We start from the raw sequence: 57,096 nt of genomic DNA, 5'->3' as shown, positions 1-57,096 counted from the left end.
TGCGGCGAAATCGCCGTGCTGCGCGATGCTCTGAACGACCCGCAATCTACCAAGGTGCAAGCCGCCCTCGCTGAGAGCCGTGCGATTCAAGCCAGCCGTGCCGAGTCACCGCGTATCCATAAAGCCGAGGTGCAGGCACGGATAAACGCCATCAGCGACAAGGACAGCCAACGCCACTCGCCGTTCACCAAACGCATCGAGCAGCAGCGTGCGCAGTTGAAACTGCCGGCATTCCCGACCACCACCATCGGTTCGTTCCCGCAGACCGGTTCGATCCGTCTGGCACGCCAGGCGTTCAAGCAAGGCAAACTGTCGGCCAACGACTACACCGACGCCATGCACAGCGAAATCCGCCACGCCGTGCAAGTCCAGGAACGCCTGGGGCTGGACGTGCTGGTACACGGTGAAGCCGAACGCAACGACATGGTCGAGTACTTCGCCGAGCAGCTGGACGGCTATCTGTTCACCCGGTTTGGTTGGGTGCAGAGCTACGGTTCGCGCTGCGTGAAACCGGCGATCATCTATGGCGACCTGAGCCGTCCGAACGCCATGACCGTCGACTGGATCACCTATGCCCAGAGCCTGACCGACAAGGTCATGAAAGGCATGCTCACCGGCCCCGTGACCATGCTGATGTGGTCGTTCCCGCGTGAAGACGTCTCGCGCAAAATTCAGGCGCAGCAACTCGCCCTGGCTTTGCGTGACGAAGTGGTGGACCTGGAAAGCGCCGGCATCAAGATCGTGCAGATCGACGAAGCCGCCTTCCGTGAAGGCTTGCCGCTGCGTCGGGCGCAATGGCAGGAATATCTGGATTGGGCGGTAGAAGCTTTCCGTTTGAGCGCCTCCGGTGTACGTGACGAAACCCAGATCCACACCCACATGTGCTACAGCGAATTCAACGATGTGATCGAGTCCATCGCGGCGATGGACGCCGATGTGATCACCATCGAAACCTCGCGTTCGGACATGGAATTGCTGGAGGCTTTCGAAGCGTTCGACTATCCGAACGACATCGGCCCGGGCGTCTACGACATCCACTCGCCACGGGTGCCGGACACGGCCGAAATGGTCAAGTTGATGAGCAAAGCCGTGAAGCGCATTCCAGCCGAGCGGTTGTGGGTCAATCCGGATTGCGGGTTGAAGACTCGGGCGTGGCCTGAGACTGAGGCGGCGTTGGTCAACATGGTGGCGGCGGCGCGGCAGTTGAGAAGCCAATTGGCATAAGGTAGCCAAAACGGGAGCGGACAAACCGCTCCCGTTTTGCGTTCTAAACCTGCTCGAAATGCTTGAGTGCCGCTGACTTCTTGCCGATATCGGCATAGGGAAGCGCGGCGTTATCGGCGTGGGTCAGAAATCGGTGTTCCGGCAGTTTCAGATGGGCCTTCTCGAACACATCGAAGGTGGGTGCTGCCTTGGCATAGTGGAAATGGGCATACCACAGCACCTTGGGAGGCGTTGCAGTCAAATCCCATACTTCGTATTCCTGCAGGTAATCGATTCGACCGTCAGGACGTTTGCCCAGGTTTTTCATTGGGCTCGTTTTGCGTATCTCCAATGCGTTGTGGCGGACCAGGTCATCGAGCATTCCATCGGTAGGTTTTTTAGTACTCAACGACTGCCGTGTGCGCATTTCACGTCCGGTGGTGGTGAGTTCGGTGGCCTTGTCGCGCAGTTGCTGGATGATGGCGTTCTGCGGAGCAATCTCTTCGATGTTGAGCGCGCGGCGGGTCAGCTCGCTGGCCTCGCTGACCATCATGTGTTCCAGATCGACCGGGAGCATGTCTTGAGCTGCGTAGGATTGAACCTTGGCCTTGTAAGACTGCTGTGATTGCAGTCGGCTCTGAGCATCCTCGACCAAAGATCCAAGGTCCCTTTGCACAGGGCGAATTGCCTGTTCCGGCGGGTTCAGCAGGCGAAACTTGCCATTTGAACCTTGTTCCCAAACCTCCTCAAATCCGCCCTGGCCTGTCAGGGAGTACTGGTGCTTTTGGGTCGTCGGTTCCCAGCGCTCCACCCCAATCAGCAATTGATCGTCTTCGGTGGTGAACACTTTTTTGCTGCGTTGCCCGGCAGGGGAAGGGGGAGTCGGCTGATCGATGGCCTTGCGCGCCCGTTCGGCCATTTTCTCGATACCCTCCAACAGTGGCGCGACGGCGTCCAGATGGAAGTGCTGTGGGTAGCTGGTGGTCCAGGCATTCATGTTGCGGCGAAACTCGCTGTAAAGATCGAGGCACTCCTGCAATATCCGGTTGCGCTGGGCTCTGGTGGCGGTGACTTCCGGCAGGCTGTATTGAGTGAACAAGGCGCGATCGACTTTGGCCCGCAGATTCTCTGCCTGTGCTTGCAGATAGAGCCAGGAGATATCTCGGGTTGTGTCAAAGCGTTTGACGATTTCCAGCAGGTGGCCGGTTCTCAAGTAGAGCAGATTGGCCTCGCTGAGCCTCCCGTTCAACATCATGACTTCGGAGGTCAGATGCGCCTTGTGGGTGCTGACTGTTATGCGCTCGTACCACACGTTGAGGTCGCGCATCGCAGCATCGATTTGCTCCAGTTCGCGCAGAAAGTCCACACGCACCAATCGGGTTTCTCGCAGCAGACGAAAGCGTTCGCTGAGCGCAGTGTTCGGCAGTGCGTCCAGGCGGTCGATAAGGTCGTCGATCCTGTCGATCAACGGATCGGCTCGGTGATTGGAAAAGAACACCCGACGCTTGTACCGATCGGCAATCAACAACGCGTCATGGCTTTGCGCGTCTCGCAGCACACGCCGTTTGTTGCCGTGGGTCAAGGGCAACAGGTCAACCAGTGTCTGGTAGTGTCTGCTGGCCAGTTCAATGTCGCCGATACACGCAGCTTCGGTAGCCGGCATCAGTGTCGGACGGTGTTCTACGGGGCTGGCATCGTACTGTTCAATGGCGGCGTTGGTACGCGCAACCCGGGTATCGAGTTGCGGGGCAAAGTCGTCTGCCGCTTCGGTCAATGCGTTCTGCCGGCGGAAAGCCTCATCGACCCACCATCGCGGCAGGCGTTCGCGAATGGCGGCCGGCCAGAGCGGATCAAGCGTATCTGCCAGATGCCCGAGCACACCGCCACCGCCGAGCCCACCCCCCTCGAAGGTCACCCCGTAGACACCGAAGTAAGTGTCCCAATGGCCTGCTTCATCAAGGCCGATGGGTTGTTTGTAGGTTTTTTGACGAGTGCCAGTCAGTCGCCAGTTTCGTGAGTCCGTGCTGCGTTCAACCTGAAAGATGCGTCCCTGGCGAACGATAAAGTCGCCGTCTGCGTGACGGTAGATATTGCGGTAGACCCCGTGGGTCGCCGGTTGCAGACCGGTCAGGGAGATCGGTTTTTCGTAATCGTAACCGGCGAAGCGATTGAAACCATGCCGCGCTTGACGCCTTGACATCCCTGACAGCGCACCCACGCTTTTGCCCAATGCTTCAGTTTGACGAATACGCGTCAGTGATCGAGCGCCCTTGGCTGACCTGGACCCCACGGAAGCGCCGGGAAGTATGTCCATGGCGGCATCGATCAGTGACAGCAGCACCGATTCAATCTCCGTCAGTCCATCGCCAATGTCGCCGCGCAACAGGGCCGCAACGGCTCGGTTGGCACTGGTCCAGGCATCGTAGAGGGCGATGGCCGAGCCGACAAAGGGCACCACGCCCAACGCCATCTTCATGTAATTGAACGCCCTCGGACCACTGAGCGCGTAGCGCTCCAGATACAAGGCATCGTTGGAACGGGAGGTTCCGCGATGCGCTTCGATCAGGCGTCCCATATGGGCATTGAGCAGATGGGCCGCCAGTGATGTTGTTTTCGGCCAAGGCACCCCGACGCCGATCATGGCGTCGAAGTGTTTAAGCACGGCCTGGTTGATACGGCTGATATGGGCCTGCACCTTGCCGTGCAAGGCTCGTCCTGCCAGGTAGCTGACCATCTCGCTGCGCAGGCACAGATTGAACAAGGCCCTGCGAGCGGCTTCCAGAGTGTTGTAGCGCCGCAAAAACTGACCGTCGGGGCTATCAGGTAGATAAAGCAGGGTCACCTTGCTGACTTGCTCTTCAATGAAGGTCACGCCAGACAAGGTGGTTGGCCCCTCGTTTTGCGTGTCCTTGCCCCCGGCGCTCAGGTACGCCGCCAGGAGCACGATGCGTTTGCCGTCCACGTTCCAGGCTTCTGGGGTATTGGCCTCAATGGCGATGTTCAATACCTGCCATTCGTTTTGATTGATCTGTTTTTGCAGGCGCGCGCATTTCCCCTGCAACTTGAGCATCAGGCGCCAGGGCTCGATCAGGCATTCGCGGCGATGCTCTTTCACGAACGCAGTCTCGCTGGCCGACCCCATGAATGCGCCGCGGATCAGTGTTTCGTACGCCTGAGGTAGATCAAGCTCGGGCAGGACCTTGCGCAGCCAGGGCAGGGTGATGCCGCTTGCCAATGTCCGGCGTTCGGTGGGGATCGCGGCTGTAACTTGCACCCGCATAAAGCCCAGTCGCAGCGAAAGAGGCTCCCGCTGCATCGATGGGGTGTTGTCGATGTTGAGCTGGGCGAGGTCTTCGAGTGACATTTTGTTGCGGGTCGTACTGGGAACCGCGACGAGTTTCTGCGGGGTTCCCGGGGCTGCGCCATCAACCAGTTGTTTTTGCAGAGTGACCGAGTCGGGCAGATCAAGGTGTACGTCAAAATGCCCCAGGAGCGAGAAGTCTTTTCGCAGGTGGGCATGCAAATGTTGACGGGTGAATTCGTCACGGGGCGCCAGGGCGATCTCCAGCTGTTCGTGGCTACGGCGCATCGCCAGGATGTAAGCCTCAACCAAAGTCTTGAGTTCAACGCGGTCGAACGCCGATAAATTGGCCAGCCACTCGGGCAGCAAGGAGAAGAGGGCAACGCTGCGGCTTTGTTCCAACAGGTGCGAAAAGGCAAGACTTCTAGCGGCCGGCACCGGGACTTGTAAGGTGGCCAACGTTTGTTTGCGTAGCTTTTCCAGTTCGCCTGCACGCTGTAGAGCCTGGGCTGCATCGGGATATTGCTGGCGTATTTGCGCTGCCTTTTCTTCGAAATGGGTCGTTTGTTTATTGAGGCTGTATTGCAGCGGGTCGGTATGAATGTTTTTCGGCTGCAACGCCAGAATCTTATCCTGGTCCTGAATCTTGAACACGTGCCGCTCAAGTTCTGTGCGGTTGGCGAACCGTTGCAAGCCGCCGCCGGTACCGGGCCAGTACAGCAAAAGGCTGTGTGGCGATGCGGCGTCGAGCGGCGCTCGGGTGATGACGAAGGGTCCGTTGAGCTCCTGGGTCAAGACGCCGACATTCGGTTCGGTCAGCGACAGTGTCAGGCTGGCCGCGGTGATGGTGGCATCGCGATCGGCAGCGAGCGGCGTGTCCAACACCGCTTTGAGCAGGCTTGATTCATCGCTGTTGACCTGTCTAAGGGCCAGTTGAAGCTGGGCCTCGGCACCCAGGCCATCCTTGTGCGCCTGATAGAGCGCGCTGAACTCGCGGTTGAGGGTCACAAAGTCGAAAGTGCGCGACCTGTAAAGCAGCGCGGATGCAGCTGTATCGGCGGCTTGCTCTGCCGTCTCGAGCGCCTTCAGTGCCTCTTTGAATTTCTGTTGGCGGTCGCTTTCGAGCTCATCTCCCAACAGCGTTTCGAGCGCATCGCGCTGCTTGTTCAGCGAGGCCTGCCGCTGGGGCCAGGGAATATCGGCAAACAGATTGTCGAATAACGGTTGCTCTTCATCATCAATGCCGTTGTCTGACGGCGGTTCCCCAAGGTCTGGTGGTGAGGCGAAAACGACTGCGTTTGCGTGCTGCGGGTGTAAAAGCAGTTCGGTGATGCCTGCCGTTAGCGGCTGGGAGTTCGCTGTGTATTCGAAGCGCAAGTCATCGTCGGGCAGGCCCTGCGGGATGAGCGCTTGTCGAGACAGCCAGTGCTCCATGTCGCTGCGCTGATTGAAGATCTGGATGGGAACAGGCCGGCAGGGCAGATACAGAAACTGCGCGACGGGCGCCCGATTCCCCACGCTGATGACCCAGGCGGCGGGGAGTTTTAGTGTGCCGCTGTCACTCAGGATCAGGGTCAGCTGCTCGGTATGGATGGGTTGATTGTCCAGGCTAAACCCTTCGACGGGAGGGTCGATGATCAACAGCAGCGGCTTCAACTGTTCGGCGCTCAGGGTTCTGCGAGCAAACGCCACTTGAGCGGTGGCCTCGAAATGGTTGCAGTACAACTGACCCGCCCGCTCGCGCCGCGACACCGGCGTGCCGGGGGCTCGAGCGTCCCAGTAGGCATTCCAGCGTTGGTTGAGCGATTGTTCAGTGCGGTGGTTTCTCTGCGGCGCGGCGGCGAATAACGCGTGCAATGCCTGGCTACTGTCGCGCCAGCGGGTCGAGGCGCTCAGCAACAGGCTTTCATCGGGGTTGTTCTTCAGGGGCGGATGGGCCGCCATCACGACCGGCGGGGAGACGGGCAGGGCGCTGAACGCTCTTTCATTCATGGCAACGTGGCTCTTGTGCAGGGGAGCGGCGTATCCGCTCTTGACGAGCGCCATTAAAAGAAACTCGCCACCGTCCATGGCACTACATAGTTATCGCATCGACCATTGGGCGATATTCACGAAACTGTCACGTAACTGTGGCAGCGCGCTTGAACAAACTTCATCAGACTCGCGCTCTACTGGAGTTCTGCGTTTCGGTGTTTTTCATGCGTGTTTTCTTTTTCCTGGCCGCGCTGTTGTTCGGCCTGCCGTCCTTGGCGGCGTCTCGTTGCGATATCAATGTTCCGACCGAACGGGTTGATCTGGCACAGGTGAGCCTGGCGTACCAGAGCATCGGCCGTGCCTCGGACCCAGCGTTGTTGCTGGTAATGGGCCTTGGCGGGCAGCTGATTCACTGGCCGGACGAGGTGGTGGTCGCGCTGTGTCAGCAGGGTTTTCGGGTGATTCGTTATGACAATCGCGATGTCGGCCTGTCGACCTGGCGGCAAGCGCCCGTCGATGCCAACCTGACCTTTGAAGTGCTGCGCTACAAACTCGGTTTGCCGGTGTCGGCGCCGTACACCCTGACCGATATGGCTGACGATGCTTTTGGATTGATGGATGCGTTGCACGTCGAGCAATTCCACGTGTTGGGCGCGAGCATGGGCGGGATGATCGCCCAGCACATGGCAGCGATGGCGCCGCAACGGGTCGAGAGCCTGACCCTGATCATGACCAGTTCCGGGGCCGAAGGCTTGCCGGCACCGAGTGCGGCGTTGGTACAACTGTTGTCGCGCCGTGGGGCGCCCAATCGCGAAGTAGCACTGGAGCAGCAAGCCGATTTGCTGGCGGCGCTGGGCAGCCCGACGGTGAGCGATGATCGGCAAGCACTACTGCATCAGGCGGCGCAGTCCTATGACAGGGCGTTCAATCCCGAGGGCGTGAAGCGCCAGATCATGGCGATCCTTGCCGAGCGCAGTCGTGTGTCACTGCTCAATCAACTGCGCGTTCCGACGCTGGTGGTTCACGGCACTGCTGATCCATTGCTGCCGGTGATGCACGGTGTGCACCTGGCGGCGCATATCCGCGGCAGTCAGTTGAAGCTGATTCCGGGGTTGGCCCATCGTTTCCAGGAGGCGTTCAAGGTGCCATTGCTGGCGGCGGTGTTGCCGTACTTGCAGGCCCACCGCGAAGACACCTCGCATTGGGCGCAGATTGATCCGGTGGCGAAACCAAATCTCCTGTAACCCCCAAATCCAAATGTGGGATCAATGGAGTGGCTGCCACCTCGGCCTCGTCGGGTGTATCGTTCGAGCTTTCCGGCGCGTTCCAGTCTGCGAGGTGTGTGATGAGTACCCCCCTGAAAATCGATTTCGTCAGCGACGTGTCCTGCCCCTGGTGCGTCGTCGGCCTCTACGGCCTGACCCGGGCTCTGGATTTGCTGGGCGACGAGGTACAGGCCGAGATCCGTTTCCAGCCGTTCGAACTGAACCCGAAGATGGGCCCGGAAGGACAGAACATCACTGAACACATCACCGAGAAGTACGGCTCGACGCCCGAGCAATCCCAGAAGAATCGCGAGATGATCCGCGCGCGCGGCGCCGAGGTCGGGTTTGCGTTTCGCACGGACGGCAACAGTCGCATCTACAACACCTTCGACGCCCACCGCTTGCTGTTCTGGGCGGGACTGGAAGGGTTGCAGTTCAATCTGAAAGAGGCGCTGTTCAAGGCGTATTTCACCGAGGGCGGCAATCCGTCCGACCATGGGCAGTTGGCGCAGATCGCCGAAAGCGTGGGGCTGGATCGGTCCCGAGCCGAGGCGATTTTGGCGTCGGACGAGTTCGCCAAAGAGGTTCTCGAAGAAGAGCAGTTGTGGCTGTCGCGAGGCGTCAGTTCGGTGCCGACCGTGGTGTTCAACGGACAATACGCCGTCACTGGCGGGCAGCCAGTGGAGACGTTTGTCGGGGCGATTCGGCAGATCATGAGTGAGGCGAAGGGTGGGACGGTTAACGGGTGAGGTTCTGTGGGATCGAACTCAGGCTTAGAAGCATGAAGATCGGCTCCCTTTCCCCCTCTCCCCCGTGGGGAGAGGGCTGGGGTGAGGGGTGGTACTAAAAGCGATCACATCAGTCAGCCGTGAAGACGAACCCAAACCGAAACCAACACCAACACCGTAGCCGCCATCAACCAAGCCACCGCCGCTACAGCGAGCGAAGCCTCCAACCGCATCCGGTCCACCATCACATACAACGTCGCCAGGTAGATGAAGTAAGGAATGATCGACCACATCCCAAACACGATGGTGGTCTTCAAGTCTTCCAGCGAACGGCTCTTGCCGACGATGTAATGAGCAATCAGCGCAAAGGTCGGAAACAGCGGCACCAATCCTGCGATGTAATAGTTTTTGGTCCGGGCCAACGCGGCGAGGATCACCACCACGGCCGCGCCCAGGGTTGCTTTGAGGATCAGGTCCATCAGTGGCTCAGCCCGTACTTCTTCACTTTGTCGAACAGCGTGGTCTTGGCCATCCCGAGTTCCAGACTGGCCTGGGTCAGATTGCCGCCACTGCGCTGCAAAGCGTCGCTCAGCAGGTTACGTTCAAAAGCTTCTACCGCTTCGGCGAAGGCCAGGCCCTGATTGCTACCGCTGGCGCCGGATTTCTTGAAGGCCGGCAGCCCGAGGGCAAAACGCTCGGCGACGTTGCGCAGTTCGCGCACGTTGCCCGGCCAGTCGTGGCTCATGAGATTCGACAGGGTCTGGTTGTCCAGGTCCGGCACCGCGCGGTCGAAGCGCAGGGACGACTGCTGCAGAAAGTGTTCGAACAGTTGCAGGATGTCTTCACGGCGTTCGCGCAGCGGCGGTAATTCAAGGGTCACCACGTTCAAGCGGTAATACAGGTCGCTGCGAAACTCGCCAGCCTTGCTCGACTCATCCAGATCAGACTTGGTCGCCGCGATCACCCGGCAATCCACCGCCACGCTCTGGTTCGACCCGAGGCGTTCGAGGGTGCGTTCCTGCAACACCCGCAGCAGTTTGATTTGCAGTGGCAGCGGCATGCTTTCCACTTCGTCGAGGAACAGCGTGCCGCCGTCGGCATGTTCGATCTTGCCGATTCGCCGCTTGCCGGCGCCGGTGAAGGCGTTGGCTTCATGGCCAAAAATTTCGCTTTCGAACAGGTTCTCCGGCAGACCACCGCAGTTCAGCGCGACGAACTGCTTGGTGTGCCGTCGACTGAAGTCGTGCAGGCAACGCGCAACCAGCTCTTTACCGGTGCCGGTCTCGCCTTCGATCAGCACGTTGGCCGAGGTATCGGCAACGTTGGCGATCAATTCCCGCAGGTTCTGCATGGCTGGCGAGCGGCCGATGATCCGGCCTTCGAGGGAATCCCGTTCCGCCAGTTGCCGACGTAACGAAGAGACTTCCCGCGCGAGGCTGCGTTGCTCCAGCGCACGGCGCGCCACATCGACCAGACGTTCGGGGGAGAAAGGTTTCTCCATGAAGTCATAGGCGCCTTTCTGCATCGCGCCGACGGCCATGGAGATGTCGCCGTGACCGGTAATCAACACCACCGGCAGGCTGCGGTCGCGGGCCTTGAGTCGGGTCAGCAATTCCAGACCGTCGATGCCCGGCAGGCGGATGTCGCTGATGACGATGCCGGCGAAGTTGTCACCGACCCGCTCCAGCGCTTCTTCGGCGCTGCCGACGCCCACGCAGGGAATGTCTTCCAGGGTCAGCGCCTGTTGGCAGCCGAGCAGCACATGGGGGTCGTCTTCGACGATCAGCACACTAAGGTCGTTGTTCATATTGGCTCGGCGTGAGTGGGGCTTACCAACGGTAAACTGAGGACGAAGGTGGTACCACCGCTGGCCGGGTGCTCGACACCCAGATGACCGCCGGTGGCGGCGGCCAGGCTGGCGGAAAGGGTCAGGCCGAGGCCCAGGCCCTGTTCACCAGGTTTGGTGGTGAAAAACGGTTCGAATAGATGTTTGCGTGCTTCGGCGTCGATGCCATGGCCGTTGTCGCGTACGCGAAGGCGATATTTACCATCGTACTCTTCGCCTTCGAGCCACAATTCCGGCAGCGGCTGTGCCTGCATGGCGTCGAGGGCGTTGCCGATCAGGTTGACCAGAATCTGCTCCAGGCGCGTCTGGTCGATCTGCACCTGCCGATCGGCGAAGTCTCGATGCAGCTGCAGATGAGCGCTTTCCACGCGACCACCGAGCAGCTGCAAGGCTGCATCCACCGCTTTGCCGAGGCTGCCCTGACCTTTGTCATCACCGCGGCGAGCGAACGAACGCAGGCTGGCGGTGATCCGGCCCATGCGGTCGATGAGTTCGTTGATGGTCTTGAGGTTGGTGCTGGCAACGTCCAGCTGACCGCGTTCCAGAAACCGCACGGTGTTGCCGGACAAGGTCCGCAGCGCCGCCAGTGGTTGGTTCAATTCGTGGGCGATGCTGGTGGACATCTGGCCGATGGCCGCGAGTTTACCGGCCTGCACCAGTTCATCCTGGGCGCGGCGTAGCGTCTCTTCGGCCAGACGCCGTTCGCGGATCTGTCCCTTGAGCCGTTCGTTGCTGGCGCGCAGATCAGTGGTGCGTTCGGTAATCCGACGCTCCAGTTGATTGTTGGCCTCCTGCAAGGCTTCCCGGGCGGCGAGGCGCGTTGCAATGACCTTGCGCCGCTCGTTCCAGGCGATCAGCAGGAACGCCACCAGGGCAAACGCCACCGCCACCAGAATCCCCTGATTGATCGCTTCGCGCCGCAAATCCTGCAGGGGGGTGAGCAGGGTGAAATTCCACGGGGTATCGCTCAATGGCCGGGTTTGCGAGAGGTAGCTGATGTCCTCTTCATCTGATTCCACTTCGCTGTTGGCGGGGAAGGTGAGTTTTTCCTCGCCTTCGGCCAGTTTTTCCCGGGCCAGCGGTTGCAGTTCGTTCAGCGGGAACCAGTAGTACTGAAGGCTGCGGGCCAGCTTTTCTTTCGTTTCGTCGCTCAACGGAATAACCGATTTCAGGCGCCGTGCCGGATCGCTGGAAAGAATGATGATGCCGTTTTCATCGCTGACGAAAGCTTCCAGCCGCGCGCGCTGCCAGCGTTCTTCCATGGCTTCGAGGCGGACCTTGACCACCGCGACGCCGATGATCTTGCCGTGCTCTTCCAGGCCATGAGCCAGGTAGTAACCGGGTTCGCCGCTGGTGCTGCCGATGCCATAGAAGCGCCCCGGCTGACCGCGAACGGCATTCTGGAAATAGGCGCGGAAGGACAGGTCTTCGCCCAGGTAACTGTCGACATCGCGCCAGTTACTGGTGGCCATGACACGGCCTGTGGTGTCCATCACATAGATAGCCCGACTGCGGCTGCGCCGGTTCAGGCCTTCGAGGTATTCATTGACCGTCTGCCGGTGTTCTGGCGACGGGTCGGCCAACAGCTTCGAAACGCTGGACTCGAGTTCCAGCAGGCTGGGCAGGTAGGTGTACTTGCTGATCTCGCTCTCGACAGCGCGGGCGTGCAGTTCCAGCTGACGCTGGCCGTTCTCGCTGAGGCTGCGAATCCCGTAGTGTTCACTGACCCAGAAACCGAGGTAACCCAATCCGATCATCAGGGCGATGACCAGCGGCGGCAGGAACAGATGGCGAATCAGACGGGGTTTCACGGCGAGTGATGGCGGCGCGGCGCGATAGAGAGTGGGGTCGCATTTCATCACAGATGCCTTGGGTCAACCACAACACTTACTTGTGAATCGCCGCCGGCCCATTGTGGGAGCGAGCCTGCTCGCGAAAGCGGTGGGTCAGTCAATGTCGATGTTGACTGTTAAGCCGTCTTCGCGAGCAGGCTCGCTCCCACAGGGGTGGAAGCGGTGGCAGGACTTAGTGCTGCAGAATCTTGGCGAGGAAATGCTGCGTACGCTCGGCGCGGGCGTTGATGTCGCCGAAGAACTCCTCTTTCATGCAGTCTTCGATGATCTTGCCCTGGTCCATGAAAATCACCCGGTCCGCCACTTTACGGGCGAAGCCCATTTCGTGGGTCACACACATCATGGTCATGCCTTCGTGGGCCAGTTGCACCATCACGTCGAGTACTTCGTTGACCATTTCAGGGTCCAGCGCCGAAGTCGGTTCGTCGAACAGCATGACGATCGGGTCCATCGCCAGCGCACGGGCAATCGCCACACGCTGTTGCTGACCACCGGAGAGCTGGCCCGGATGCTTATGCGCATGGGCAGACAGCCCGACGCGCTCAAGCAGTTGCAGGCCTTTCTTCGTGGCTTCTTCCTTGCTGCGGCCCAACACCTTGATCTGCGCGATGGTCAGGTTTTCGGTGATGGTCAGGTGCGGGAACAGTTCGAAATGCTGGAACACCATGCCAACGCGCGAACGCAGTTTCGGCAGGTTGGTCTTCGGATCGGCGATGGAGGTGCCATCGACCACTACGTCGCCTTTCTGGAACGGTTCCAGGGCGTTGACGCATTTGATCAGGGTGGATTTGCCGGAGCCGGACGGCCCGCACACCACAATCACTTCGCCTTTTTTGACCTCGGTGCTGCAGTCAGTCAGTACCTGGAAGTCGCCATACCACTTGTTGACATTCTTGATAGAGATCATACGGCAAACCTTTTTTGCAGACGCTTGACCAGCAGCGAGGCGGCAAAGCTGATTGTGAAGTACGTGAGACCTGCAAAGATCAGGAACTCGTTGGAGCGACCGATGATGTCGCCACTGGCACGCGAGGCATTGAGGAAGTCCACCAGACCGACCGCGTAGACCAGCGAGGTGTCCTGAAACAGGATAATGCTCTGTTGCAGCAGCAGCGGGGTCATCTTGCGGAACGCTTGCGGCAGGATGATTAACCGCATCATCTGGCTATACGTCATGCCCAAGGCTTGGGCTGCACCCATCTGACCCTTGGAGATCGACTGGACACCGGCCCGGACGATTTCGCAGAAGTACGCCGCTTCGAACATCATGAACGCCACGATGCACGAGGCGAACGCGCCGATCGGGGTGTCTTCGCCGGTGATCCAGCGCAGTACGAACGGCACCGCCAGGTAGAACCAGGTGATGACCAGCAGCAGCGGAATCGAGCGGAAGTAGTTAACGTAGGCGCCGGCAATGTTCGACAGCAATTTGCTGTGGGACAGACGCATCAGCGCCAGGATCGTGCCGAGGATGATCCCGCCGACGACGCCCAGCGCCATCAGTTGCAGGGTCATGACCATGCCGTTCCACAATCCCGGCAGGGACGGGATGATGCCCGAGAAGTCGAATTCCATCATTTACCCCCTACGGAGATCAGGCCCGGTACGGCGACTTTCTTCTCGACACCGCGCATCAGCAGCATCAGGCCCATGTTCAGGGTGAAGTAGATCAGCGTTGCCAGGGTGAAGGCTTCGAACAGGTTGGCGGAGAACTCGGCGGTCTGTTTGGTCTGCGCGAGCAACTCCATCAGGCCGATCAGCGACGCGACGGAGGAGTTCTTGAACACGTTCAGGAATTCCGAGGTGAGCGGCGGAATGATGATCCGATAGGCTTGGGGCAGCAGCACGTTCCAGTAGATCTGCGGCAGCTTGAAGCCCATGGCGCGAGCAGCGGCTTCCTGGCCACGCGGTAGCGCCTGGATGCCGGTGCGCACCTGTTCGCAAACACGAGCGGCGGTGAACAGGCCCAGGCAGACGACGACGCTCAGGTATGCCGAGGTGGTCGGATTGAGATCCTGCTTGTACCAGTCTTGCAGGTTCTGAGGTAGCAGATCGGGCACCAGGAAGTACCAGATGAACAGCTGAACCAGCAGCGGCACGTTACGGAAGAGTTCGACGTAGCAGGTCGCAATGCCCGACACGATGCGATTCGGCACGGTGCGCATGACGCCGAGAATCGAGCCCAGCGTCAGGGCAATGATCCAGGCCACGATGGCAATGGCGATGGTCCAGCCCAAACCGGAAATGTACCAGTCGAGATACGTCTCGCTGCCAACGCCGGTGGACTTGAAGAAAACGCCCCAGTCCCAGTTGTAATTCATTAGGGTCTCCCCTCAGATCGTTCGATATACAAATGCCCGCCTGGGGAAGCTCCGTTCCCGCCCGACCTAGGTGGTCTGTGTGGTCAGTTCTGTCAGCTCAACTCCGGCCCCGGAAGTCCATCTCCTGCGTTGCTGTTCCTCGCCATAGCGGGCTATGACTCGTCACAGCGCCTTGGATATGAACTTCCGGCACCGAATTTGAGCTAACGAACTGACCGTACAGACCACTACGGTCAGGCACACACGAGCGGCTCGACAGCCACCGGTTCGAGTGTTTCCAAAAATGCCAGCAGGGAATGACTATCCCCTGAAAGGGCAGCGCCCTGTCAGGAGATAAGGTTAGTCAGAAATCAGGATTTCTTGTCGTCAGCCGCTTTATCGGTCGGATTGGCGATCAGGGCCTTGAGCTCGTCGCTCATCGGGAACATCAGGTTCAGGCCTTTTGGCGGGATTGGCGCCATGAACCATTTTTCGTAGATCTTGTTGATCTCGCCGGACTTGTAGGTCGCAACGATCGCGTCATCCACAGCCTTCTTGAACGGTGCGTCACCCTTGCGGACCATGCAACCGTAGATTTCGTAGGACTGTGCAGTACCGGTTACGGCCCAGTCAGTCGGCTTCTTGGCCTTGGCCATTTCACCGGCCAGCAGGGCGTCGTCCATCATGAAAGCAACGGCACGGCCCGATTCCAGCATGTTGAAGGACTCGCCGTGGTCTTTGGCGGAGATCACGTTCATGCCCATCTGCTTGTCGGCGTTCATCGACTTGAGGATGCGCTCGGACGTGGTGCCGGCGGTGGTCACGACGTTCTTGCCTTTAAGGTCGGCGAAGTCTTTGTAGGGCGAATCTTTCTTGGCCAGCAGCTTGGTGCCGATTTCGAAGATGCCGACGGAGAAGTCAACTTGTTGCTGACGCTCGACGTTGTTGGTGGTGGAGCCGCACTCGACGTCCACGGTGCCGTTCTGCACCAGCGGGATACGGGTTTGCGAGGTCACCAGGTTGTACTTGACCTGGAGGTTCGGCATGTCCAGGTCTTTTTTGATGGCTTCAACGATTTTCAGCTGGATATCGTGGGAGTAGCCAACCGGTTTGCCAGAAGCGTCCGCGATGTAGGAAAACGGAATGGAAGCGTCACGATGCCCGAGGGTGATAACGCCGGACTCTTTGATCTTCTTCAGGGTGCCGGTGAGCTCGGCGGCGAAAACTGGAGTGCTGATCAGAGCGGCAGCAATGGCTGCGCCCAGGAGATGGGGAACGATGCGCATCAAATTTTCCTCGACATTGTTTTTATATGGAGCCAGTTCATCGGCCCTTTTCGTGCTTCGAATGCTTGCCGGCTCCTGAAGGGTTGGCACAGCGGTCATTCGTCCAAGAGTGTAGAGCATGACTCGTGCCAGGCTAGGCTGAATAGATCAAACTATTGATTTATAAGGGGATTAAATATTTATGGCGAGATTTTTGATGCTGGAGAATCCGGTTAACCGAATCGACCGACAGGTCGCGTTCGGAAAACCGAATGGAGTTTGCGGCCGCTAACGCCCTATTGGCCAGATAAGAGTCAGTGATCGTGCCGTTCATACGAGAATCAGCTTTCCTGGCTTAGCGGCGTTTCATGCAGGTAGGTCCATTGGGCGTTGTGGTGATGCATGCCAATGATCGCCACCGAAACCCGTGAGCTTTCGCGCTGGTTGAGGCGATGGGTTTCCTGGTAGCGGATCGCCACGCTGGCGCCTTCTTGCCATACCGTCTGCAGGTCGCTGATGACGATTTCCAGACCTGGCTTGGCGCCGACCGCACCCTTGAACATCTGTTCAACCATCGCCCGGCTGACGATGGCGGCCGAAGTGGTAACCATGGTGAAGTGCTCGGCGAATGCCGACATCAGCGGCTCGAAAGCGGCCTGCCCCTTACCGTTTGAATCGGTGAACAGGGTGTGGATCAACGCGTGCACGTGATGAATGCTGTGGTGCGCCTGTTCAACTATTTTGTTGTGCATGACAGTCCTTTTGAGTGTTCAACTGACTCAGTTGAAAGAGTGGAAACAGGCCCACCAGCGCGGCGATGGCGAAGGTCACGTGGTACGCCTGGGTGGTATCGAAATGCTTCAAGAGCAGGTTGAAAACCATCAGGAAGAGGGCAGCGCCGATGCTGAATGACATCTGTCGGTTGATGTTCCAGATGACACTGGCCTTGTGGGTGTCACTGCCCTCAAAGTCCATCAATGACGTGGTTTGTGCTGTGTTGGCACCGATGCCGCCGCCGATCCCCATCAAGCTGTAGGCGATGACAATCATCCAAAGGTCTGAGGGATTGTTCACCAGTAACAGGGTGGCAATGCCAGCGCTGTGTAACAGCATGCCCAGGGCAAACAGCCGCTTTGCGCCCATCCGGTTATAGACCCGGCCACAGATCAACATCGCGATGAACGCGCCGATGGCATACAGGATCATGAACATCCCTGTCAGTCGGGCGCTGAAGTGCAGGGTGTTTTGCAGGAAGAAGATGTTCATCAAGTTGACTCCGGTGAACACACCTGGAATCGCGTAATAGATAAAGATGGAGGTGCTGAGTTTTTTGCTTTTGAGCAGGCTCAGTTCAATGATCGGGTTTTTGCAGGTGCGGTAGTGCAGCCCGTATAGCACGACGAAAGTAACGCCGGCCATGACGAAGAGGGCGGCCACCCCTGCCGGAGCGTCGCCGCCATACAACGACATTCCCATCAGCAGGCTGCCGAGCGCCGCGCTAACCAGCAGCAAGCCCTTGATGTCGGGTCTGGGCAAACTCGTCGGGCGCGCTTCGTTGATCCAGAACCAGGACAACAATGCAGCGATCAGCGAGAACGGAATGTTGCTGTAGAAGACCCGGCGCCAGGAGCTGCTGTCGACGATGACGCCGCCGATGGTAGGTGAAATGGCGGGCGCTATCAGGGCAACGGCCATGACCAATGTGGATATTTTCGCCCGCTGCTCACCCTTGAACAGGTTGAACGTCAGCGCCTGGCCGACAGGAATCAACAGTCCGCCGCCAACGCCCTGGACGAAGCGCCAGATCACCAGTTCGTTGAAACTGTTGGCCAGCCCACACATCCACACGGAGCCTGTGAATACGATCATCGAGGCGGTGAGGATTTCCCGGCTGCCAAAACGACCGGCCAGCCAGGTGCTGACCGGGATGATCAGTGTCAGCCCCAGAATATAAGCGTTAGCCACCCAGGCAACGTCTGAAGTACTAACGTGCAGCGCCGTCGATATACTCGGTAATGCAACCGCCGACATAAAGATGTTAATGCAGTCTATAAAAAAACCGATCAGGAATATTAGTGCAACTTTGTAGCGATAGGTCATGTTGTTTCCCCTTTGCCGCAAAGCATAGGGGCGGTGGACTTGAACTGTCGATACGACTATCCTTGAAACAATGTTTGACGGGATTTAACAGTGAGCCATATTGCTATGCACACTCATCTTAATCGGGTCCAGACATTCCTGGCCGTGGTCGATTTTGGTTCTTACACCAAGGCTGCCAATTACCTGAGCATCAGCAAAGCCATGGCCAGCCTGCATGTCAAGGCGCTAGAGGACGTGCTGTCAGCGACGTTGTTGATTCGAAATACCCGAAATATATCCCTCACCGAAATCGGTCAGGATTTTTATGAAGAGTTCAAAGGTATTGTCGCGGATATCGATAATGCTTTTGGTAATGTATTGAAAGGACATAATAGGGTGTCCGGTAAATTGCGGTTGAGTTCCACCAGTGAATACGGTGAAGCGTATATTCTCCCGCTGATCCCGCAATTTATAGAGCGCTACCCGGAAATAAAACTCAGTTATAACTTTAATTCGTCACTCAATGATCTGGTGGCAGAAAAGTTAGACTTGGTTATCCGTCTTGGAAACTTGGCGGACTCGGCTTTCAAGAGCCGTAAACTGGCGGATTATGAGATTGTCCTGGTGGCTACCAAGACGTTCCTTGCGCGTCACCCAGTGCAAAAACCTCAGGACCTGAATGCGGTGCCGTGGATTGCCAATAGCAACCTGCAGGCGCCCACTCAGTGGACGCTGCGCCATCCGCAAATGGGTGATGTCGAGATCAATGGGATCAATCAGTTTGAATCCAATTCTTCCACGGCCATCCGTTCCATGACGTTGTCGTCGCTAGGTGTTTCGGTGCTGCCCTCCTGGGTGGTCAAGGACGACATCGCCAGCGAGCGGCTGATCCGGTTGTTACCCGACTATTCGCTGCCCTCGCAGTCCGTCAACGTGGTGTTTCCCAACAGCCCGCATTTGCCCCACAAATCGAGGGCGTTCATTGATTTCCTGTTGCTGCATCTGGCGCAGTAAGCGCCTACAAAAAAGCCCCTGAATCGTGAGATTCAGGGGCTTGGCTTTAACCGGATTGCCGATCAGGCCGCTTCGATCTTGCTGCGGTTCTGTTCGACCTTGTTCAGGTAATCCTTGAGCTTTTCCTGTTCCGCCGGAGTAGTGAACAGCCCCAGCTTGCTGCGACGCCACAGAATGTCGTGCGCGGTGGTCGCCCACTCTTCGCTGCACAGGTAATCGACTTCACGGGTGTAGAGCCCGCCGCCGATGTGTTCGCCCATATCGCCGAGATTCTGCACGCTTTCCAGCATGCGCCAGGTGCGGCTGCCGTAGGTGGTGGCCCAGCGGCGGGCAATTTCGGTCGGCACCCAGTCGAATTTGTCACGGATCAAGGCGCACAAGGCTTGCGGGGTGGTCATGTCTTCACCGCCCGGCAGGGTAGCGCTGGCGGTCCAGCTCGGCTTGATGTCCTTGAAGTACGGAGCCAGTTGCGCCAGCGCCGACTCGGCCAGTTTGCGGTAGGTGGTCAGCTTGCCGCCGAACACCGATAACAGCGGCGCTTCTTCGCCGGTGCCCGACAGTGCCAAGGTGTAGTCGCGGGTAACGGCCGACGGGTTGTCGGATTCGTCGTTGCACAGTGGGCGAACACCGGAATAGCTGTGCAGGATGTCGTCGCGGCTGATGCGTTTCTTGAAATGGGAGTTGACCACTTTCAACAGGTAATCGGTTTCGCCTTCAGTGATCGCAACTGCAGCCGGATCGCCGGTGTACTCGCGGTCGGTGGTGCCGATCAGGGTGAAGTGGTTCAGGTACGGAATGGTGAACACGATGCGTTGATCTTCGTTTTGCAGAATGTGCGCGTGTTCGCCTTCGTACAGCTTCGGAACGATCAGATGACTGCCCTGAATCAGGCGGATGCCGTACGGCGATTCCATCTTCAGGTCGTCACGAATGAACTTGGCGACCCATGGGCCTGCGGCGTTTACCAGCGCCTTGGCGCGGATCGAAAACAGACTGCCATCGGCGCGCTCCAGATGCAGGTGCCACATGCCCTTGGTGCGACGGGCGCTGACGCAGCGAGTCTGGGTGTGAACGTGGGCACCTTTTTCGCGGGCGGCCATGGCGTTCAGCACCACCAGACGAGCATCGTCGACCCAGCAATCCGAGTATTCGAAGCCTTTGGTGATTTCGCTTTTAAGCGGGCTGTCCGGGCCGAACTTCAGGCTTTTCGAGCCTTCGAGTTTTTCCCGTTTACCGAGGTTGTCATAAAGGAACAGACCGGCGCGGATCATCCAGGCCGGACGCAGGTGTGGGCGATGCGGCAGCACGAAGCGCATCTGCTTGACGATGTGCGGGGCCTTGGCCAGCAGCACTTCGCGTTCGGCCAGGGCTTCGCGCACCAAGCGGAATTCGTAATGTTCAAGGTAGCGCAAGCCGCCGTGGATCAGCTTGCTGCTGGCTGACGAGGTGTGGCTGGCCAGGTCATCCTTTTCGCAAAGAAACACCGAAAGACCGCGACCGGCGGCATCCGCTGCGATCCCCACGCCATTGATCCCGCCACCGATGACGGCGATATCGTAGATCTCAGCGAGAGGGGGCGTAGGCAAGGTAGAAGTGGGCATCGGCTAGCCTCGGGCTTTTATGATTTTCTGTATTGGAATTCGAACATTAATGTTCATTTGCGAAAATGGTAGCCCATAAAGTCGCCCACAGCCAGTTAACTTCGATTGAAAATACTGATCGAAGGGCTGTTAAAGGAAAATTTTCGAACATTTAGATGTGCGGTAAGCCGCAGAAGGTGTGTTGCATGGGCGATCGTATTCGCGAGCAAGCCCGCTCCCACAAGGATTGCGCTGAACCTGTGGGAGCGGGCTTGCTCGCGAAGGCGCCAGTACAGGCACCAAATATGTCGGGGGGGTTAGACGACTTCCAACCGAATCTTGTGCTGACTCAGCAACTGCGCCAACGCCGGCACAGGCTGCTGGTCGGTCACCAGGCAATCAATCAAACTGATCGGCCCCAGACGAATCATGGCGTTGCGCCCGAATTTGCTGGAGTCAGCCGCGAGGATGACCTGTCGGGCATTGGCGATGATCGCCTGGGACACCCGAACTTCCTGATAGTCGAAGTCCAGCAGACTGCCGTCTTCATCGATACCGCTGATGCCGACCAGGGCGAAATCAACCTTGAACTGGTTAATGAAGTCGACACTGGCCTGACCGACCACGCCACCGTCACGCCGCACGTTGCCACCAGTCAGCAGAACGTCGAAGTCGTCCTTGGCGCTGAGCATCGAGGCTACATGCAGGTTATTGGTGATGATCTTCAGGTGATTGTGATTGAGCAACGCCCGGGCGATGGATTCGGTGGTGGTGCCGATATTGATGAACAGCGAGGCGTGATCGGGGATTTGAGCCGCAATGGCTTCACCGATACGCTGCTTTTCATCGCGCATCTGATCGGCACGCATGGCGTAGGCGGTGTTTTCGACGCTGGAATCGTAGGCTGCGCCGCCGTGGTAGCGACGCAACAAATTAGCTTCCGCGAGCTGATTGATATCGCGGCGGATGGTTTGCGGTGTAACGACGAACAGCGTAGCCATTTCCTCGATGCTGACATAGCCGCGTTCGCGGACCAGTTCGAGGATTTGCTGCTGACGGGGAGGCAGATTCATGGGGCTTCCTTTGGGCTGCCGTGCAAAATTCGCCCATGATGACGCAGGAATCTGCTCCCGACCAGTTTCCAAACAACGTGAAAACTACTGCGCTCGGAAATACTGCGTTAAAAACAGGCTCGGACGCTCATTTACAACCTCGTAAAGTCGGGTGCGACCCCAGCCGGTCCTCGCCTGTTTTTTCCTTGTCTTTCCTTCGCTCGCTACGTTTTCACGCTGTGTGGACGAACCCTATCTGGATCTTGTACTTGGCTTATTCAGCGCCTTCGTGTGGTTCCCAGTCGCGGGTGCGGCTGACGGCTTTTTTCCAGCCGGCGTAGAGTTTTTCCTTCGCGGTTTCGTCCAGGGTCGGTTCGAATTCGCGCTCGATCACAGCCTTGCCTCGCAACTCATCCAGGCTGCCCCAGAAGCCACATGCCAGACCGGCCAGGTAAGCCGCGCCCAGTGCGGTGGTTTCGCGCATTTGCGGACGCTCGACCTGAGTGCCGAGGATGTCGGCCTGGAACTGCATCAGGAAGTTGTTCGCCACCGCACCGCCGTCGACACGCAGGGATTTCAAGCGTTCGCCGGAATCCTGTTGCATGGCGTCGAGAACATCGCGGGTCTGGTAGGCAATCGATTCAAGGGCTGCACGAATGATGTGATCCACGCGTACACCGCGAGTCAGGCCGAACAATGCACCCCGGGCATACGGGTCCCAGTACGGAGCGCCCAGACCAGTAAAGGCGGGTACCAGGTACACGCCGTTGCTGTCCTTGACCTTGTTGGCGAAGTATTCGGTGTCGTGGGCGTCGTTGATGATCTTCAGTTCGTCACGCAGCCACTGAACAGTCGAACCGCCGTTGAACACCGCACCTTCCAGCGCGTAAGCCACTTCGCCGCGCGGGCCGCACGCGATGGTGGTGAGCATGCCGTGCTTGGACTTCACGGCTTTGTCGCCGGTGTTCATCAGCAGGAAGCAGCCGGTGCCATAGGTGTTTTTCGCCTGGCCTGGCTCGACGCACATCTGGCCGAACAGGGCTGCTTGCTGGTCGCCAGCGATACCGCCGATGGCGATGCCGCTTTTGGTGTGGCCGTAGATTTCCGACGAGGATTTAACTTCCGGCAGCATCTCGCGCGGAATATCCAGCACCTCCAGCATCTTCGCGTCCCACTCCAGCGTGTGGATGTTGAAGAGCATGGTGCGCGAGGCGTTGGTGTAGTCGGTGACGTGCACCTTGCCGCCGGTAAATTTCCAGATCAGCCAGCTGTCGATGGTGCCGAACAACAATTCGCCTTTGCGCGCACGTTCGCGGCTGCCTTCTACGTTGTCGAGGATCCACTTGAGCTTGGTGCCGGAGAAGTACGGGTCGGTCACCAGGCCGGTGGTGTCGCTGATGTATTGCTCGTGACCGTCGCGCTTGAGTTGCTGGCAGATCTCGGTGCTGCGGCGGCACTGCCAGACGATTGCGTTGTAGATCGGGCGGCCGGTAGTCTTGTCCCAGACCACGGTGGTTTCGCGCTGGTTGGTGATGCCGATGGCGGCGACCTGGTCGTGATGCAGGCCGGCTTGAGCCAGGGCCTCGACCATCACGGCGCTTTGGGTGGCGAAGATTTCCATCGGGTCGTGTTCAACCCAGCCGGCTTGCGGGTAATGCTGTGCGAATTCGCGCTGGGCGGTGCAAACCACGTTCGCGTCGCGGTCGAAAATGATCGCGCGGGAGCTGGTCGTACCCTGATCGAGGGCAATGATGTAGTTCTTATTCTGAGTGTCGGTCATGTCGATTGCCTTGGACGAAAAAAGGGAGAGAGGTCCGGCGCGTGATCTGATGGGCAGGATCACACGCCAACGGTATCAAGAAGTTCTTGGTTTGCCGTCAATGGCCGGTGCTGCGTCCTTTGTAGCAGGTAGGGCGCTGGGCAGATGACGGGCAATCAGCCCGCGATACGCTGCAGCACCGAGGCAGGCACCGACAATCGGTGCAAAAATCGGAATCAGGAAATACGGGATATCGCGCCCGCCAGTGAAGGAAATTTCACCCCAGCCAGCGAAGAAAGTCATCAGTTTAGGACCGAAGTCGCGCGCCGGGTTCATCGCAAAACCGGTTAGCGGCCCCATCGAACTACCAATCACGGCAATCAGCAGGCCGATCAGCAGCGGAGCGAGCGGACCCTTTGGCAAGCCATTGTTGTCGTCGGTCAGGGACATGATCACGCCCATCAGGATGGCGGTGATGATCACTTCAACCAGGAAGGCTTGTGCCGTGGACAAGACCGGGTTGGGGAAGGTGGAAAACACCGACGCCAATTTGAGGCTGGCCTGAGTACCACGAACCATATGGTGAGTTTGTTCGTAATCGAAAAATAAATTGCTGTACAGCGTGTAAACCAACAACGCTCCACAGAAGGCCCCAGCGATCTGGGCGAGAATATAGAAAGGCAGTTTGCGCTTTTCGAAGTCAGCGAAAATGCTCAGGGCAATGCTGACGGCGGGATTGAGATGAGCCCCGGAAACGCCGGCGGTCAGGTAGATCGCCATGCTCACGCCGACACCCCAGATGATGCTGATTTCCCAAAGGCCGAAGCTGGCACCCGCGACTTTGAGCGCGGCAACACAGCCTGTACCAAAAAAGATCAGCAGCGCAGTACCCAAGAATTCGGCCATGCATTGGCTTGAGAGTGACGGTTGTTGTAAAGCAGTTGTCATTGAAAACCTCGTTTTTGTTGTTGTCTGGCGCTTTTGCATCATGGTCAAAAGCGCGATTTTCACCGAGGCAGGATCCCCATCCTGTTCTCGGCCTACTGCAGGGTGCTGCGATAGGAACATTCGTACAGTATTCAGAATCGAAAAAATATAGACAAGAAACGCTGCTGTCAAAGGTCGAAAGTGAACCGTCAGTCACAATCGAACTATTAGTCACATGAATGACCGCATCGTTCACGCGACAGACCGAAGGTGGACGAACGGCATAAGGCGGCGCCAAGCCTTTGAAATAGCGCCGCAATAGAGCCTTTTATTGATCGATGACCTAGAATCCAGCGCAGTATTTTTCTACTGTCGCCCAGTCTGGAGCTGTCATGACCCCTGCATTGGATTTGTTGAAAAAAGTTCGTGCCGAACATCGCGTGCACAGTTACGAACATGATCCGAAGGCAGCGTCCTACGGGCTGGAGGCCGCGGAGAAGCTGGGACTGGATCCGGCGCAGGTGTTCAAGACCTTGCTGGCGGCCAGCGAGAAAGGTGAGTTGCTGGTGGCCGTGGTGCCGGTCGTCGGAAGTCTGGACTTAAAGGGCCTGGCGCATGCAGCGGGCGTGAAAAAAGTCGAAATGGCCGATCCTGCCGCAGCGCAACGATCCACCGGTTACCTCTTGGGCGGCATCAGTCCGCTGGGACAGAAAAAGCGCTTGCGCACCTTTATCGATAATTCAGCTCAGCCCTTCGCCAGCATTTTTGTCAGTGCGGGGCGACGAGGGCTGGAAGTCGAATTGGCACCCGCGGTGTTGGCCGAACATACCCAGGCGAAGTTCGCTGATATCGGCCGTGCCTGACGCGGACTATCAGCCCGGCGCTGTATGGTGCAAATTGACGGGCTCTGTCACTGGTGCCGCATTGTCGGCAGCTTCATGCTCGGTGGCCTGACAAAGGGAGAATGTTATGCAGCTTGAGTTTCATCAGGTCGATGCGTTCAGTGATCGGCCGTTCAGTGGCAACCCGGCGATGGTCTATCGCCTCGATGCCTGGCTTGCCGATGAGTTGATGCAGAAGATCGCCGCCGAGCACAACCTCGCCGAAACCGCCTTCGTGGTACGCGAAGGGCAGGGCTGGCGCATCCGCTGGTTTACTCCAACCACCGAGGTGCCGTTGTGCGGTCATGCAACTCTGGCCAGCGCTTATATTCTGTTTGAAATCTACAACGAGCCGGTCCAGCGACTGGACTTCGTCTGCAAGTCCGGCCCGCTAAGCGTGAGCCGTGAGGGTGAGCGCTTGTGGCTGGATTTTCCGGCGCTCATTCCGTCGGAAGTGGGCGTGACCCTAGATGTCGAGCGCGCGCTGGGTGTGGAAGCGGTTGATGTGCTGGGGTCGAACGAGTTGTTCGTGGTGCTGGAGTCCGAGCAGGCGGTGCTCGAATGTCAGCCGGACATGGCTGCGCTGGCGAAGCTGCCGTGGCCAGGAGCAATTGTCACGGCCAGGGGCAGCCAGCATGATTTTGTTTCCCGCTACTTCGCACCGGCGATCGGCATCAACGAAGACCCCGTGACGGGTTCGACTCATTGCAGCCTGATTCCGTACTGGTCGAAACGTTTGGGCAAGTCGAGCCTGACGGCTTGTCAGCGTTCGGCTCGAGGCGGGGAGTTGTTCTGTCGGCTGGAAGGGGATCGGGTGAAAATCGGTGGGAATGCGACGCTCGTTGCAAGCGGAACGCTAATGCTGGGTTGATGCTGATCTTTGTAGGAGCAAAGCTCGCTCGCGATGAACGATGTCGCGGTGCATCAGCTAAACCGTGGCGATGCTATCGCGAGCACGCTTTGCTCCTACAGAAACGGGGTGTCAGTGGGCGCTGCTGTAGCGGCGGACGCCGGACTCTACGACCGGAATCTGCGCCGCCGTACTGCCCGATGCCTGAAACAACACCAAGTGTTCAGCCGCGACACGAATGCCGACCTCTGAACCCACCAGATGATCGGCATGGCTCGGGAAAATCGATTCCAGCTGCGCGCCGGTCGGCAACTGCAAGCGATACAAGGTGGACGCACCCTGGAAAGACTTGCCGACAATCCGGGCCTTCAACGTGCTGTCCGGTGCATAAACGATATCGTCCGGACGCAGCAATACATCCACCGCTCCGCCAACCGGCCAGGTGTAGGCACGATTACCGCGTAACTCACCTAGTTCGGTCTGCACCGACTCGGGGCTGCTCAGCTGACCGCGAATGAAATAACCCTGGCCAATGAAACTGGCGACAAACGGCGTCAGCGGTTCGTGATACAGGTTGTAGGGCGTGTCCCACTGTTCCAAACGACCTTCCTTGAAAACCCCCACATGATCGCTCACTGCGAAGGCCTCTTCCTGGTCGTGGGTCACCAGAATCGCGCTGGTACCACGGGCCTTGAGGATATCGCGCACCTCATGGCTGAGCTTGCGCCGAAGCTCGCCATCAAGGTTGGAGAAGGGTTCGTCGAGCAGCAGCAATTGCGGTTCCGGCGCCAGGGCGCGGGCGAGAGCGACGCGCTGCTGTTGACCACCGGACAGCTCATGCGGGAAGCGCTTGCCGAGGTTTTTCAGGTTGACCAGTTCCAGCAATTCTTCGGTGACGCGATCCTTTTGCGGGTGCTTGCGAATCCCGAAGGCGATGTTCTCGGCCACGCTCAAATGCGGAAACAGTGCGTAATCCTGAAACACCATGCCGATCCGGCGTTTCTCCGGGGCGAGAGTGAAGCCGGCGCGGGAGATTGTCTCTCCCGCTAACTGGATTTCACCTTCGTGTACCGGTTCGAAACCGGCAATCGCCCGCAGGGTAGTGGTTTTGCCGCAACCCGAAGAGCCCAGCAGGCAACCGATGTCGCCGGCATTCAAATGCAGGTTGAGGTTCTGCACGACGCGCTGGTCTTGATAGCCGCAGGCAAGGTTGCGCAGGTTCAGCAGTAATGGATGGCTCATGCGTGGTGATACGCCGGCTCGACGAGAAACTCGAGCAGGGCCTTTTGTGCGTGAAGACGGTTTTCGGCTTGATCCCACGCGACGGAGCGCTGGTCATCGAGCAGGTCGACGCTGATTTCCTCGCCACGGTGGGCCGGCAGGCAGTGCATGAACAGCACATCCGGGGCGGCCAGGTCGAGCAGGGCGCGGTTGACCTGGAACGGCGCGAACAGCTTCAGGCGCTTGGCGGTTTCCTCTTCCTGGCCCATGGAGGTCCAGACGTCGGTGCTGACCAGGTGGGCGCCGCGTACGGCATCCTTCGGATCGCGGACGATGGTGACCCGATCGCCGGCCTTGGCCACGAATTCAGGGTTGGGTTCAAAGCCTTCCGGGCAAGCGACGCGCAACTGGAAGTCGAACTGGATCGCCGCTTCTATATAGCTGTTGCACATGTTGTTGCCGTCGCCGATCCAGGCCACGGTTTTGCCCTGAATCGAGCCGCGGTGCTCTAGGAAGGTCTGCATGTCGGCCAGCAACTGGCACGGGTGCAGGTCATCGGACAGGCCGTTGATCACTGGCACGCGCGAGTTGGCGGCGAATTCGGTCAGGGTGCTGTGGGCAAAGGTACGGATCATCACCGCGTCGAGCATGCTCGACATGACGATGGCGCAGTCGCCGATCGGCTCGCCACGGCCCAGTTGGGTGTCGCGCGGCGACAGGAAGATCGCCTGGCCACCGAGCTGGATCATGCCGGCTTCGAACGAAATTCGGGTGCGGGTTGACGATTTCTCGAAAATCATCCCGAGCACGCGGTTTTTCAGGGGCTCGAACAGTACGCCGCGGTTACGCAGGTCTTTGAGCTCAACGCCTCGACGGATCACGCTGACCAGCTCTTCGGGCGTGCAATCCATCAGGGAGAGAAAGTGCCTTGCGCTCATCATTGACTACCTTTTTGCAACAGACCGCAGATACTCAAAGCCTTGTTTAACTGAAAAACGGGCGAGACCTGCGGCGTAAGCCGCACGGGGCGACGAAATAGGGGAAGGCGCGATCTTATAATTAAATGTCGCGTCTTACCAATAGGGCTACGGTTTTTAGGGGATTTCAGAGGGGCTACGGGATGACCGCAGTAGCGCTTTTGAAGCCTGTTTCCTGACAGCAGCCCGTCATTTGTACACTGGGGGTGCGGGGCTTTGCAATCAAACGGGGCGGGGAAGGCGTAGCAACGGTCGGTTTCTGACCTGTCATTCGAAACATTTGTACTCAGGATTGAGGGATGTGTCTGGTCTGAAACATTTGCTAATGCAAAGCGGCGGGTTATAACTAACGCACGAACGACGCAGGAAGCCTTCGGAATGGAATCGAAAGAACGACAGTTAATGGAGTTACTCGGCCTCACGGCTCGCTCGCTGACCCACCTCACCGCGTCCATGACCTCGATGTCCTTCGAGTTGATGCGCAGTGAAGACGAAGTGACCAAGGCTGCCGGCCGGCGGATGATTGACCGCATGGCAACCATCAGCACCGGGCTCGACGAGCACTGGCGGCTGATCGGCGAACTCACCGGTGTTCATATCGCTCAAGAGCAGATCGAAACCATCCAGGAGATCCAGTTGCAGGCGCCGCCGAGGCTGCCGCCGAACTGATCCCCAGCGGTCATCGGCTGGCCTGATGGCCGCCGATTCACAAGACGAACGTCGCTGGCGCAGCAGTGGATCAGGCGCCATAGTTTTGTTCCCGCGGCCGATATCGCCCGCCCAGAACAAGACAGAGACTGGCCATGACCAAGACTCTCCATCACCGTGCGTGCCACTTGTGTGAAGCCATCTGCGGCCTGACCATCGAAACCACCGAGGTCGAAGGCGCGGTGCAGATCACTTCGATCAAGGGTGACGCTCAAGATACATTCAGCCGCGGGCACATCTGCCCCAAGGCCGTCGCCCTGCAAGATATTCAGAGTGATCCGGATCGTTTGCGTCAGCCGATGTTACGTGTCGGCAGTGAATGGCAACCCATCCAGTGGGAAGACGCCTTCAACCTTGTAGCCGAACGTCTGGTGGCGATTCAGGAGCGTCACGGACAGAACGCGGTGGCGGTCTATCAAGGCAACCCCAGCGTGCACAACTATGGGCTGATGACCCACAGCAATTACTTTCTCGGCCTGTTGAAAACCCGCAACCGGTTTTCCGCGACCTCAGTCGACCAGTTGCCCCATCACCTGACCAGCCATTTGATGTACGGCCACGGTTTGCTGTTGCCGATCCCGGACATCGATCACACCGATTTCATGCTGATCCTCGGCGGCAATCCGCTGGCCTCCAACGGCAGCATCATGACCGTGCCGGATGTGGAGAAGCGCTTGAAGGCCATTCAGGCGCGCGGCGGCAAAGTGGTGGTGGTCGATCCGCGCCGCAGCGAAACCGCGGCGATTGCCGACCAGCATCTATTCGTGCGCCCCGGTGGCGATGCGGCGTTGTTGTTCGGACTGCTCAATACCTTGTTCGCTGAAGGTCTGACCCGCGACAGTCATTTGCCGGTGGACGGTCTGGATGAGGTGCGTGAGGCGGTCGCGAATTTCACCGCCGAGGACATGAGCCCGCTGTGCGCAGTGCCCGCCGAACAGATCCGCCAACTGGCGCGGGACTTTGCGGCGGCGCCGACAGCGGTCTGTTACGGCCGCATGGGTGTCTCGACCCAGGCGTTCGGCACCTTGTGTCATTGGGTTGTGCAGTTGATCAACCTGGTCACCGGTAATCTCGATCGCGTGGGAGGTGCGTTGTGCACCGAACCGGCGGTGGATTTGGTGGCGTCCACCTCCGGTGGGCATTTCAATCTGTGGCAGAGCCGGGTCTCCGGGCGTCCTGAATACGGTGGAGAACTGCCGGTGTCGGCGCTGGCCGAAGAGATGCTCACCGAAGGGGAAGGGCAGGTCCGCGCGCTGATTACCGTGGCGGGTAATCCGGTGCTGTCGACGCCCAATGGCCGACAACTGGAGCAGGCTCTGGACGGTTTGGAGTTCATGGTCAGCATCGACCTGTACATCAATGAAACCACGCGTTATGCCGACCTGATTCTGCCGTCCACCTCGGCCCTGGAAAACGATCATTACGACACGACTTTCAATATGTTTGCGGTGCGTAACGTCAGTCGGTTCAATCGCGCGATTCTGGCCAAACCTGAAGGTGCGTTGCATGACTGGGAGATTTTCGTGGGGCTGGCCAAGGCGTTTGCTGCGAAGACTGGCAAGGAACTGAAACCGACGATCCCGCCAGCGCAGATGATCGACCGTGGCTTGCGGATGGGGCTGTATGGCGACGCTTCGGAGCACAAGCTATCGCTGGCGACGTTGTTTGATCACCCTCACGGTGTCGATCTTGGGGCATTGAAATCCAATCTGGCTCCACGTCTGAAAACAGCTGATCAGCGAGTCCAGGCAGCGCCTGCCGCGATCCTTGCTGACCTCGTGCGCTTTGCGGCATTGAAAGCGCCGGCCGTTGATGAGTTGCTGATGATTGGCCGCCGTCATGTGCGCAGCAACAACTCGTGGATGCACAACTATCACCGCCTGGTGAAGGGTAAACCGCGCCATCAATTGCTGATGCACCCGGATGACCTGGCCAGCCGTGGGCTCAACGACGGACAGCGAGTGCGGGTCAGTTCGCGGGTCGGTGTGATTGAAGTTGAAGTGCTCGGCAGTCTGGATATGATGAAAGGCGTGGTCAGCCTTCCGCACGGTTGGGGCCATGCGCGGCCGGGTGTGCAGATGACCATTGCCAGTGGTCAGCCGGGTTCCAGCGCCAATGACTTGACCGACGAGTGTCAGCTCGATGAGTTGTCGGGCAATGCGGCGTTGAACGGTGTGCCAGTGACCGTGTCGGCGGCTTGATCAAGTCTGTCGGGGAGACCGAGCAGGGTGCTCGGGTTTCCGTTACAATGCGCCACCGTGCCGACCCCTGAGTCGGAAAGTTCAGCCGAGGTGCTCCATGGATATCATCGAAACGATTAAAGAGCAGATTGCTAACAACACCATTCTGCTTTACATGAAAGGCTCGCCGAATGCCCCGCAGTGCGGCTTCTCTGCGAAAGCCGCGCAGGCCGTGATGGCGTGTGGTGAAAAATTTGCTTACGTGGACATCCTGCAGAACCCGGAAATCCGCGCCAACCTGCCAAAATACGCCAACTGGCCAACCTTCCCGCAACTGTGGGTTGGCGGTGAGCTGGTCGGCGGTAGCGACATCATGACCGAGATGGCTGCAGACGGTTCGCTGCAAACCACCATCAAGGCTGCTGTCGAAGCTGCTGCTGCCAACAAGACCGAAGCCTGATTGGTATCTGTAGGAGCAAAGCTTGCTCGCGATGCAGGCGCCGCGGTTTAGCAAGAACACCGCGTCATCGTTCATCGCTGGCAAGCCATGCTCCTACAGGGTCATTAAAAAAGCCCCGCCTCTTTAAAAGAGCGCGGGGCTTTTTATTGTCTCGGGTTTAGCGGGCGCTAACTTACTCTTCGCCCATCTGCGATTGCAGATAGTTCTCAAGACCGACTTTATCGATCAGGCCCAGTTGGGTTTCCAGCCAGTCGATATGTTCTTCTTCGGATTCAAGAATATCTTCAAGCAGTTCACGGCTACCAAAGTCGCCAACGGTTTCGCAATGAGCGATGGCCACTTTGAGATCCGCATGACCGGTGCGTTCGATACGCAGGTCGCACTCAATCATTTCCTGGGTGTGTTCGCCGATCTGCAGCTTACCCAGGTCCTGGACGTTCGGCAGGCCTTCAAGGAACAGGATGCGCTTGATCAGCTTGTCCGCGTGCTTCATCTCGTCGATGGATTCGTGGTATTCGTGCTTGCCGAGCTTGTTCAGGCCCCAATCTTCGTACATGCGTGCATGCAGGAAGTATTGATTGATCGCGACCAGCTCATTGGCAAGGATCTTGTTGAGATGCTGGATGACTGTAACGTCGCCTTTCATGATGGGGTCCTGCCCTAAGTAACTGTCTATAAGGCAGAGTTTGAGCCGCGTAATTAAGAGTGTCAAACCTAAGTTATTGAAACTTAAGTGAAAATTAATCGGAATAAGAATGTTTGTGTTCCGCGTCTAGATCGTAAGCGGTTGATTTTCAGACATAAAAAAACCGGACATCAAGTCCGGTTCTTTGAAATACGTTATTTACGCGGCAGTAAATTCTACAGGGAAGGGAATCGCGGCCTGGGCCGATTGCAATTTGGTCAGGGTTTCGCGGACCACTTCCTTGGCAAGGCAGGCACATTTGCCGCATTGGCTAGCTACGCCGGTGGCCTGACGGACTTCCTTATAGCTGCAGCAACCTTCATAGATCGCTTCGCGGATTTGACCGTCGGTGACGCCAGTGCAGAGGCAAACATACATAAGTGAAAACCGTCGCTGGTTGTGACTCAATTGCGATGGATCTTAATGTTAACGAGAATGATTGTCAAAGTGGTTTCTGAAAGCTTTGATCAGGGCTGACGAACGGTTTCCTCTCGGCATCGATCACGACGAAAACCCGTCAACTGCATTTCCCCTGACAAAAAAACCGTTAAGGACAGGCCAAAAACGCAGTGTATGATGGCCGGTCCTTATGAAGCGGGTTCGTGTCACAGGGCTGTCGCCTGAAGGTGGCAGGCTGGCGCAAACCCGGAACTTCACGTTTTTACACCAGGAGATATCCAATGAGCGTACTCGTAGGCAAACAAGCCCCAGACTTCACCGTACCGGCCGTACTCGGCAATGGCGAAATCGTAGACAGCTTCACCCTGTCGTCGGCCATCAAAGGCAAATACGGCCTGGTGTTCTTCTACCCACTGGACTTCACCTTCGTTTGCCCGTCCGAGCTGATCGCTCTGGACAACCGTATGTCTGACTTCAAGGCACGCAACGTTGAAGTGATCGCCGTTTCGATCGACTCGCACTTCACCCACAACGCCTGGCGCAACACCCCGGTCAACAATGGTGGTATCGGCGAAGTTCGCTACACCATGGCTGCCGACCTGAAGCACGAAATCGCCAAGGCCTACGACGTTGAGTCCGAAGGCGGCGTGGCTTTCCGTGGCGCGTTCCTGATCGACGACAAAGGCGTTGTCCGTTCGCAGATCATCAACGACCTGCCGCTGGGTCGTAACATTGAAGAGCTGATCCGTCTGGTCGACGCTCTGCAATTCCACGAAGAGCACGGCGAAGTTTGCCCTGCCAACTGGAAAAAAGGCGACAAAGGCATGACCGCTTCGACCGAAGGCGTCGCGGCTTACCTGACCGAGAACGCTGCTGCGCTGTAAGGCACGTTTGAGGCATAAAAAAACCGGCCGTTGAGGCTAATGCCGATCAGTTAAGCCCTCTCGCTTGACCTTTGGCCGCAAGAAATCAAAATCCGATGCCTGTACTGGCATCGGATTTTTTTATGCGTCTCGCTCGGGCCCTGGAACTGACCCACAATATCGCCTCCACCCCTAACTCAATCGAGGGACTGGATTCTTTACTCGATCCATCTTTGGTCGAGCAGGCACTTGAACAGGCCGGCGTGGCGACCCTGCGCAAGCGGCGTTTGCCACTGGAAATGATGCTCTGGTGCGTGATATCCATGGCCTTCTTTCGCCGCATGTCGGCGTGGGATGTGGTCAGCCGCATGAACATCATGCTGCCGGGCCAACGTCCATTGGTGGCACCCAGCGCTGTGGTTCAAGCCCGTCAGAGATTGGGCTGCGAGGCTGTACGACAAGTCTTCCATCTGACTCAGAAAAGTTGGCATGAGACCGTGGATCACCCAACTTGGGCAGGCTTGCGTTTGCTGGGGGTCGACGGCGTCGTCTGGCGAACACCCGATACACCCGAAAATCGGGCGCGCTACGATTCCGCCAGCAACCAGCATGGCGACACCGGTTTCCCCCAGGTGCGCATGGTCTGCCAAATGGAGTTGACCAGCCACATGCTGATCGGCAGCGCGTTGGATGGCTATCGCAGCAACGAAATGAAACTGGCGGAGCAACTGATCGAAACCACGCCCGATCACTCGCTGACGCTGTTCGATCGCGGTTTTTACTCCTTGGGTTTGCTGCATCAGTGGCAGCAAGCAGGCATCGAGCGGCATTGGCTGATGCCTCTGCGCAAAGGTGCGCAGTACGAAGTGATTCAGCGCTTGGGGCGCCAGGACGCTGTGGTCTCGTTGAGCACTTCGCCGCAGGCCCGCACGCAATGGCCGGGGCTGCCGGAGCGCCTGACCGCGCGATTGCTGAGCAAAACCGTCAAGGGCAAGGTTTGTCAGATCCTGACGTCGATGGCCGATCCGCTACGCTTCCCGTCCGACGAAATCGTCGACCTGTACAGCCAGCGATGGGAGATCGAATTAGGGTTTCGCGAGATGAAACAGACGCTGCTCAACAGCAGCTATACATTGCGTAGCAAGACGCCCGAGATGATCGAGCAGGAACTGTGGGGTGTGTTGCTGGGCTACAACCTGCTGCGCTACCAGATGGTGGAAATGAGCCGCCACTGTCCAGGTATTTACCCGTGCGAAATGAGCTTTGCCGCGTGTACTTGGGCAATTTTAGGGTTTATCAACAGCGTTTCGGCCGACCGTTCCGGGAACATCCCCAAATATCTGGCCGAGCTGCACGCCTCTGCCCCGCATTATGTTCTGCCGCATCGACGGGAAGAGCGCATTTATCCCCGCGCCATAAGGCTCAAATCACCGAAATATCCGATCAGAAAGAAAAATGCCAGTCAGCTTAACTGACTGGCATTAGCCGTTGAGGCCGGTTTTTTTATGGGCGGGATAAACCCAACGATCAGTCGTTGTAGTCTTCCCAGCCGCCCATTTGTTTCCAGCGATTGACGATGCCGCAAAACAGCTCGGCCGTCTTCTCGGTGTCGTAGCGAGCCGAGTGGGCCTCACGGCCGTCGAAGTCGATGTCGGCTGCCGAACAGGCCTTGGCCAGTACGGTTTGGCCGTAAGCCAGACCGGCCAGGGTCGCGGTATCGAAGCTCGAGAACGGATGAAACGGATTGCGCTTCATATCCAGGCGTGCGACAGCGGCGTTGAGGAAACCCAGATCGAAGCTGCTGTTGTGCCCGACCAGAATCGCCCGTTTGCAACCGTTGGCTTTCAGAGCCTTGCGGATGCCGCGGAAGATGTCGGTCAGCGCTGCTTCTTCACTCACTGCCATGCGCAGCGGGTGATCGAGTTTGATCCCGGTAAATTCCAGAGCGGCCGCTTCGATGTTCGCGCCTTCAAAAGGCTCTACGCGAAAGAAGTAGGTGTGGTCGGGGTACACAAACCCTTTTTCGTCCATGCCAATGGTGGTTGCGGCAATTTCCAGCAAGGCGTCAGTGGCAGAGTTGAAACCACCGGTTTCAACGTCGACAACGACTGGCAGGTATCCACGGAAGCGCTCAGCCATCGGGTGGCGCGAACCAGCTCCGCCGCCTTGACCGTCCTGTTCGTCGTCGAAATGGTCTTCACTCACGCGTGTTCCTCCAGCAGGCGCCAGCGCAGTTTTTCACCGGCGCGCAGCGGGATTACGGTCAGCTCGCCAAATGGCAGGCTGGTTGGGGCGGTCCACTCTTCGCGGACCAGGGTAATGCGATCGGTGTTCACCGGCAGGCCGTAGAAACGAGGGCCGTTCAGGCTGGCGAAGGCTTCGAGCTTATCCAGCGCGTTGCGCTGTTCGAAGGCTTCGGCATACATCTCGATCGCTGCATAAGCGGTGTAGCAGCCGGCACAGCCGCAAGCGGCTTCTTTGGCGTGCTGGGCATGGGGCGCCGAGTCGGTGCCGAGGAAGAACTTGTCGCTGCCGCTGGTGGCGGCGTCGAGCAGGGCTTCCTGATGGGTGTTGCGCTTGAGGATCGGCAGGCAATAGAAGTGCGGCCGAATCCCGCCCACCAGCATGTGGTTGCGGTTGTACAGCAGGTGATGCGCGGTGATGGTCGCGCCAACATTGGCCGAAGCCTCGTTGACGAACTGCACGGCGTCGGCGGTAGTGATGTGTTCGAACACCACTTTGAGGCTCGGGAAGCGCTCGACCACACGACGCATGTGCTCATCGATAAAGAATTTTTCGCGATCGAACACGTCGACATCGCCACGGGTGACTTCACCGTGAACCAGCAAGGGCATCCCGACTTCGGCCATGGCCTCAAGTGCAGGGAAAATCTTGTCGATGCTGGTGACACCAGAGTCCGAGTTGGTGGTCGCGCCGGCCGGGTACAGCTTGGCGGCGTGAATGAAGCCGCTGGCCTTGGCCTCGCGAATTTCTTCGGGCTGGGTGCGGTCGGTCAGGTACAGCACCATCAACGGTTCGAAGCGGCTGCCAGCCGGGCGTGCAGCGAGAATCCGCTGGCGATAGCCGTCGGCTTCAGCGGTGTTACGCACCGGAGGTACCAGGTTGGGCATGATGATGGCGCGACCAAAGGTGCGCGCGACATCCGCGACTGTATTGGGCAACACAGCACCATCGCGAAGATGAATATGCCAGTCGTCGGGACGCAGCAGGGTCAGGCGGTCGGACATGAGGGGATTCCAGGCGGGTCAAACTGAGGGGAATGCTACCGGAAAAGACTCTTCCAGGCACTCGCTATCAAGTTTTGCAGGAAGCTTCCGATATCCAACAGGTATGCCGTAAACATCTGTGTGTCGGTCTTTTTGTTGTAGAAGCCAGTGGAGCCTCCCGTGCGCCAGCGTTATTTAGCCTTGCTCAGCGTGTTTGCCAGCCTTCCTGCGATGGCGCTCACTTTCCAGACCCGTCTGGAGAGCATCGAGTGGACGGTCGAAGGAGACAAGTTCGAGTGCCGCCTGACTCAGCCGATCAGCGATTTCGGTTCGGGCGAGTTCGTGCGTCGCGCTGGCGAGCAAGCGACGTTTCGTCTGAAGGCCTATAACTCGATGATCGGCGGCGGTTCGGCCACCTTGCTGGCGGCGGCTGCACCCTGGCAGCCGGGGCGTGGCGACATCAACCTCGGTTCTGTACGAATCGGCAGCGGCAATGTGTTGTTTAACAGTTCGCAAGTTCAGGCTGGCCGCTTGATCAGTGGCCTGATGGACGGCCGCAGTCCGGTCGTTCGACATTACTCGGGCGATGGCCGGGTGTCGGAAGTGCGCCTGTTGCCGGTCAAGTTCAGCAAGGCCTTCAACGACTACCAGAGCTGCGTGGCGAAGCTGCTGCCGAAGAATTTCGAGCAGGTTAAACAATCGCAGATCGGCTTCCCCGGTGAAGGCATCGATCTCGACGCGCAGGCCAAGGCGCAATTACAAGTGATGCTGGAGTTCATGAAGGCTGATCCGACGGTCAACCACGTCGAGCTCGATGGCCACTCGGACAACAGCGGCAACCGCCTGACCAATCGTGACCTGTCGCGGCGTCGGGCCCTGGCAGTCATGGAGTTCTTCAAGGCCAACGGCATTCAGGAATCGCAGATCACCGTGCGCTTTCACGGCGAGCGTTATCCATTGGCGCCCAATACCAATTCCGCCAACCGGGCGAAGAACCGTCGGGTCAATGTGCACCTCGCGCGCGTTACGCCCACCGAAAAGTCGGCCCCTCAGGCCACCGCATCGGCGAGCGCTGCATCGACCTCCTGAACCCGCTGTAATCGTCGCTCACTCGACATAATCTGTCGCTTCGTCGTCATAAGCTGTCGCGCCTCTGTAAATTATCCTGCATGACCGGTAGACTTGACTGCTTTCCGTAGAACCCCGTGGAGTGATGGCATGGCGGACGTAAACAAGGTCGTTCTGGCGTATTCCGGCGGCCTGGACACTTCGGTGATCCTCAAGTGGCTGCAGGATACTTATAACTGTGAAGTCGTGACCTTCACCGCTGACCTGGGTCAGGGCGAAGAGGTCGAACCTGCACGCGCCAAGGCACAGGCCATGGGCGTGAAAGAGATCTACATCGACGACTTGCGCGAAGAATTCGTGCGCGATTTCGTTTTCCCGATGTTCCGCGCCAACACCGTTTACGAAGGCGAGTACCTGCTGGGTACTTCCATCGCTCGTCCGTTGATCGCCAAGCGCTTGATCGAAATCGCCAACGAAACCGGAGCTGACGCCATTTCCCACGGCGCCACCGGCAAGGGCAACGACCAGGTTCGTTTCGAGCTGGGCGCCTACGCCTTGAAGCCAGGCGTGAAAGTGATTGCTCCGTGGCGCGAATGGGACCTGCTCTCCCGTGAAAAGCTGATGGATTATGCTGAAAAGCACAACATCCCGATCGAGCGTCATGGCAAGAAAAAATCCCCGTACTCGATGGATGCCAACCTGCTGCACATCTCCTATGAAGGCGGCGTGCTGGAAGACACCTGGACCGAGCACGAAGAAGACATGTGGAAATGGACCGTCTCCCCGGAGAAGGCTCCTGACAAAGCTCAATACCTGGAACTGACCTACCGCAACGGCGATATCGTCGCACTGGACGGCGTCGAAATGACCCCGGCTACCGTGCTGGCGACCCTGAACCGTATCGGTGGCGAACACGGTATCGGCCGTCTCGACATCGTTGAGAACCGTTACGTGGGCATGAAGTCCCGTGGCTGCTACGAAACCCCAGGCGGCACCATCATGCTGCGCGCCCACCGTGCGATCGAATCGATCACCCTTGACCGCGAAGTGGCTCACCTCAAAGACGAGCTGATGCCTAAATACGCCAGCCTGATCTACACCGGTTACTGGTGGAGCCCTGAGCGTCTGATGCTGCAACAGATGATCGACGCGTCCCAGGCCCACGTGAACGGCGTTGTGCGCCTGAAGCTGTACAAGGGCAACGTGATCGTCACCGGTCGCAAGTCCGACGAATCGTTGTTCGATGCCAACATCGCGACCTTCGAAGAAGATGGCGGCGCCTACAACCAGGCCGACGCGGCGGGCTTCATCAAGCTCAACGCCTTGCGCATGCGAATTGCGGCGAACAAAGGCCGGAAGCTTTTCTGAGATCTTTGAAACCGTAGTGGAACGACGGTAATAGAGTTGTGGCCTTGTCGGTGACAAGGCCACAATTTTGAATAGGGGGAGTTTTCCTACCGGTCATCGTGTTATCAGCGCTCTATTTGTATCTGTAATACCTTCCTTCTGTTTCCTCTCTCTGAATGCTCTTCAAGCGTTACCTGCTGCGTGTCAGGTAAAAAGAGTGATCAAGAATCGTCAGACCGTGTGAATTCAAATTGTAAGCAATGCAAAGCGTTGGGCCGCTGCGATTCTTTGCCTGTTTTGATTGCTTGCTTGCGCTTTCCTTCAGTAATGCCTCCGAATCGGTACAGGTGAGAAATACGATCACTTGTGCAGGGCTTCCCTGTGGGCGTCGGTATTTTTCAATCCAGGCACCGAATTCCATTTTCTTGTTTAGCCACCGCGCATCGATGATGTGCAGGTTCTTCAGCTGCTCGGCCATGCAAACGTACTGTAGAGCCGAGAGGCCCGTCTGAATATCGATCCGGGCGGGAGGGTCCTTCAGGTTATCGGGTCGCTGACCGCGTTCAGCGTTGTCCATCACTTTTATAAAGTGCTTTCCCTTGCCGTAATCGGATGGCGCGTACAGCGACCGATAGTTGAAGTTGAGTGTGGCGAAGAAAAGAAAAAGCAAATAAAAAGGGAAACTGATCAGGAACCAGATATAGAACTCCCGTTCCTTATTGTCGAGAAAGGGCAGTGATACGGCGGCCGATGTTTCAGAAATAGCGGCAAATATTGCAATAACTGTCATGGGGTTGATGATTTTTTTCTTTGATTTGATCATGTGTTTTGCTCGTTGAAATATTGTTTTTTCTCGGTTGATTAATGTTTTGGTTTGATTTTAATAACTAAGTGGTCGGTGATTGTATTGGTGCGGTGGCTCCTTTTAAGTTTTAGATTTAGAGGGTTTGATAGTAGCGGTATTGAGTGTGCGGCGGGTGCCTCTGTTGTAGGGTTTTAGGTGGTATTGGATTGAGTTTGTTGTTGAAGTGTTGCCTGGTGTGATTTTTACTACATTCTTGATGTGCGGTGTTTGTGGTGTGGGGTTTCAAGTGGTAAATATCAGTTACTTTTAAGGGTAGCTCAATAGTCAGTATTCGTTGGACCTCTTGCGGCGAACCCTGTTATTTGGTTTTCTGGTTGTAAACTGAAACAAAAAAACTGCGGATAATCGAAATATTTTCTGGTTGATAAAACGTTTACCCCCACCGTATTTTTGGGAATTTTGTAAGATTATTCTTCAATGTCTGTAGGGAATGTCTCTCGGTGTGGGTGGCCGAGGGGGGCGGCATGCCATGGGTGAAACGACTAGGCTATCGTGCGGGCTCTAAAAATTCGAACAGCGAAAATTGGACTTGCCCATGAATAAAGTGCTGATCGTGGATGATCACCCCGTCATTCGTCTTGCGGTACGTATGCTAATGGAGCGTCACGGCTACGAGGTTATTGCAGAGACAGATAATGGCGTGGATGCGTTGCAACTTGCCCGTGAGCATATGCCGGATATTGTCATCCTGGATATTGGAATACCGAAACTTGATGGGCTGGAAGTCATTGCGCGTCTGACATCGACAGCGATGCCCATGAAAGTGCTGATATTAACTTCCCAGGCACCTGGGCATTTTTCCATGCGTTGCATGCAATCCGGTGCCGCAGGGTATGTCTGCAAACAACAGGATCTCACTGAGTTGCTCAGTGCAATAAAGGCAGTATTGTCGGGCTACAGTTACTTTCCGAATCAAGCCTTGCATACCGTACGTTCCAGTTTGGGGAACGCCAGTGAGGCCGATATGGTGGATCGACTGTCGGGACGGGAAATGATGGTCTTGCAACAATTGGCCCGAGGCAAGACCAACAAGGAGATCGCCGACGGAATGTTCCTCAGCAATAAGACCGTCAGTACTTACAAGACTCGTCTGTTGTTGAAGCTCAATGCTCGCTCCCTGGTGGACCTGATCGAATTGGCTCAGCGCAATGGTCTGGTGTGACTGACTCAGCGTTTGACGAGGCGCGATGAACGGGGGGTATCAGGGGTCGGCACTTAGTAAAAAGCCTCCGTTTCGGGAGGCTTTTAGGTGTCATAGGTCAAAATCGTAATCGGCCAATTGCTTTTGCAGTCGGCGCTCCTCCAGCAGATTGTCGATGGTACGGCGTTTGCTCAGGTTTGTCTTCGCCACTTCAACCACCGGTTCAGCATCATCTGCTTCAACAGGGGTGAAGTCGTCTTCTACTTCCAATTGCTCTTTGCCAGTGCTCATAGTGTTACTCCAGGCTAAGACTGCCTTTGGCGCTCCTTATATCGATAATCTTCCGGCGGGTAAAAAAGATTTTTTCAATCGATAAATCAAAAAACCTAATAGCGCCTCAATCGTCCGAAGTCTTTTGCTTGTATTCGCACAAGTCTTCGATCCGGCAACTGCCGCAGCGAGGCTTACGGGCCAGGCAAACGTAGCGTCCGTGGAGGATCAGCCAGTGATGGGAATCCAGCAGATATTCCTTCGGCACGAACTTCATCAGTTTTTGCTCAACCTCGACCACATTTTTGCCTGGAGCAATGCCGGTACGGTTGCTGACCCGGAAGATATGCGTGTCCACGGCCATGGTCAGCTGACGGAATGCGGTATTGAGCACCACGTTGGCAGTCTTGCGGCCGACGCCGGGTAACGCTTCCAGCTCTTCACGGGTTTGCGGCACTTCGCCTCCATGACGTTCCATCAGTAAGCGACAGGTCTCGATCACGTTTTTCGCTTTGCTGTTGAACAGGCCGATGGTCTTGATGTATTCCGACAGTCCCTCGACACCCAAGGCATAAATCGCCGCCGGTGTATTGGCCACCGGATAGAGTTTGGCGGTGGCCTTGTTGACGCCGACATCGGTCGACTGCGCCGAGAGAATCACGGATATCAGCAATTCGAACGGCGAGGAGTAGGCCAGTTCGGTCTTCGGTTCCGGGTTGTCTTCGTGAAATCGGCGAAAAATTTCCAGACGTTTTGCGGCATTCATGGGCAGTGCGTTTCCTCGAAGGCAGTCAGTGAGAGGGCGTCGAGCGGGTCCAGGCCTGACGTGTGGCGATCAGCAGGCCCAGCAGAATGAATCCACCAGGGGCCAGGGTGGCCAGGCGCAAGCCACCGTCGGCAGTCAGCACCCAGCCTTGCCAGTCCGCTTGCGCAGTGCCAGCCAGCCATGGCAGATGGCTGCCGAGTGTCCCGCTGCCGATGAGTTCGCGCAGCAAGCCAAGGCCTGCCATCAACGCGCCGAACAGGCCACACAGGCGCAGGCGATCACGCCAGGCGCTCTGGAAAAAACCGGTGTGTTCCAGCACAACGCATTGCAAGGCAATCAATCCTGCATAGAACCCTACATGTTGGTGCCATTGCAGCGACCAGACTTGCGCGGCGAGTTCCGCGCAGCTGGTCAGCGTGGCCGCCAGCAGGACGCTGGCAAGCAGATGTGTCGCAGGGATAAGTCGGGATCGCAAGGCGCCCATGCTCACCCCAAAAGCACTGATCACCACGATGAACATCAGCCACAAGCCCACAGCGGTCACTAATGAATCCGTGGCACCGATCAGCGGTGCAAGCATCAGCGAATTCTGCAGCGTCGATGACTTATTCATGAGCGCTGCTCCCGATCAACTGTTGCTGATGTTCGTCGAAATAGCGCAACGCGTCATGGATGGCGTTGATGACCGCTCTCGAAGTAATGGTTGCCCCCGCCATTTGATCGAATTGCCCCTGATCCTTTTTCAAGGCCCAGCCATTGTCGGCAGGTTCGGTTTGGGACTTTCCGGAAAATCCCTGAAGCCAGGCATTGGGCCAGTCGGCGAGTCGGCCGCCCAGGCCCGGAGTTTCCGATTGCTTGAGCGTTTTCACGCCTAACACCTTGCCGTTTGCGCCGATGGCGATCAGCAATTCGATGGAACCCTCGTAGCCCAGGGTCTGGCTGCGCAGCAACACGGCGCTGGGTTGGCCAGTCTTGGTCGCCAGGTAGCCACCTAGCAGCGTGCTGTTGGCCAGCTCAGTATTTTCGAGGGCGAGTGTCTGTTCCAGCGGCTGATTGTCGTAGCCTCCAGCAGGGAGCAAGTCCAGCAGGTTACGACTGTCGATCAGGCGCTGTTCGGCCGCAATGCGCGGCGCGCTGGTGTGCTGCACGAGGTAAGTCGCGCCAATCCCCAGCCCTGCCAGCAACACCAGGGTCACAACGCTCGACGCTCGGCTCATGGCGCACCCCGTTCCAGTCTGGAGGTGGCAAACCGCTCCAGCGCCGGCACACAGAGGTTCATCAACAGCACGGCAAAGGCTACGCCGTCCGGATAACCACCCCAGGTACGAATCAGGTACGTCAGCAGCCCGACGCCCGCGCCGAACAGCAGTCGCGCGCCGGGGCTTTTTGCACCGGACACCGGTTCCGTGACGATGAAGAATGCACCCAGCATGCTCGCGCCAGTGAGCAGATGAAACAGCGGCGAACCATGGGAGTCGGAGCCCGAGCCGTTCCAGCACAGCAGGCTGATGATGAACAGGCTGGCGAGCATGCCGACCGGCGCATGCCAGCTGAACACCCGTCGTTGCAGCAGAAACGCGCCACCTGCCAGAAAGGCCAGGTTGACCCATTCCATGCCTCGGCCGCCGAAATGACCGAACGCCGGGTTAGCGGCAAACAGTTCGTCCATGGTCAGGCTTTTGTTGATCCGCAGGCTGTCCAGCGCCGTGGCCTGGACCCAGGCGTCTGGCGTCTGCACGAGGCTGAACCCGAACACCTGCTGCAAGCCGCCGATCAGGTCCAGCCCATGGGATGACGGCCAGTGGGTCATCTGTTGGGGAAAGGTCACCAGCACCAGGGCGAAGCCCAGCATTGCCGGGTTGAACGGGTTCTTGCCAACGCCGCCATACAGGTGTTTGCCGAACACCATCGAGAACGCCGCGGCACAGACCGTCAGCCACCACGGGCAATAAGGCGGCAAGGCCAGAGCCAACAGCGTCGCGCTGACCAGCGCACTGCCGTCGCTCAGGGCCGGCTTGACCGCAAGCTTGCGCAAGCGCAATACGGTCGCTTCAACGGTCAGAGCGGTAATACCGGTCAGAATCAGGTTGATCAACACGCCCCAGCCATACAGCCAGAAAAACACCAGCATTCCCGGCACGGTGGCCAGCAATACCAGCTTCATGGTCTGCTGAAGGCGCTCGTCGACCGATTCAAGGGGCTGCATAGGCATCCACCTGACGCTCGGCTTCACTCACCGCGCGTTCCAGGGCTTCGATCTGCTCAGCTGGCGCTTCGCTGGCTTGGCCTTTCTTGAGTTCGGCGCGGCGCATGGCCAGCTGGATCTTTGCCCGATTCAGCTGCGCATTTTTCGCCGGAACGACGGGTGCCGCGGCTGGCGGTGCAGTACTTTCCAGTTTCGCTAACGCCTGTTCGGCTGCCTCGAACTGCTGTTGCAGGACGATCAGTTGCGACTGCTGTTCGAAGGTCGGCGGATGCCCGAACGCCTTGAGTGACTTGTTCAGTTGCGCCCGACTCATCGCCAGATCGATCTTGGCCTTTTTCAGCGCCGTATCCGCATTGGCTGCCTTCTGTGCGCGGACTCGCTCAAGAGCGGCCTGAACCGGATTGAGCGTCGCCACCTCACTGTGCTGGATGGCGCGTTGGGCTCGGGCCTGACGTTCGGCGATTTTCTGTTCTTCTTCGCGACGCAGGCGAGCATTGCGCTGTTCGAATCGGCGCCGTGCGTGATTGCGCTTGACCGTCCGGGCGCGTTGCTCCTCAAAGCTGAACGCCAGGCCACCGACAATCGGCAGCACTGTGGCCAGCGGCAACGGCCGCATCTCGATGCAATCCACCGGGCAGGGCGCTACGCACAGGTCGCAACCGGTGCATTCATCGACGATCACCGTGTGCATCAATTTCGCCGCGCCGACAATGGCATCCACCGGGCAGGCCTGGATGCACTTGGTGCAACCAATACACTCCGCTTCACGAATATAGGCGATCTGCGCCGGGGCCGAACCGCGACTGACGTCCAGTTCCAGCACCGGCACTTTCAACAGCTCGGCCAGGGCGGCGATGGTTTCGCTGCCGCCCGGCGGGCACTTGTTGATCGGTTCGCCGCTGGCAATGCCTTCGGCGTACGGTTTGCATCCGGGGTGGCCGCACTTGCCGCATTGGGTCTGCGGCAAGAGGGCGTCGATGCGTTGAATCAGACTCATGTTTTGATCAGTCCGCTGAATCCGAGAAAGGCCACTGCAATCAACCCGGCGCCGATCAGGTCGATGGGCAGGCCGCGAAAGGGCAGGGGGATATCATTTTCGATTGTGCGTTGGCGCAGGTCGCTGAACAGGCTCAGTACCAGCCAGAAGCCCAGGCCGGCACCCAGGCTCAGGGCCATGGCGTGGAAGAAGCCTTTGTCGTCCTGAGCGTTGAGCAGCGTCAGGCCGAGTACGCCAGCATTGCCCAGCAGCAGGGGCCAGAGGCCATCGAACGCAAGCTTTGGAAGTGACCGGGAAAGCACTTTCAGCAGCGGGCCAATCAGCAGAACGCTCAACGGCAGGAACACGAAAAGGCGCAGCGACGTCAGCTCCAGCGGGACCAGCAACCAACGGTAGGCCGAGTAGCCCACCGTGCCGACGATTAACATCAAGCAAGCCGTCGCAAGGCCCAGCGCGTGGACTTGCCGATGCTCGTTGCCCAGCAGTGGATCGACGCCCAACGGCCAGTGCAACACGAGGTTGTTGATCAGGGCAGTGCTGATAAGCGTAAGAACAATTTCGGTCATGATCGTGCCGGCAAGAACGGGGCTTTTTAACGGAGCGGTCTAAAAAGCTTAGGCATTATCCGGCAAGGACGGAGGGTGGGCCAGACATGAAAATCCCACAGTCGCGTCAGGCACGACTGTGGGATCGGTTTACAGCAGAAGCTTACTTGATGCGCTGACCAGGCTTGGCGCCGCTGTCAGGGCTGAGCAGGTAGATTTCTTCACCGCCAGGGCCGGCCGCCATCACCATGCCTTCGGAGATGCCGAACTTCATTTTCCGTGGCTTGAGGTTGGCGATCATCATGGTCAAACGACCATTGAGCTTGGACGGATCCGGATAAGCACTCTTGATCCCGGAGAACACGTTGCGTTGCTCGTCACCGATGTCGAGGGTCAGGCGCAGCAGTTTGTCGGCACCTTCCACGTGTTCGGCCTTGAGGATCAGGGCGACGCGCAGGTCGACAGCGGCAAAGGCATCGAACTCGATTTCCGGCGACAGCGGATCCTTGGCCAGTTCGCCATTGCCGGCAGGTGCAGCCTCGCCGGTGTCAGTAGCGCTGGCGGTCAGGTCTTCTTTCGAGGCGTCGCTCATGGCTTGCACTTTTACCGGGTCGATACGGGTCATCAACGGTTTGAACTCGTTCAGCTGATGGTTGCTGAGCAAGGTAGCGTGGTCGTTCCAGGTCAGCGGCGCGACGTTGAGGAACGCCTCGGCGTCGGCGGCCAGCAACGGCAACACCGGCTTGAGGAAAATCACCAGCTGGCGGAACAGGTTCACGCCCAAGGCGCAGATGGCCTGGACTTCGTCCTGCTTGCCTTCCTGTTTGTTCAGCGACCACGGCGCCTTGTCGGCAATCCAGGCATTGGCACGGTCGGCCAGGCCCATGATTTCGCGCATGGCACGGGCGAAGTCGCGAGCCTCGTAGGCTTCGGCGATGCTTGGCGCTGCGGCCAGGAACGCTTCGGTCAGTTCCGGCGCGGCATTGCCCGCCACCAGTACACCGGCGTTGCCTTTGTGGATGAAACCGGCGCAACGGCTGGCGATGTTGACGACTTTGCCGACCAGGTCAGAGTTGACCTTCTGCACGAAGTCTTCGAGGTTCAGGTCGAGGTCGTCGACGCCACGGCTCAGCTTCGCCGCGTAGTAGTAGCGCAGGTATTCCGGCGACAGATGGTCCAGATAGGTCCGGGCCTTGATGAAGGTGCCGCGGGATTTGGACATTTTCTGACCGTTGACGGTCAGGTAGCCGTGTACGTTGATGCCGGTCGGTTTACGGAAACCGGCGCCTTCGAGCATGGCTGGCCAGAACAGGGCGTGGAAGTTGACGATGTCCTTGCCGATGAAATGGTACAGCTCAGCGGTGGAGTCCTTGCCCCAGAACGCGTCGAAATCAAGTGTAGGCGTGCGGTCGCAGAGGTTCTTGAAGCTGGCCATGTAGCCGATCGGCGCGTCCAGCCATACATAGAAGTATTTGCCTGGCTCGTCCGGGATTTCAAAACCGAAGTACGGCGCATCGCGGGAGATGTCCCACTGTTGCAGACCGGCGTCCAGCCATTCGGCAATCTTGTTCGCCACAGCCTCTTGCAGGGTGCCGCTGCGGGTCCAGGCTTGCAGCATTTCCTGGAAGTCCGGCAGCTTGAAGAAGAAGTGCTGGGAATCCTTGAGCACCGGAGTAGCGCCAGAGATCGCCGACTTCGGATCCTTCAGGTCCGTCGGCGCGTAGGTCGCACCGCATTTTTCGCAGTTGTCGCCGTACTGGTCTTCGGTGCCGCATTTCGGGCAGGTGCCCTTGATGAAGCGGTCGGCCAGGAACATTTTCTTTTCCGGGTCGAAGTACTGAGTGATCGAACGCTGGGCGATGTGCCCGGCGTCGCGCAGCTTCAGGTAGATCTGGCTCGACAGCTCACGGTTTTCTTCGGCGTGAGTGGAGTGGAAGTTGTCGAAGTCCACCAGGAACTCGGCAAAGTCGGCGCTGTGTTCAGCCTGGACGTTGGCGATCAGTTGTTCCGGGGTGATGCCTTCCTTTTCCGCGCGCAGCATGATGGCCGAACCGTGGGCGTCGTCGGCGCAGACATAAATGCATTGATTGCCGCGGTGCTTCTGGAAGCGCACCCACATATCGGTCTGGATATATTCCAGCATGTGGCCAAGATGGATCGAACCATTGGCATAGGGCAGGGCGCTGGTGACGAGGATCTTGCGTGGCTCGGACATGGGGCTCGGCTACTTGATGAAACGGAGGTCGGCCACTATAAAGCGCCGGCGTATATTTTTCACCCCCAAGGCCGGCCTCCGCGGACCTTTGGAGCAGCTGGCGAAGCCTGCGTTCGGGGGCGCAGCAGTCGTAAAACCTGGCGCTGCGGTGTTTCAGGTAGTCCGAGTTTCCCGGATTCACGACTGCTGCGCCGCCGAACGCAGGCTTCGCCAGCGGCTAGGTCGCATTCAACCATGGGGTGTTTGTCACATCCTGAAAGCATGCCGTCCGGGCGACAGAACGGTTAGGATACCCGCCTGATTTTCCAGTCTTGCTATCGGAGTTGCCCATGAGCGCCGTCAATCGCGCAGCGGTGGAAGCCGTCCTTCGCCAATACACCGACCCTTACCTGAACCAGGACCCGGTCAGCGCCGGGTGCGTGCGTGGCATCGACATTCAGGGTGATCGCGTCAGCGTCCAGCTGGAGCTGGGCTACGCCGCCGGCCTGTTCAAGAGTGGCTGGGCGCAGTTGCTGCAAATGGCCATTGAAGGGCTGGACGGCGTGACCATCGCCCGCGTCGAGATCACCAGTGTCATTGCCGCGCACAAGGCTCAAGCGCAGATCCCGGGTCTGGCCAACGTCAAGAACGTGGTGGCCGTGGCGTCCGGCAAGGGCGGTGTGGGTAAATCCACCACCGCCGCCAACCTGGCCCTGGCCCTGGCCCGCGAAGGCGCCAAGGTCGGGATCCTCGACGCGGATATTTACGGACCGAGCCAGGGCATCATGTTCGGCATCCCCGAAGGCACCCGACCTAAGGTCAAGGATCAGAAGTGGTTTATTCCGATCGAGTCCCACGGTGTTGAAGTCATGTCCATGGCGTTCCTGACCGATGACAACACGCCGATGGTCTGGCGCGGGCCGATGGTTTCCGGCGCCTTGTTGCAACTGGTCACTCAAACCGCCTGGGGCGACCTGGATTACCTGGTCATCGACATGCCGCCAGGCACCGGCGACATCCAGCTGACCCTGGCACAGAAAGTCCCGGTGGCGGGCGCGGTGATCGTTACCACGCCACAAGATCTGGCATTGCTGGACGCACGCAAGGGTGTGGAAATGTTCCGCAAGGTCAACATTCCGGTGCTGGGCGTGGTGGAAAACATGGCCGTGCACATTTGCTCCAACTGCGGGCATGCCGAGCATCTGTTCGGTGAGGGCGGTGGTGTGAAGCTGGCCAACCAGTACGGCGTCGAGCTGCTGGCTTCGTTGCCCTTGGCGATGGCCATCCGCGAACAGGCCGACGGCGGCAAGCCAACGGTGATCGCCGAGCCTGATAGCCCGATTGCGATGGTTTACCAGGAACTGGCCCGCCATGTCGGCGCGCGGATCGTGTTGCAGGAAGCGGCGACACCGGCCATGCCGAACATCACCATCAGCGACGATTGATTCGCTGAAGAAATGCGATCCCCTGTGGGAGCGGGCTTGCTCGCGATAGCGGTGTAACAGTCACCATCAATGGTGAATGTTATGCCCTCATCGCGAGCAGGTCGAATCGTCGCACCGTCGCTCCCACATTTGTTTTGTGTAGGCCCTAAATCCGCAACCCGCCATCCAATTCAAGAATCCGACCGGTGTAATAGTCGTTCTCGAAAATGTACGCCGCCGAATGGGCGATCTCTTCAATCTTGCCCATGCGCTTGAGCGGAATCGCGGTCGTTATCTTCTCCAGCGCCTCAGGCTTCATGCTCAGTGTCATTTCGGTTTCGATAAAGCCCGGTGCAATGGCTGCCACGCGAATACCATAGCGTGCCAGTTCCTTGGCCCAGGTCACGGTCGCTGCAGCGACACCGGCCTTGGCGGCGGAGTAGTTGGTCTGGCCGGCGTTGCCAGCGCGGGAGATCGACGAGATATTAATGATCGCGCCGCTGTTGTTCAGCTCGATCATTTTGGCCGCGACTTCACGTGTGCACAGAAATACGCCGGTCAGGTTGACGTCGATGACCGACTGCCACTGGGCCAGGCTCATCTTGGTCATCTCGCCGTCCTTGACCTTGATAAGCAAACCATCGCGCAGGATCCCGGCGTTGTTGATCAGGCCATGGATCGCGCCGAAGTCCTCGGCAACCTGGGCGACCATGTGCGTCACTTGCTCTTCATTGGCGACATTGCACAGATAAGCACAAGCCTCGACGCCTTTAGCCGTGCAAGCGGCGACGGTGTCGTCGAGCTTTTCCTGATTCAGGTCCACCAGCGCGAGCTTCGCGCCTTTACCGGCGAAATACTCGGCCATGGAACGGCCTAAACCCTGGCAACCGCCCGTGATAATGATTACTTTGTCAGTGAGTTGCATTCGCATGCCCCAATAGCAGATCAGAGGAGTGGTTTCCTTTTAGAGAGTAGCCTCTCGATCTGCACCTGATACGGCCTGGCTGCACATGAGAACTGCCCCGATGGCGTACTGGAACTTATCCCCAGGCGCCTGTCCGTTTTTTTGACGGATTCTATATAAGGAGTCATAAATTGAGCGTTGAAGCAGCCAAGAATGCCCGAGAATTGCTTCTCAAGGAATACCGTGGAGTGCTCTCGACACACTCCAAGGCGATGCCCGGTTTCCCGTTTGGCTCCGTGGTTCCGTACTGTCTGGACGAACAGGGCTGGCCGCTGATCCTTATCAGCCGTATCGCCCAGCACACCCACAACCTGCAGAAAGATCCAAAATGCTCACTGTTTGTGGGTGAGCGCGGGGCCGAAGACGTGCAAGCCGTTGGTCGCCTGACCTACCTCGCCGAAGCAGAAAAGCTCGAGGACGAGTCAGCCATCGAAGCGGCGGCTGAGCGTTACTACCGCTATTTCCCGGATTCGCAGAGCTACCACAAGGCCCACGATTTCGATTTCTGGGTGCTCAAACCGGTACGTCACCGTTACATCGGCGGCTTCGGTGCGATTCACTGGGTCGATCAACTGACCTTGGCCAACCCGTTCGCCGGTAAGGCCGAAGCGAGCATGGTCGAGCACATGAATGCCGATCACGCCAAAGCCATCGCCCACTACGTCGAACTGGCGGGGCTGCCGAAAACCGAGCCGGCGCAACTGGCGGGTATCGACACTGAAGGCATGCACCTGCGCATTGGTCAGGGGCTCTATTGGTTGCCGTTTCAAGCGCCGTGTAATACGCCGACACAAGTGCGCGAAGCCTTGGTTTTCCTGGCTCACGCCGAACATTGGCCGAAAAATGAAGTGGCCGACGCTTGAATTCACGAATCGGCGACGTCATCTAGGGAAGACTGGCAAGGCATTCTTGCGTTGAGGAACCATTTGATGCGCCCTTTTTTATTGCTCTTTGTACTGTTTCCGGTGTTGGAGCTGTTCGTATTCGTCAAGGTCAGCGGGGCGATCGGGTTTTTCCCGGCCCTGCTGCTGGTCATTCTCGGCTCGATGCTCGGCGTGTTCGTGCTGCGTATCGCTGGTCTGGCAACCGCATTGCGTGCTCGTGAAAGCCTGAACCGCGGCGAGTTGCCGGCCCAGACCATGCTCGAAGGTTTGATGCTGGCACTGGCGGGTGGTCTGTTGATCCTGCCGGGCTTCGTCACTGATGTGCTGGGTCTGATCATGTTGCTGCCGATCTCTCGTCGACTGTTGGCCAATAAAATGCGCCAGCGTGCCGAAGAGGCGGCAATCCGTCAGCGTGCATTCGCCGACGACCTTCAGCCACGTGGCGGCGGCCCTGCGACCCGCGAGCCGCTAGGCCGTGAGCCGAACGTGATCGAAGGCGAATTCGAACACCGCGATACCAAGTAATCCGCTATACCGGCACGGCACCTTCGGGTGCCGTGTTCGTTTGTGGGGCAGCAACCTGAAAAAATTTGCTTCCTCGCCCTTGTAATAAGCTTATGCGCCCTTATGTAACGGTCACCGCAAGGTTTCTGGCGATTACGCCAGACAGACTTCCGCGGTTCGCTCGACGAACCGCACCCGGCACCGCCGGATTTGTTAAACCCGCCGGGAATACACCGGCCGATGAAAACCACAATTAGGAGAGATCGACAATGAAGCTTCGTCCTCTGCATGACCGCGTCGTCATCCGTCGCAGCGAAGAAGAAAAGAAAACCGCTGGCGGTATCGTCCTGCCAGGTTCGGCTGCTGAAAAAGCCAACAGCGGCGAGATCCTCGCTGTCGGTACCGGCCGCGTGCTGGACAACGGTGAAGTGCGTGCACTGGCCGTTAAAGTGGGTGACAAGGTTGTGTTCGGCCCGTACTCCGGCAGCAACACCGTGAAAGTCGACGGCGAAGACCTGTTGGTAATGAGCGAGAACGAAATCCTCGCTGTTATCGAAGGCTGATTCCCCGCTCATTTTCCCGCTACTACAAAGTATTTAAGGAATATCGATCATGGCTGCTAAAGAAGTTAAATTCGGCGATTCCGCCCGCAAGAAAATGCTCGCCGGTGTCAACGTCCTGGCTGACGCAGTAAAAGCGACCCTGGGCCCTAAAGGCCGTAACGTGATCATCGAGAAGAGCTTCGGCGCTCCGACCATCACCAAGGACGGCGTGTCCGTTGCCAAAGAAATCGAGCTGAAAGATCGCTTCGAAAACATGGGCGCGCAGCTGGTCAAAGACGTTGCCTCCCGTGCCAACGATGACGCAGGCGACGGCACCACCACCGCTACCGTTCTGGCTCAATCGATCGTCAACGAAGGCCTGAAAGCCGTCGCTGCCGGCATGAACCCGATGGACCTGAAGCGCGGCATCGACAAAGCGACCATCGCAATCGTCAAAGAGCTGAAAGCCCTGTCCAAGCCGTGCGCTGACACCAAGGCCATCGCTCAGGTCGGCACCATCTCGGCCAACTCCGACAACTCCATCGGCGACATCATTGCCGAAGCCATGGAAAAAGTCGGTAAAGAAGGCGTGATCACCGTTGAAGAAGGCTCGGGCCTGGAAAACGAACTGTCGGTTGTTGAAGGCATGCAGTTCGACCGTGGCTACCTGTCCCCGTACTTCGTCAACAAGCCAGAGACCATGACTGCCGAGCTCGACGGTCCGCTGATCCTGCTGGTCGACAAGAAAATCTCGAACATCCGTGAACTGCTGCCAGTACTGGAAGCCGTTGCCAAAGCAGGTCGTCCGCTGCTGATCGTGAGCGAAGACGTTGAAGGCGAAGCCCTGGCGACTCTGGTTGTGAACAACATGCGCGGTATCGTCAAAGTGGTTGCCGTCAAGGCTCCAGGCTTTGGTGACCGTCGCAAGGCCATGCTGCAGGACATCGCTGTCCTGACCGGCGGTACCGTTATCTCCGAAGAGATCGGTCTGAGCCTGGAAAGCGCTACCCTGGAACACCTGGGTAATGCCAAGCGCGTAGCCGTAACCAAGGAAAACACCACCGTCATCGACGGCGCCGGCGTTGAAGCTGATATCCAGGCTCGCGTTCTGCAAATCCGTCAGCAAGTGGCCGACACTTCGTCCGACTACGACCGTGAAAAACTGCAAGAGCGTCTGGCCAAGCTGTCCGGCGGCGTTGCAGTGATCAAGGTTGGCGCTGGTTCCGAAGTTGAAATGAAAGAGAAGAAAGCCCGCGTTGAAGACGCCCTGCACGCTACCCGTGCAGCCGTTGAAGAAGGCGTGGTACCTGGCGGTGGCGTAGCGCTGATTCGCGCTCTGCAAGCCATCAGCGAACTGAAAGGCGACAACGCTGATCAGAACGTCGGTATTGCTGTACTGCGTCGCGCTATCGAATCGCCACTGCGTCAGATCGTTGCCAACTCCGGCGACGAGCCAAGCGTAGTAGTCGACAAGGTCAAGCAAGGTTCGGGTAACTTCGGTTACAACGCTGCTACCGGCGAATACGGCGACATGATCGAAATGGGCATCCTCGACCCTACCAAAGTGACTCGTTCTGCTCTGCAGGCTGCGGCGTCCATTGGTGGCTTGATGCTGACCACCGAAGCCATGATCGCTGATGCTCCGGACGACAAACCAGCTGGCGGCGGTATGCCAGACATGGGCGGTATGGGTGGCATGGGCGGCATGATGTAAGCCAGCCTTACCCCGTACTAAAAAACCCCGCCTGCGATAAGCAGGCGGGGTTTTTTATTGCCCGGATTTCGAGGGTCACCTCGGGCCAAGCTCGCTCCCACATTTTTGATCTGTGTTTCAGGCGTTGACCGGTTGTGCTTCGGACTCTCGCTCAGCCTTCGAGGCTGGCCGATAAAAAATGTAGTAATACGCCCCCAGGCAAATCAGCCAGCAGAAAATCGCCGTCCACACGTTATGCGAAAAGAAGTGCGCCCCCTGCATCATCCGGCTGATGGAAAACACCGTGCCCAACGCGAAAGCGAACACAAACGCCTTGCGCGCCAGACGCGGACGACGGTCGCGCAGGACAAAGAACAGCGCAAACAGTGTGAAACCGGTCGCCGCATGGCCGCCGGGCCAGCAACGGCCAGGTTTATCGGTGTGCGGGCGAGGGCTGAGCAACTCGCTATAGGTCTCGTGACCACCGAACTGCTCAAGGCTCCACGGGCATTGAACCGCTGTCACCGCTTTGACTGGCGTGACAAAGGAGGTCGCTAGCGCCAGAGACAGCACCAGACAGCCCAGTTCCCGTTTGATCGGTTTGAGCCTGTCCATGAAAAAGGAGGCGATGAAACCGAAGATGGCCAACACCGAGAAGGCGATGACCACCTGCTTGGCGCGGTCATGCAGGATCTCTTCCAGGAAGTAACTGTGCCGCCCGATGAAATCCCCCGCGACCGGGTCATAGAACAGCTTGGCAAGGTCCATGTCCAGGGACGTCAGTTCGAGCAGCACCAGAATGATCGCCGCGATGGCGGGAACGCCTAGGCACACCCAGAAATTCAGCGGGCGGGAGGCGGGGCGGACAGCAGTCGAAACCATGGCAGTTCCTTGGTCGGTGAAATGTTCTGAAAGCGCAGTCGCGCGGAGTTTGAGCCTGGTCCTGTCGTCGGTGTGTGAATCGATAGTGAAAAAGTCGTTATAGCCATCCCGGGTTTATGGAGGTGGATTTACAACTGCACACAGTCCTAGCCCTCAGCCACACTTGGCCTTAAGCTGCGCGGGCCAAGACGGCCGTTACTGTGTACGCAGGAGACACCCATGCGAATTCTATTGGTTGAAGACAACCGCGATATCCTGGCCAATCTGGCCGATTACCTGGGGCTCAAAGGTTATACCGTGGATTGCGCGCAGGACGGTTTGTCAGGCTTGCACTTGGCGGCCACCGAGCATTACGACTTGATCGTGCTCGACATCATGTTGCCGGGCATCGACGGTTACACCCTGTGCAAACGTCTGCGTGAAGACGCGCGCCGCGACACGCCGGTGATCATGCTCACCGCTCGCGATCAATTGGACGACCGGCTGCAAGGCTTCAAATCCGGCGCCGATGACTACCTGATCAAACCCTTTGCGCTGTCTGAATTGGCGGCGCGCATCGAGGCGGTCATGCGTCGCGCCCAGGGTGGCGGTCGCCGCACCCTGCAGGTCGGCGATCTGATCTACGACCTCGATACCCTGGAAGTCACCCGCGAAGGTCGTCTGCTCAAACTCAACCCGGTGGGGCTGAAATTGCTGGCCGTGTTGATGCAAAAAAGTCCTCACGTACTGCGCCGCGAAATTCTCGAAGAGGCGCTGTGGGGTGATGACTGCCCGGACAGCGACAGCCTGCGCAGCCACGTCCATCAATTGCGCCAGGTGATCGACAAGCCGTTCGCCAAACCGTTGCTGCAAACCGTGCACGGTGTGGGTTATCGCTTGGCCGAGGGCCGAGATGGAGTTTAAACAGAGCCTTGCTCAACGGATCATCATCGCCTTTGCGCTGATGAGCGCATTGGTGGCAGGGGCCTTCGCCATGGGCATTGTGGCGACCGTGCACCTGGTCGAAGAAAAACTGATTTCGGCAGGGCTGGGCGGCGATTTACAACGGCTGTTGCTGATGGACAGCGTGTCGGACTGGAGCCACCGTCCCGAGCCGGACCAGATGTTCTATTTCAGCGGCGGGCCGGGGGATTTCGAGCTGCCCAAGGACCTGCGGCACCTGGACCCGGGCTTTCATGAAGTGTTTCGCGAACAGCTGTCGTATCACGCGATGGTCGAAGTCGTCGACGGCCGGCATTATGTGCTGTTGCAGGATCAGAGCGATTTCGAAGAGCGTGAACGGGTGCTGTTTGCCGTGGTGCTGGTGGGCTTCGTCCTGAGTCTGGCGTTGGCGGTGTTTCTTGGCTGGGTACTGGCGCGCAAAGTGATGGCGCCCGTGGTGCGGCTGGCCCGTCAGGTCCGTCACCGTGATCAATTATTAGGTCTTGCGCCACCGCTGGCGCCGGATTACGCGGCTGATGAGGTGGGCGAGTTGGCCGTGGCCTTCGACGCCACCCTCGGGCGCTTGCGCCAGGCGTTGACCCGCGAACGGTTGTTCACCAGTGACGTCAGTCACGAGCTGCGCACGCCATTGATGGTGCTGGCCAGTTCCTGCGAGCTGCTGCTGGAAAACCCCGGCATCGATCAGCGTGGACGTGCACAGGTCCAGCGAATCGCCCGTGCTTGTGAGGAGATGCGCGAGCTGGTGCAAACCTTCCTGATGTTGGCCCGCGCACAACGTGAAGACGCCAGCATGTCGCCCCAGCAGACCCTGAGCCAGGTAGCCGATGGACTGCTCAATCAGTGGCGCGAGCCGATCGAGGCCAAGGGGCTGGCACTGAACTTTGAACCGGGTAATCCGACCAACACTTGCTACAACGCAACCCTTCTGCACGCGGTCATGGGCAACCTGCTGCGTAACGCGCTGCATTACACCGAGTGCGGGTTCATCCGCCTGACCCTGACGGCCACGGGTTTCATGGTCGAGGACAGTGGCGTGGGCATTCCCGAGGAAAAACGCGAGGCGATGTTCGAGCCGTTCGTGCGGGGCAACGAGAAGCGCGGTGAGGGCTTGGGGCTTGGGCTGTCGCTGGTGCAGCGGATCTGTGAAAACCAGGGTTGGAACGTCAGCCTGACGAACATGGAGCCTCATGGTTGTCGTTTTGAGGTGGAGTTGTGTTCGTCGGATGTGAGCTGATCGGTCGCAACGGCCCAGAGCCATCGTTGCC

52 protein-coding genes (1 of these 52 running past the window's edge) are annotated in these 57,096 nt (G+C 58.2%); 21 read left to right on the top strand and 31 right to left on the bottom strand.

Annotated elements, in window-relative coordinates; all coding sequences use genetic code 11:
* Nucleotides 1–1,224, top strand: partial view of a 5-methyltetrahydropteroyltriglutamate--homocysteine S-methyltransferase gene (gene metE, locus QFX16_RS23545; protein WP_283181545.1) — the 3' portion only. It extends 1,089 nt beyond the left edge of the window; the window shows 1,224 of its 2,313 coding nt (coding positions 1,090–2,313); its start codon lies beyond the left edge, outside the window; its stop codon occupies nt 1,222–1,224.
* 43 nt (nt 1,225–1,267) lie between these two features.
* On the opposite strand, the gene QFX16_RS23540 is transcribed toward metE, so the two are convergent.
* Nucleotides 1,268–6,496: a dermonecrotic toxin domain-containing protein gene (locus tag QFX16_RS23540; RefSeq protein WP_283181544.1), complete on the bottom strand. Its 5,229-nt coding sequence runs from the start codon at nt 6,494–6,496 to the stop codon at nt 1,268–1,270.
* Nucleotides 6,497–6,702: 206 nt separating this feature from the next.
* Here QFX16_RS23540 and QFX16_RS23535 point away from each other — a divergent pair, with 206 nt between their 5' ends.
* Together QFX16_RS23535 and QFX16_RS23530 are read left to right on the top strand one after the other, a co-directional pair.
* Nucleotides 6,703–7,722: an alpha/beta fold hydrolase gene (locus tag QFX16_RS23535; RefSeq protein ID WP_283181543.1), complete on the top strand. Its 1,020-nt coding sequence runs from the start codon at nt 6,703–6,705 to the stop codon at nt 7,720–7,722.
* A 101-nt stretch (nt 7,723–7,823) separates the two neighbouring features.
* Nucleotides 7,824–8,492, top strand: coding sequence for a DsbA family oxidoreductase (locus QFX16_RS23530; RefSeq protein WP_283181542.1), 669 nt, complete (start codon nt 7,824–7,826; stop codon nt 8,490–8,492).
* 113 nt (nt 8,493–8,605) lie between these two features.
* On the opposite strand, the gene QFX16_RS23525 is transcribed toward QFX16_RS23530, so the two are convergent.
* The 9 genes from QFX16_RS23525 to QFX16_RS23485 form a co-directional block, all read right to left on the bottom strand.
* A complete protein-coding gene (locus QFX16_RS23525; RefSeq protein WP_283184624.1) occupies nt 8,606–8,941 on the bottom strand; it encodes a GlpM family protein in 336 nt (111 codons plus the stop codon).
* A gap of 8 nt (nt 8,942–8,949) precedes the next feature.
* Entirely contained in the window at nt 8,950–10,278 is a 1,329-nt protein-coding gene (gene aauR, locus QFX16_RS23520) for a two-component response regulator AauR (RefSeq protein ID WP_008155247.1), read from the bottom strand.
* Nucleotides 10,275–12,176, bottom strand: coding sequence for a two-component sensor histidine kinase AauS (gene aauS / locus QFX16_RS23515; protein WP_283181541.1), 1,902 nt, complete (start codon nt 12,174–12,176; stop codon nt 10,275–10,277). Before aauS ends, aauR begins: the two co-directional genes overlap by 4 nt.
* A 166-nt stretch (nt 12,177–12,342) precedes the next feature.
* On the bottom strand, nt 12,343–13,077 hold the full coding sequence (locus QFX16_RS23510; RefSeq protein ID WP_129438052.1) for an amino acid ABC transporter ATP-binding protein: 735 nt from the start codon (nt 13,075–13,077) through the stop codon (nt 12,343–12,345).
* Nucleotides 13,074–13,745 carry an amino acid ABC transporter permease gene (locus QFX16_RS23505; RefSeq protein WP_095132566.1) on the bottom strand — a complete coding sequence of 224 codons (672 nt, stop codon included), beginning with the start codon at nt 13,743–13,745 and terminating at the stop codon, nt 13,074–13,076. Before QFX16_RS23505 ends, QFX16_RS23510 begins: the two co-directional genes overlap by 4 nt.
* Nucleotides 13,745–14,491, bottom strand: a complete 747-nt coding sequence (locus QFX16_RS23500; protein WP_283181540.1) for an amino acid ABC transporter permease — start codon at nt 14,489–14,491, stop codon at nt 13,745–13,747. The genes QFX16_RS23505 and QFX16_RS23500 overlap by 1 nt, the downstream gene beginning before the upstream one ends.
* 350 nt (nt 14,492–14,841) lie before the next feature.
* The gene (locus tag QFX16_RS23495) at nt 14,842–15,756 is read right to left on the bottom strand and encodes a glutamate/aspartate ABC transporter substrate-binding protein (protein WP_283181539.1); all 915 of its coding nucleotides are present in this window, start codon (nt 15,754–15,756) and stop codon (nt 14,842–14,844) included.
* 320 nt (nt 15,757–16,076) lie between these two features.
* Nucleotides 16,077–16,487 carry a DUF4440 domain-containing protein gene (locus QFX16_RS23490; protein ID WP_283181538.1) on the bottom strand — a complete coding sequence of 137 codons (411 nt, stop codon included), beginning with the start codon at nt 16,485–16,487 and terminating at the stop codon, nt 16,077–16,079.
* Complete coding sequence (locus QFX16_RS23485; RefSeq protein ID WP_283181537.1) at nt 16,468–17,835, bottom strand: MFS transporter; 1,368 nt, start codon at nt 17,833–17,835, stop codon at nt 16,468–16,470. Before QFX16_RS23485 ends, QFX16_RS23490 begins: the two co-directional genes overlap by 20 nt.
* Before the next feature lie 105 nt (nt 17,836–17,940).
* Here QFX16_RS23485 and QFX16_RS23480 point away from each other — a divergent pair, with 105 nt between their 5' ends.
* A complete protein-coding gene (locus QFX16_RS23480; protein ID WP_283184623.1) occupies nt 17,941–18,828 on the top strand; it encodes a LysR family transcriptional regulator in 888 nt (295 codons plus the stop codon).
* A 62-nt stretch (nt 18,829–18,890) separates the two neighbouring features.
* Here the strand turns inward: QFX16_RS23480 and glpD are convergent, their stop codons facing one another.
* From glpD to QFX16_RS23460, 4 genes are all read right to left on the bottom strand, one after another.
* Nucleotides 18,891–20,429, bottom strand: coding sequence for a glycerol-3-phosphate dehydrogenase (gene glpD / locus QFX16_RS23475; protein ID WP_283181536.1), 1,539 nt, complete (start codon nt 20,427–20,429; stop codon nt 18,891–18,893).
* A gap of 296 nt (nt 20,430–20,725) precedes the next feature.
* Entirely contained in the window at nt 20,726–21,481 is a 756-nt protein-coding gene (locus tag QFX16_RS23470) for a DeoR/GlpR family transcriptional regulator (RefSeq protein WP_007916700.1), read from the bottom strand.
* A 253-nt stretch (nt 21,482–21,734) separates the two neighbouring features.
* Nucleotides 21,735–23,240: a glycerol kinase GlpK gene (glpK, locus tag QFX16_RS23465; protein ID WP_033057460.1), complete on the bottom strand. Its 1,506-nt coding sequence runs from the start codon at nt 23,238–23,240 to the stop codon at nt 21,735–21,737.
* Nucleotides 23,241–23,315: 75 nt separating this feature from the next.
* Nucleotides 23,316–24,167, bottom strand: coding sequence for an MIP/aquaporin family protein (locus tag QFX16_RS23460; RefSeq protein WP_283184622.1), 852 nt, complete (start codon nt 24,165–24,167; stop codon nt 23,316–23,318).
* Nucleotides 24,168–24,538: 371 nt separating this feature from the next.
* Here QFX16_RS23460 and ybaK point away from each other — a divergent pair, with 371 nt between their 5' ends.
* Nucleotides 24,539–25,009: a Cys-tRNA(Pro) deacylase gene (gene ybaK, locus QFX16_RS23455; RefSeq protein ID WP_007971306.1), complete on the top strand. Its 471-nt coding sequence runs from the start codon at nt 24,539–24,541 to the stop codon at nt 25,007–25,009.
* 106 nt (nt 25,010–25,115) lie between these two features.
* Nucleotides 25,116–25,898: a PhzF family phenazine biosynthesis protein gene (locus tag QFX16_RS23450; RefSeq protein ID WP_283181535.1), complete on the top strand. Its 783-nt coding sequence runs from the start codon at nt 25,116–25,118 to the stop codon at nt 25,896–25,898.
* A gap of 111 nt (nt 25,899–26,009) precedes the next feature.
* Here QFX16_RS23450 and QFX16_RS23445 read toward each other — a convergent pair whose 3' ends face one another.
* Together QFX16_RS23445 and argF are read right to left on the bottom strand one after the other, a co-directional pair.
* Complete coding sequence (locus QFX16_RS23445; RefSeq protein WP_283181534.1) at nt 26,010–27,119, bottom strand: ABC transporter ATP-binding protein; 1,110 nt, start codon at nt 27,117–27,119, stop codon at nt 26,010–26,012.
* Nucleotides 27,116–28,036: an ornithine carbamoyltransferase gene (gene argF / locus QFX16_RS23440; protein ID WP_033053690.1), complete on the bottom strand. Its 921-nt coding sequence runs from the start codon at nt 28,034–28,036 to the stop codon at nt 27,116–27,118. The genes QFX16_RS23445 and argF overlap by 4 nt, the downstream gene beginning before the upstream one ends.
* Before the next feature lie 417 nt (nt 28,037–28,453).
* Here argF and plzR point away from each other — a divergent pair, with 417 nt between their 5' ends.
* The 3 genes from plzR to grxD all read left to right on the top strand — a co-directional run bounded on the left by plzR (nt 28,454) and on the right by grxD (nt 31,423).
* The gene (gene plzR, locus QFX16_RS23435; RefSeq protein WP_283181533.1) at nt 28,454–28,744 is read left to right on the top strand and encodes a PlzR type 4 pili assembly inhibitor; all 291 of its coding nucleotides are present in this window, start codon (nt 28,454–28,456) and stop codon (nt 28,742–28,744) included.
* A gap of 134 nt (nt 28,745–28,878) precedes the next feature.
* Nucleotides 28,879–30,984 carry a molybdopterin oxidoreductase family protein gene (locus QFX16_RS23430; protein WP_283181532.1) on the top strand — a complete coding sequence of 702 codons (2,106 nt, stop codon included), beginning with the start codon at nt 28,879–28,881 and terminating at the stop codon, nt 30,982–30,984.
* 97 nt (nt 30,985–31,081) lie between these two features.
* Complete coding sequence (gene grxD, locus QFX16_RS23425) at nt 31,082–31,423, top strand: Grx4 family monothiol glutaredoxin (protein ID WP_007943565.1); 342 nt, start codon at nt 31,082–31,084, stop codon at nt 31,421–31,423.
* A gap of 172 nt (nt 31,424–31,595) precedes the next feature.
* Here the strand turns inward: grxD and bfr are convergent, their stop codons facing one another.
* Together bfr and QFX16_RS23415 are read right to left on the bottom strand one after the other, a co-directional pair.
* A complete protein-coding gene (gene bfr, locus QFX16_RS23420) occupies nt 31,596–32,069 on the bottom strand; it encodes a bacterioferritin (protein WP_283181531.1) in 474 nt (157 codons plus the stop codon).
* Nucleotides 32,070–32,267: 198 nt separating this feature from the next.
* The gene (locus QFX16_RS23415) at nt 32,268–32,486 is read right to left on the bottom strand and encodes a bacterioferritin-associated ferredoxin (RefSeq protein WP_283181530.1); all 219 of its coding nucleotides are present in this window, start codon (nt 32,484–32,486) and stop codon (nt 32,268–32,270) included.
* A gap of 302 nt (nt 32,487–32,788) precedes the next feature.
* Between QFX16_RS23415 and QFX16_RS23410 the strand changes: the two genes are divergently transcribed.
* Together QFX16_RS23410 and QFX16_RS23405 are read left to right on the top strand one after the other, a co-directional pair.
* Nucleotides 32,789–33,391 carry a peroxiredoxin gene (locus QFX16_RS23410; RefSeq protein ID WP_064679479.1) on the top strand — a complete coding sequence of 201 codons (603 nt, stop codon included), beginning with the start codon at nt 32,789–32,791 and terminating at the stop codon, nt 33,389–33,391.
* Nucleotides 33,392–33,513: 122 nt separating this feature from the next.
* Nucleotides 33,514–34,845, top strand: coding sequence for an IS4 family transposase (locus QFX16_RS23405; protein WP_283181529.1), 1,332 nt, complete (start codon nt 33,514–33,516; stop codon nt 34,843–34,845).
* 52 nt (nt 34,846–34,897) lie between these two features.
* On the opposite strand, the gene rnt is transcribed toward QFX16_RS23405, so the two are convergent.
* Together rnt and pyrC are read right to left on the bottom strand one after the other, a co-directional pair.
* A complete protein-coding gene (rnt, locus tag QFX16_RS23400; protein ID WP_283181528.1) occupies nt 34,898–35,575 on the bottom strand; it encodes a ribonuclease T in 678 nt (225 codons plus the stop codon).
* Nucleotides 35,572–36,618 (bottom strand): dihydroorotase, encoded by a 1,047-nt coding sequence (gene pyrC / locus QFX16_RS23395; protein ID WP_056742014.1) that lies wholly within the window; start codon nt 36,616–36,618, stop codon nt 35,572–35,574. Before pyrC ends, rnt begins: the two co-directional genes overlap by 4 nt.
* Before the next feature lie 159 nt (nt 36,619–36,777).
* Between pyrC and QFX16_RS23390 the strand changes: the two genes are divergently transcribed.
* Together QFX16_RS23390 and QFX16_RS23385 are read left to right on the top strand one after the other, a co-directional pair.
* Nucleotides 36,778–37,686 (top strand): flagellar protein MotY, encoded by a 909-nt coding sequence (locus tag QFX16_RS23390; RefSeq protein ID WP_283181527.1) that lies wholly within the window; start codon nt 36,778–36,780, stop codon nt 37,684–37,686.
* A 129-nt stretch (nt 37,687–37,815) separates the two neighbouring features.
* Entirely contained in the window at nt 37,816–39,033 is a 1,218-nt protein-coding gene (locus QFX16_RS23385; protein ID WP_007898502.1) for an argininosuccinate synthase, read from the top strand.
* Nucleotides 39,034–39,202: 169 nt separating this feature from the next.
* On the opposite strand, the gene QFX16_RS23380 is transcribed toward QFX16_RS23385, so the two are convergent.
* Nucleotides 39,203–39,835: a hypothetical protein gene (locus tag QFX16_RS23380; RefSeq protein WP_283181526.1), complete on the bottom strand. Its 633-nt coding sequence runs from the start codon at nt 39,833–39,835 to the stop codon at nt 39,203–39,205.
* 577 nt (nt 39,836–40,412) lie between these two features.
* Between QFX16_RS23380 and QFX16_RS23375 the strand changes: the two genes are divergently transcribed.
* Complete coding sequence (locus QFX16_RS23375; RefSeq protein WP_008155570.1) at nt 40,413–41,039, top strand: response regulator transcription factor; 627 nt, start codon at nt 40,413–40,415, stop codon at nt 41,037–41,039.
* A 90-nt stretch (nt 41,040–41,129) separates the two neighbouring features.
* Here QFX16_RS23375 and QFX16_RS23370 read toward each other — a convergent pair whose 3' ends face one another.
* From QFX16_RS23370 to metG, 8 genes are all read right to left on the bottom strand, one after another.
* A complete protein-coding gene (locus QFX16_RS23370; RefSeq protein WP_283181525.1) occupies nt 41,130–41,309 on the bottom strand; it encodes a PA3496 family putative envelope integrity protein in 180 nt (59 codons plus the stop codon).
* A 106-nt stretch (nt 41,310–41,415) separates the two neighbouring features.
* Nucleotides 41,416–42,054 (bottom strand): endonuclease III, encoded by a 639-nt coding sequence (nth, locus tag QFX16_RS23365; RefSeq protein ID WP_008155568.1) that lies wholly within the window; start codon nt 42,052–42,054, stop codon nt 41,416–41,418.
* A 25-nt stretch (nt 42,055–42,079) separates the two neighbouring features.
* Entirely contained in the window at nt 42,080–42,667 is a 588-nt protein-coding gene (locus QFX16_RS23360; RefSeq protein WP_283181524.1) for an Rnf-Nqr domain containing protein, read from the bottom strand.
* Entirely contained in the window at nt 42,660–43,271 is a 612-nt protein-coding gene (locus QFX16_RS23355) for an RnfABCDGE type electron transport complex subunit G (protein WP_283181523.1), read from the bottom strand. The genes QFX16_RS23360 and QFX16_RS23355 overlap by 8 nt, the downstream gene beginning before the upstream one ends.
* On the bottom strand, nt 43,268–44,260 hold the full coding sequence (locus QFX16_RS23350) for an RnfABCDGE type electron transport complex subunit D (protein WP_283181522.1): 993 nt from the start codon (nt 44,258–44,260) through the stop codon (nt 43,268–43,270). Before QFX16_RS23350 ends, QFX16_RS23355 begins: the two co-directional genes overlap by 4 nt.
* Nucleotides 44,247–45,257, bottom strand: a complete 1,011-nt coding sequence (gene rsxB / locus QFX16_RS23345; protein ID WP_283181521.1) for an electron transport complex subunit RsxB — start codon at nt 45,255–45,257, stop codon at nt 44,247–44,249. The genes QFX16_RS23350 and rsxB overlap by 14 nt, the downstream gene beginning before the upstream one ends.
* Nucleotides 45,254–45,823: an electron transport complex protein RnfA gene (locus QFX16_RS23340; protein WP_283181520.1), complete on the bottom strand. Its 570-nt coding sequence runs from the start codon at nt 45,821–45,823 to the stop codon at nt 45,254–45,256. Before QFX16_RS23340 ends, rsxB begins: the two co-directional genes overlap by 4 nt.
* 142 nt (nt 45,824–45,965) lie before the next feature.
* Nucleotides 45,966–48,017, bottom strand: coding sequence for a methionine--tRNA ligase (gene metG / locus QFX16_RS23335; RefSeq protein ID WP_283181519.1), 2,052 nt, complete (start codon nt 48,015–48,017; stop codon nt 45,966–45,968).
* A 329-nt stretch (nt 48,018–48,346) separates the two neighbouring features.
* On the opposite strand from metG, the gene apbC reads away from it, so the two are divergent.
* Nucleotides 48,347–49,441, top strand: a complete 1,095-nt coding sequence (gene apbC / locus QFX16_RS23330) for an iron-sulfur cluster carrier protein ApbC (protein ID WP_046047101.1) — start codon at nt 48,347–48,349, stop codon at nt 49,439–49,441.
* Between the two features lie 145 nt (nt 49,442–49,586).
* Here apbC and QFX16_RS23325 read toward each other — a convergent pair whose 3' ends face one another.
* On the bottom strand, nt 49,587–50,345 hold the full coding sequence (locus QFX16_RS23325) for an SDR family oxidoreductase (RefSeq protein WP_283181518.1): 759 nt from the start codon (nt 50,343–50,345) through the stop codon (nt 49,587–49,589).
* Nucleotides 50,346–50,515: 170 nt separating this feature from the next.
* Between QFX16_RS23325 and QFX16_RS23320 the strand changes: the two genes are divergently transcribed.
* The 4 genes from QFX16_RS23320 to groL all read left to right on the top strand — a co-directional run bounded on the left by QFX16_RS23320 (nt 50,516) and on the right by groL (nt 54,028).
* A complete protein-coding gene (locus QFX16_RS23320; protein WP_192410307.1) occupies nt 50,516–51,247 on the top strand; it encodes a HugZ family pyridoxamine 5'-phosphate oxidase in 732 nt (243 codons plus the stop codon).
* A gap of 66 nt (nt 51,248–51,313) precedes the next feature.
* Nucleotides 51,314–51,793 carry an FxsA family protein gene (locus tag QFX16_RS23315; RefSeq protein ID WP_033057490.1) on the top strand — a complete coding sequence of 160 codons (480 nt, stop codon included), beginning with the start codon at nt 51,314–51,316 and terminating at the stop codon, nt 51,791–51,793.
* Nucleotides 51,794–52,041: 248 nt separating this feature from the next.
* Complete coding sequence (locus QFX16_RS23310) at nt 52,042–52,335, top strand: co-chaperone GroES (RefSeq protein ID WP_047532658.1); 294 nt, start codon at nt 52,042–52,044, stop codon at nt 52,333–52,335.
* A gap of 49 nt (nt 52,336–52,384) precedes the next feature.
* Nucleotides 52,385–54,028: a chaperonin GroEL gene (groL, locus tag QFX16_RS23305; RefSeq protein WP_129438004.1), complete on the top strand. Its 1,644-nt coding sequence runs from the start codon at nt 52,385–52,387 to the stop codon at nt 54,026–54,028.
* 117 nt (nt 54,029–54,145) lie between these two features.
* Here groL and QFX16_RS23300 read toward each other — a convergent pair whose 3' ends face one another.
* A complete protein-coding gene (locus tag QFX16_RS23300; protein WP_283181517.1) occupies nt 54,146–54,889 on the bottom strand; it encodes a phosphatase PAP2 family protein in 744 nt (247 codons plus the stop codon).
* Nucleotides 54,890–55,108: 219 nt separating this feature from the next.
* Here QFX16_RS23300 and colR point away from each other — a divergent pair, with 219 nt between their 5' ends.
* Both colR and QFX16_RS23290 read left to right on the top strand, forming a co-directional pair.
* Complete coding sequence (gene colR / locus QFX16_RS23295; protein WP_095132512.1) at nt 55,109–55,792, top strand: two-component system response regulator ColR; 684 nt, start codon at nt 55,109–55,111, stop codon at nt 55,790–55,792.
* Entirely contained in the window at nt 55,782–57,065 is a 1,284-nt protein-coding gene (locus tag QFX16_RS23290) for a sensor histidine kinase (protein WP_283181516.1), read from the top strand. The genes colR and QFX16_RS23290 overlap by 11 nt, the downstream gene beginning before the upstream one ends.
* The last annotated feature ends 31 nt before the right edge of the window (nt 57,066–57,096 follow it).

The sequence above is a fragment of the Pseudomonas svalbardensis genome (assembly GCF_030053115.1).
Taxonomy (GTDB): Bacteria; Pseudomonadota; Gammaproteobacteria; order Pseudomonadales; family Pseudomonadaceae; genus Aquipseudomonas; species Aquipseudomonas svalbardensis.
This window is presented reverse-complemented; position numbering and strand designations above follow the sequence as displayed.

Coding starts and splice junctions, on each gene's coding strand:
- QFX16_RS23540 (WP_283181544.1), bottom strand. CDS start 6,496: ATGAATGAAAGAGCGTTCAGCGCCCTGCCCGTCTCCCCGCCGGTCGTG.
- QFX16_RS23535 (WP_283181543.1), top strand. CDS start 6,703: ATGCGTGTTTTCTTTTTCCTGGCCGCGCTGTTGTTCGGCCTGCCGTCC.
- QFX16_RS23530 (WP_283181542.1), top strand. CDS start 7,824: ATGAGTACCCCCCTGAAAATCGATTTCGTCAGCGACGTGTCCTGCCCC.
- aauR (WP_008155247.1), bottom strand. CDS start 10,278: ATGAACAACGACCTTAGTGTGCTGATCGTCGAAGACGACCCCCATGTG.
- aauS (WP_283181541.1), bottom strand. CDS start 12,176: ATGAAATGCGACCCCACTCTCTATCGCGCCGCGCCGCCATCACTCGCC.
- QFX16_RS23510 (WP_129438052.1), bottom strand. CDS start 13,077: ATGATCTCTATCAAGAATGTCAACAAGTGGTATGGCGACTTCCAGGTA.
- QFX16_RS23505 (WP_095132566.1), bottom strand. CDS start 13,745: ATGGAATTCGACTTCTCGGGCATCATCCCGTCCCTGCCGGGATTGTGG.
- QFX16_RS23500 (WP_283181540.1), bottom strand. CDS start 14,491: ATGAATTACAACTGGGACTGGGGCGTTTTCTTCAAGTCCACCGGCGTT.
- QFX16_RS23495 (WP_283181539.1), bottom strand. CDS start 15,756: ATGCGCATCGTTCCCCATCTCCTGGGCGCAGCCATTGCTGCCGCTCTG.
- QFX16_RS23490 (WP_283181538.1), bottom strand. CDS start 16,487: ATGCACAACAAAATAGTTGAACAGGCGCACCACAGCATTCATCACGTG.
- QFX16_RS23485 (WP_283181537.1), bottom strand. CDS start 17,835: ATGACCTATCGCTACAAAGTTGCACTAATATTCCTGATCGGTTTTTTT.
- QFX16_RS23480 (WP_283184623.1), top strand. CDS start 17,941: ATGCACACTCATCTTAATCGGGTCCAGACATTCCTGGCCGTGGTCGAT.
- glpD (WP_283181536.1), bottom strand. CDS start 20,429: ATGCCCACTTCTACCTTGCCTACGCCCCCTCTCGCTGAGATCTACGAT.
- QFX16_RS23470 (WP_007916700.1), bottom strand. CDS start 21,481: ATGAATCTGCCTCCCCGTCAGCAGCAAATCCTCGAACTGGTCCGCGAA.
- glpK (WP_033057460.1), bottom strand. CDS start 23,240: ATGACCGACACTCAGAATAAGAACTACATCATTGCCCTCGATCAGGGT.
- QFX16_RS23460 (WP_283184622.1), bottom strand. CDS start 24,167: ATGACAACTGCTTTACAACAACCGTCACTCTCAAGCCAATGCATGGCC.
- ybaK (WP_007971306.1), top strand. CDS start 24,539: ATGACCCCTGCATTGGATTTGTTGAAAAAAGTTCGTGCCGAACATCGC.
- QFX16_RS23450 (WP_283181535.1), top strand. CDS start 25,116: ATGCAGCTTGAGTTTCATCAGGTCGATGCGTTCAGTGATCGGCCGTTC.
- QFX16_RS23445 (WP_283181534.1), bottom strand. CDS start 27,119: ATGAGCCATCCATTACTGCTGAACCTGCGCAACCTTGCCTGCGGCTAT.
- argF (WP_033053690.1), bottom strand. CDS start 28,036: ATGAGCGCAAGGCACTTTCTCTCCCTGATGGATTGCACGCCCGAAGAG.
- plzR (WP_283181533.1), top strand. CDS start 28,454: ATGGAATCGAAAGAACGACAGTTAATGGAGTTACTCGGCCTCACGGCT.
- QFX16_RS23430 (WP_283181532.1), top strand. CDS start 28,879: ATGACCAAGACTCTCCATCACCGTGCGTGCCACTTGTGTGAAGCCATC.
- grxD (WP_007943565.1), top strand. CDS start 31,082: ATGGATATCATCGAAACGATTAAAGAGCAGATTGCTAACAACACCATT.
- bfr (WP_283181531.1), bottom strand. CDS start 32,069: ATGAAAGGCGACGTTACAGTCATCCAGCATCTCAACAAGATCCTTGCC.
- QFX16_RS23415 (WP_283181530.1), bottom strand. CDS start 32,486: ATGTATGTTTGCCTCTGCACTGGCGTCACCGACGGTCAAATCCGCGAA.
- QFX16_RS23410 (WP_064679479.1), top strand. CDS start 32,789: ATGAGCGTACTCGTAGGCAAACAAGCCCCAGACTTCACCGTACCGGCC.
- QFX16_RS23405 (WP_283181529.1), top strand. CDS start 33,514: ATGCGTCTCGCTCGGGCCCTGGAACTGACCCACAATATCGCCTCCACC.
- pyrC (WP_056742014.1), bottom strand. CDS start 36,618: ATGTCCGACCGCCTGACCCTGCTGCGTCCCGACGACTGGCATATTCAT.
- QFX16_RS23385 (WP_007898502.1), top strand. CDS start 37,816: ATGGCGGACGTAAACAAGGTCGTTCTGGCGTATTCCGGCGGCCTGGAC.
- QFX16_RS23380 (WP_283181526.1), bottom strand. CDS start 39,835: ATGATCAAATCAAAGAAAAAAATCATCAACCCCATGACAGTTATTGCA.
- QFX16_RS23375 (WP_008155570.1), top strand. CDS start 40,413: ATGAATAAAGTGCTGATCGTGGATGATCACCCCGTCATTCGTCTTGCG.
- QFX16_RS23370 (WP_283181525.1), bottom strand. CDS start 41,309: ATGAGCACTGGCAAAGAGCAATTGGAAGTAGAAGACGACTTCACCCCT.
- nth (WP_008155568.1), bottom strand. CDS start 42,054: ATGAATGCCGCAAAACGTCTGGAAATTTTTCGCCGATTTCACGAAGAC.
- QFX16_RS23360 (WP_283181524.1), bottom strand. CDS start 42,667: ATGAATAAGTCATCGACGCTGCAGAATTCGCTGATGCTTGCACCGCTG.
- QFX16_RS23355 (WP_283181523.1), bottom strand. CDS start 43,271: ATGAGCCGAGCGTCGAGCGTTGTGACCCTGGTGTTGCTGGCAGGGCTG.
- QFX16_RS23350 (WP_283181522.1), bottom strand. CDS start 44,260: ATGCAGCCCCTTGAATCGGTCGACGAGCGCCTTCAGCAGACCATGAAG.
- rsxB (WP_283181521.1), bottom strand. CDS start 45,257: ATGAGTCTGATTCAACGCATCGACGCCCTCTTGCCGCAGACCCAATGC.
- QFX16_RS23340 (WP_283181520.1), bottom strand. CDS start 45,823: ATGACCGAAATTGTTCTTACGCTTATCAGCACTGCCCTGATCAACAAC.
- metG (WP_283181519.1), bottom strand. CDS start 48,017: ATGTCCGAGCCACGCAAGATCCTCGTCACCAGCGCCCTGCCCTATGCC.
- apbC (WP_046047101.1), top strand. CDS start 48,347: ATGAGCGCCGTCAATCGCGCAGCGGTGGAAGCCGTCCTTCGCCAATAC.
- QFX16_RS23325 (WP_283181518.1), bottom strand. CDS start 50,345: ATGCAACTCACTGACAAAGTAATCATTATCACGGGCGGTTGCCAGGGT.
- QFX16_RS23315 (WP_033057490.1), top strand. CDS start 51,314: ATGCGCCCTTTTTTATTGCTCTTTGTACTGTTTCCGGTGTTGGAGCTG.
- QFX16_RS23310 (WP_047532658.1), top strand. CDS start 52,042: ATGAAGCTTCGTCCTCTGCATGACCGCGTCGTCATCCGTCGCAGCGAA.
- groL (WP_129438004.1), top strand. CDS start 52,385: ATGGCTGCTAAAGAAGTTAAATTCGGCGATTCCGCCCGCAAGAAAATG.
- QFX16_RS23300 (WP_283181517.1), bottom strand. CDS start 54,889: ATGGTTTCGACTGCTGTCCGCCCCGCCTCCCGCCCGCTGAATTTCTGG.
- colR (WP_095132512.1), top strand. CDS start 55,109: ATGCGAATTCTATTGGTTGAAGACAACCGCGATATCCTGGCCAATCTG.
- QFX16_RS23290 (WP_283181516.1), top strand. CDS start 55,782: ATGGAGTTTAAACAGAGCCTTGCTCAACGGATCATCATCGCCTTTGCG.